Genomic DNA, 47,263 nt, shown 5'->3' with positions numbered 1-47,263 from the left:
GCCAAGCCACCGTCCCCGCCAACCCCGCTCCAGCCATTCCCCCGTACCGTCGACCTTCACATGGGCGCCATCCGCGCCTTCCTTCCCGTTGTGTCCTCTTGGAACACTCCTTGCGCGCGCAGTCCCTCAGCGGACGACTGGCCGTCGAACACGCCCCGCACGAGAGGTCCTTCACCCATGTCCGAAGTCAACCGGCGCAGATTCCTCCAGATCGCGGGTGCCACCACGGCGTTCAGCGCGCTGTCGAGCAGCATCGAGCGTGCCGCGGCCCTCCCCGCCAACCACCGCACCGGGACGATCGAGGATGTCGAGCACATCGTCGTCCTCATGCAGGAGAACCGGTCCTTCGACCACTACTTCGGCAAGCTGAGGGGTGTGCGCGGCTTCGGCGACCCGCATCCGGTGACGCTGCCGAACGGCAAGTCGGTGTGGCACCAGTCGGACGGCACCAAGGACCTGCTGCCCTTCCACCCCACCGCCGACGACCTCGGCATGCAGTTCCTCGAAGGCCTCCCGCACAGCTGGCCCGACGGCCAGGCGGCCTACAACGGCGGCAGGTACGACCGGTGGGTGCCCGCGAAGGGCACGACGACGATGGCGTACCTCACCCGCGAGGACATCCCCTTCCACTACGCGCTCGCCGACAAGTTCACCGTCTGCGACGCCTACCACTGCTCGTTCATCGGCTCCACCGACCCGAACCGCTACTACATGTGGACGGGGCACACGGGCAACGACGGCCGGGGCGGCGGCCCCGTCATGGGCAACGACGAGCTGGGCTACGACTGGACGACGTACCCCGAGCGGCTGGAGAAGGCCGGCGTCTCCTGGAAGATCTACCAGGACATCGGCGACGGCCTCGACGCGCAAGGCTCCTGGGGCTGGATCCAGGACGCCTACCGCGGCAACTACGGCGACAACTCGCTGCTCTACTTCAACAAGTACCGCAACGCCACCCCCGGCGACCCGCTGTACGACAAGGCCCGCACCGGCACCGACGTCAAGAACGGCGACGGCTACTTTGACCGGCTCCGGGCCGACGTCAAGGCCGGCACGCTGCCGAAGATCTCCTGGATCGCCGCCCCCGAGGCCTTCTCCGAGCACTCCAACTGGCCCTCGAACTACGGTGCCTGGTACATCGCCCAGGTCCTGGACGCGCTCACCTCCAACCCGGCGGTGTGGGCGAAGACGGCCCTCTTCGTCACCTACGACGAGAACGACGGCTTCTTCGACCACCTGGTGCCGCCGCTGCCGCCGACGTCCGACGCGCAGGGCAGGTCGACCGTCGACGTCTCCCTGGACCTGTACCCGGGCGCCGGCAACCGCGTCGCCGGTCCGTACGGTCTCGGCCCGCGTGTGCCGATGCTCGTCGTCTCGCCCTGGAGCAAGGGCGGTTACGTCTGCTCCGAGACCCTCGACCACACCTCGGTCATCCGTTTCATGGAGCGCCGCTTCGGGGTGCGCGAGCCGAACATCTCCCCGTGGCGTCGGGCCGTCTGCGGTGACCTGACCGCGGCCTTCGACTTCTCCCGCAGGGACACCGGGCCGGTCACGCTGCCCGACACCGACGGGTACGAGCCGCAGGACCGCGAGCGGCACCCCGACTACCGGCCCACCCCGCCCGCCGAGGGCGTCCTGCCCAAGCAGGAGCGTGGTCTGCGGCCCGCCCGCCCCCTCAAGTACGCCCCCACCGTGGACGGTTCGGCCGATCCGGCGGCCGGGAAGTTCACGCTCACCTTCGCCTCCGGTGCCAAGGCGGGCGCCGCCTTCCTGGTCACCTCCGGCAACCGCGCCGACGGGCCGTGGACCTACACCACCGAGGCCGGCAAGAAGATGTCCGACACCTGGAACTCGGCGTACTCGGGCGGCTCCCACGACCTCACCGTGCACGGGCCGAACGGCTTCCTGCGCGTCTTCAAGGGGCCGGGGAGGACCGCGGGACCGGAGGTCGTGGCGCGGCACGTGGGTGACGACGTGGAGCTGACCTTCACCAACCGGGGCCCCGTCACCGTGGAGTTGAAGGTGGCCGACGGCTACCGCGGCCGTACCACGACCGTACGGGTCAAGGTGGGCGCCGTCCTCAAGCGCACCGTCGACCTGAGCGCCAGCCGGCGCTGGTACGACCTCACCGTCACCTCGGTCGCCGACCCGTCGTTCCAGCGGAGGTTCGCCGGGCACGTCGAGAACGGGCGCCCCGGTGTGAGCGACCCGGCCATCGTCACGGAATGAGTGTGCCGCGCGGGTAAAGCACGGTGAACACCGCATCGTGGGGGCTGGTCAGGTCCGGGTGGGCTCGGGGTACTGTGCCCCGGTGACCACGCATTCGAACACACCTGCAGGTTGGTACCCCGACCCGCACGGGGCCGACCGGACCCTGCGCTACTGGGACGGATCCCAGTGGACCGAGCACACCCACGCCGAGCAGCAGCAGGCGCAGCAGCAGGCGCAGGGGCAGGTTCCGGGCCGGCCGCAGGCACAGGGCCAGCAGCCCGCGCAGCAGGTACCGGCTCAGCAGTCGGCACCGGCGCAGCCCTTCCAGCCGCAGGTGCCGGCGCAGCCGGCCGCCGGGCCCGATCCCCGTGTGCAGCAGCAGGTGCGGCAGCAGGCGGGCGTCGCGGCGGGCGGCCCCGGCGGCGGCACGCTGTTCAGCGAGCCGGTGCTGGTGGTGAACCAGAAGGCCAAGCTGATCGAGCTGACCAACGAGTACAAGGTCATGGACCAGCAGGGCAACCAGCTCGGCTCGGTCGTGCAGGTCGGGCAGAGCGCGCTGAAGAAGGTCCTGCGCTTCGTCGCCAGCATCGACCAGTTCATGACGCACAAGCTGGAGATCCGCGACGCCTACGGTCAGCCGGTGCTGCTGCTGACCCGCCCGCGCAAGTTCATGAAGTCCCGGGTGATCGTGACGCGTCCCGACGGTCAGCCGGTCGGCGAGATCGCCCAGCAGAACGTCTTCGGGAAGATCAACTTCGCCATCAACGCGGACGGCCGGCAGGTCGGCGCGATCAGGGCGGAGAACTGGCGGGCCTGGAACTTCGCGATCGTCGACCACGCCGACAACGAGGTCGCCCGGATCACCAAGACCTGGGAAGGTCTCGCCAAGACCCTGTTCACCACCGCGGACAACTACGTCCTGCAGATCCACTACCAGCTGCCCGAACCCCTGCTGAGCCTGGTCGTCGCCACCGCGCTCACGGTGGACACGGCCCTCAAGCAGGACTCCCGCGGCCTCGGCTGACGCCGGTCACAGCGACGTGAGGTGCCCCGGTCCCGTGGCCGGCCGGGGCAGCGGCGCGGGCTCGGCGGAGGCCGTCCGCGCCTTCAGCGCCGGCCTCGCGGCCACCGGGTGTCCGCCGTGCCCGCCGTCATGGCGCGCGGCGCGCCTGTCGTCGTAGTGCACGACGTAACGCGGGGTGTGTCCCGAGGCGTACAGCGCGGCGAGTTCCGCGGTGGGTCCCACCGCCGGAGCCGTCGGGTCCGTGGCGGAGGCCGCGCCGGCGGATCCCGGGAGGGCCGCCGCGGCGGATTCCGGTGCCGCGCGGGACAGCAGCACCACGCCCCATGCGGAGAGCCCTGCCCCGCCGGCGGCGAGGAGTACGCCCGCCGCCCCGCCCTGGAGCCGTTCGCCGAGCAGCGTGAGCCCGATCACCGCGGCGGCCAGCGGGTTCGCCAGCGTCACCACCGCCAGCGGGGCGCCCAGTCCGCCCCGGTAGGCGGTCTGCGACAGCAGCAGCCCACCCGTGGCGAAGGCGGCCACCAGCAGCGCCACCGCGATCACCTGCACGCTGAGCGCCGGACCGGACCGGTCCGTCGCGGCGACCGTCACGGTCTGGGTGAGCGCGGAGGCCACCCCGGAGGCGAAGCCGGACGCGCCCGCGTGCCGCAGGCCGGGCCGGGTGCCGGGCCGCGCCAGCAGCCCGATCAGTGCCGCCGTCACCCCCGCCACCGCGACCGCCTCGGACCCGCTCAGTACGTCGTCGGGGGCCGGACCGGACGCCGTGACCAGGATCGCTGCCAGTCCGAGCAGAGTGAGGGCGGTGCCCCCGCCACTCGGCCGCGCCCCACCCCGCCGCCCCCGCGAGGCGCGCGCCCCAACGGCACCGCCGCGACCAGGGTGAGCGCGCCGAGCGGCTGCACCACGGTCAGCGGCCCGTACTTGAGGGCCACGACGTGCAGAACGGCGGCCCCGCCGTTGAGTCCCACCGAGGCCCACCAGGCGCCGCTGCCCAGCATGCGCACGAGACCGGTGCCGGGGGAGCGGGAGGCCAGCCGCTCCTGGGCGACGGCCGCGGTGGCGTAGGCGACCGCGGAGACCAGCGACAGGACGACGGCGACCACGGTGGCGTTCACCGGACCGCCCCCACGAGGACCTTCCGCTCGGCCGGTACGAGCGTCGGCGCACCGCGTCCGGCCGTCGTCGGCGGGCGCCGCGGCGCGTGGATCACCGCGAGGGCGACGCCGAGGAGCGCGGAGGCCATGAGCGCGTCCAGCCAGTAGTGGTTCGCGGTGCCCACGATCACCAGCAGGGTGAGCAGCGGGTGCAGCAGCCACAGCCACCGCAGGCGCGACCGGGTGGCGACGATCAGCCCGACGGCGACCATCACGGCCCAGCCGAAGTGCAGCGAGGGCATCGCCGCGAACTGGTTGGACAGGGTGTCGGTCTGCGGCGGCCCGTACACCGAAGGCCCGTAGACGCGCGCGGTGTCGATCAGTCCCGTCGACGCGAGCATCCGGGGCGGCGCGAGCGGGAACGCGAGATGGCCCACCAGGGCGGCGGCCGTGACGGCGGCCAGCACGCGGCGGGCCCAGACGTAGTGCGCGGGGCGCCGCAGATAGAGCCAGACGAGGAAGGCCGCGGTGGCGGGGAAGTGCACGGTCGCGTAGTAGGTGTTCGCGACGTGGGCCAGGCCGTCGCCGTGCAGCAGCAGGGACTGCACCGTGTCCTCGTCCGGCAGTCGCAGCCACCGTTCTGCGTCCCACACGCGGTGGGCGTTGCGGAAGGCCTCGGCGGTGTGCCCCGTGGCCAGCTGCCGGCCGAACTTGTAGACGAGGAAGAGCCCTGCGACGAGCAGGAGCTCCCGGACTATCGGCGGCCGTACCGGTGTGACTGGTTCCGCTTCTTCAGGCTCGGTGCGGGCATTCATCCCCCGGCCCCTTCGCTGACGTGATGCGTGTGGATGGTGCGTCTGGGTGGCGCGCGTGCTGGTGGTGCACGCGGGCGGTGCTGCCGGTACCGCCCGGTCCGCGGGCTGGTGGCCCATGACTCATGCAGCACCATCGATACGGGATCGTACCGATACGCCAGTGTACCGATACGGACGGGTACCGGTACACTGGCGTATCGATTGACATACGACACACTGGGGAGCGGGCCCTTCGAAGGCCCGCCGGACAGCAGTGAGGAGAAGGGCCGATGACGTCGCAGGCCGCGGACGGACCGGAGTCGGTCGCCGCCTCGCGCCGCTCCAAGCTCACGCCCGAGCGCGAGCAGGAGTTCTTCGACGCCGTCCTGGAACAGATCCGCGAGTGCGGGTACGAGGCCGTCACCATGGAGGGCGTCGCCACCAGCACCCGGTGCAGCAAGTCCACGCTGTACCGGCAGTGGAAGACCAAACCGCAGTTCGTGGTCGCCGCCCTGCGCTCCCGCCGCCAGTCGCGGCTCGCCGGGATCGACACCGGATCACTCGCCGAGGACCTGCGCGAGGCCGCGCGGGGAGCGGCCCGCTGGTCCATGACCGACACCAAGCTGCTCCAGGCGCTGGGGCACGCCGTCACCCAGGACGCGGACCTCGCGGGCGCGCTGCGCGAGGCGATCGTCGAACCGGAGATCACCGCCCTGCGGGAGATCCTGCGCCGGGGTGTCGAGCGCGGCGAGGTCCCGGCCGGTCATCCGGCACTGGAGTACGTCCCCGCGCAGATGTTCGGCATGGTCCGCGCCCGTCCCGTGGTGGACGGGGAGTACGCCGACGAGGCGTACCTGCTGCGCTTCGTGGAGGCAGCCGTACTGCCGGCACTGGGCCTCGGCCCGGAGAGACCCAGGCCACCGTCCGCGGGATGACCGGACGGTGACCTGCTCGCGCCGCACCGTGGGGACGGGGGCGGCGCGCAACCCCCGGCCGGGTGGGGCGCCCCTTGAGCGGAGGGGCACCCCACCCGGCCGCCGGTGTGCCGGGGCGGTGCTGGTCAGGCGACGGGGCGGAGGGCTCGGACGTCCCGGCCGGAATGGGTGAGTCGGGTGGACGTGGGCCTGCGCGGAGTCGATGGATCGGCCGGTCGTCGCCCACTCCGGTCGGCCCACGTCGGCCGGAGTGGGCGACGGCCCCGCTCACACCCCCTGACCGCTGCCGCTCCCCGTCGACACCTCGATGCCCTTGGTGATCTCGTCGATCACGGACACCTTCTGGTCGGCGTCGACGCCGAAGCGCAGGACCACCATCCGCTTGGGGTCCGAGGGGGCCGGGAAGGCCAGGGACTCGACATAGCCGTCGGCGCCCTTGCTCGTGACCGCCTTCCAGCGCACCAGATAGCCCTTCTGCCCGGCCACGGTCACCGCCTTCGAGGCGAGCACCTGGTGCGAGGTGATCTCGCCGTACGTGGTGCCGCCGTAGGACTCCTCGGCGTTGGCCTCGATGTCCGCCTTGGCGACTGCCTCCGCGGTGGAGCCGGCCACCTGGGCCGGCGCCGAGTACACGCCGCCCTTGGTGCAGGTCTTCGACGTGTCGCCGGGGCACTTGTAGGAGGAGTCGGAGGTGATCTGGGCGCCGACGCTCAGTTCCTGCCCGCTCCAGCCGTCCGGGATGGGGATGCTGATGCCGTTGAGCGCGTCGGTCACCGCACCGCTCTCGATCTTCGGCGGCTCCGACCCCTCGGGGGACGGCGAGGCACCCCCCGAGCCGCCGGAGCCGCCCGGGTCACCGAAGGGGTCCTGCCCGCCGGAGCCGCCCGGACCGTCCTGGCCGCCCGGCCCCTGCGCCGTACCGGGCCCGTCGGAGCCGCCGTCGTTCTTGGTCAGCGCGTACACGCCGACCCCGATGCTGGCCAGCACCGCCACGGCCGCCACGACGGCCACCCCGGTGCGCAGCCCGCGCCGCGAACCGCCGGGCGGGGCCGCTGGATAGGTCGGATACGCGGGGAAGGCGCCGACCGTCGGGGCCTGGGCCGGCGCACCCCACGCGGCGGCCGAGCCCGCCGGACGGGTCTGGTCCGTCCATGCCTTGCCGTCCCACCAGCGCTCGGTGGGCGGGGCGTCACTTGTCTGCCCGGGATCGGGATACCACCCGGGGGGAGTCACCTGCGTCATGCCCCCACCGTATGAGGCGTCGGTGAAAGTCGTATGAGAGGGATGGCCTCTTCTTCGGGGAGTCGTCGTGGCACCCCGTGCCCCCTCGGCCTGAATTCGACGCCGGACAGACGTCGGACAGACGACGTCGCACGGACGTCGCACGGACGTCGGACGGACGCCGAACAGACGTCGGTCGACGTCAATGCGGCGTGCTTCCTCCCTCGTTGACGTTCCGGGGCTCCCGGCGCAGGCCCGCGGGGCCCCGGCGGGGGGCCGCCCGTCACCCGCCGGAGCAACAGCTGGCCGGACCACCCTCCGCGCGGACCGCCGGACGGCTACGCTCGAGGTCGTACGTCGTTCGGGCGACTTGGGGAGGTAGCGGGATGACGAAGGTACGGCCGGCGGCGGCCGCCTCCGCTTCCCTGTGGGAGCGAGCCGAGGAAGTGGCCGCCATCGAGCGGGTGGTGGACACGCTCTGCGCCGACCGTTCCTCGTCGGGCCGGGTGCATCTGCTGCGCGGCGACGCGGGGCTCGGCAAGACGGCCCTGCTGGCCGAGACCCGGCGCATCGCCGAGGCCCGCGGCTGCACGGTGTGGTCGGCCCGCGGCGGCGAGACCCTCAGGTCGGTCCCCTTCAACGTGGTACGGCAGCTGCTCCAGCCCGCGCTGCTGTCCCTGCACCCGGAGGAGGCCCGCGAATACCTCGGCGACTGGTACGACATCGCGGGCCCCGCCCTCGGCATCGCGGACCCCGGTGAGGCCCCCGCCGACCCGCAGGGCGTGTGCGACGGCCTCGTCGCCGCCGTGACCCGGCTGGCCCGGCGTGACTGGCCCCTCGTACTGCTGGTCGACGACGCCCACTGGGCCGACCAGGAGACCCTGCGCTGGCTCGCGGCCTTCGTGGAGCGCCTCGACGAGCTGTCCGTGCTGGTCGTCGTGGCCCGCAGGCCCACCGAGGTCAAGGGCGACAGCGCCCGGCACCTCGACACGGTCGCCGCGGCGGCCGGACAGTCCGTCACCAGCCTCAGCCTCCTGACCCCGGAGGCGGTCGCCGGACTCACCCGCGCCACCCTCGGCGAGCACGCCGACGACCCGTTCTGCCGCGAGGTGTGGGCCGTCACCGGCGGCAACCCCTACGACACCGTCGAACTCCTCGCCAAGGTCCAGGACCGGGCGCTGACACCCGGCGAGCCCTCCGCCACCGAACTGCGCCCGCTGAACCGCTCCGCGCGCGGCGGCGGCCTCGTCACCCGCCTGGAACAACTGGGCGTCGACGCCACCCGGTTCGCCATGGCGGCCGCCATCCTCGGCGCCGAGATCACCGTCGACCAGGCCGCCCGGCTCGCCGGCATGCGCCAGGAGGTCGCGGTGCGCTGCGCCGAACTGCTGTGCAGTGCCCGCATCCTGACCGCACCCGACGCGGTGGCCGTTCCCGCCGACGACGGCGACCTGGAGTTCGTCCACCCGCTGATCGCCACCGCCGTCTACGACTCCATCCCCGACGGCCTGCGCAGGGCGATGCACGGCATCGCCGCCCAGGTCGTCATCGACGCGGGCAAGGGCCTCGCGGCGGCCTCCCGGCATCTGCTCCAGGTCCACGCGGACGACGACGAGGAACTCGTCGAGCAGCTGCGCGAGGCCGCCCGCGAACACCTCGCCGTCGGCGCCCCGGACGCGGCCCGCCGCTGTCTGGAACGCGCTCTGCGGGAGCCGCCCGCGCCCGACGCGCACCCGCACGTGCTCTACGAACTCGGCTGCGCCACCCTCCTCACCTCACCCGCCCGGACCATCGAGCACCTGCGGACCGCGCTCTCCATGCCCGGCCTCGACAACGCCAAGCGGGTCGACGCCGTCTACCGCCTCTCCCAGGCCCTCACGCACAACGACCAGCTGGAGGAGGCCGTCCGCACCGTCGAGGCGGAGGCCGCCCGGCAGACCACCGGACCGGCCCGGATGCGGCTCCAGGCCGTGCAGTTCATGTGGGAGGGCATCTACGCGGGCGAGACCACCTCGCCCGGTCGCTCCGAGAAGCTCACCGCGCTCGCCGCCACCTGCACCGGCCGGGACAACGCCGAGCGGGCCCTGCTCATCCTGCGCGGCTTCGACGCCATGACCCACGGGGAGAACGCGGAAGTCGTCGTGGAAGTGTGCGACCGCGCCCTGGTCAACGGCCGCCTCGCACCCGGCCTCGGCTGGACCGACCCCGAGTGGGGCCTGGAACTGCTGATGATGCTGGCCAGTTCGTACGCCTACACCGACCGCCTCGACCGCGCCGAAGCCCTGTTCAACGAGGCCCTGCGCGCCTACACCACCGCCGGCTGGAGCGGCGGCCACCTCGCCGTGGCCCACGCCTACCTCGGACTCGGCCTGCGCCGCCGGGGCCGGCTGAGGAGACCCTGCGGGAGTCACTGCGCATCGCCGAACGCGTCGGCCGCGGCCTGCCCCTGTACTGGTCGGCCATCTGCAACCTCGTCGACACGCTGCTCGCCCGCGGCCACACCCAGGAGGCCTGGGACATCGCCGAGCAGTACGGCTTCGCCCCGCCCTACCCGTCCACGATCGTGCTGCCCGACCCGCGTTCGGTGCGCGGCCGGCTGCTGCTGGCCGTCGGCCGCACCCAGGACGGCATCAACGAGCTGGAGGAGGCCGAGAAGGCGGCGGCCGTCCGAGGCCACCTCAACCCGGTGATGGTGCCCTGGGCCGCCGACCTGGCCAGGGCCCTCGCCACCGAGGACCCGGCGCGCGCCGCCCGGCTGGCCTCCGACGCCCGCCGCCAGGCCGAACGCTTCGGCACGGACACCGCCATCGGCGAGGCCCTGCGCTGTGCCGCCGCCCTGGAGACCGGCCAGCGCGCGGTGCGCCTCGCCGCCCAGGCGGTCGCCTACCTGGAAGCCTCCCCCTGCCAGTACGAACACGCCGCCGCCCGCGTCGAGTACGGCATCCTCTCCCGCTCGGCCTCCGAACTCCACCGAGGTCTCACCCTGGCCCGCTCCTGCGACGCGGACGGCCTGGCCGACCAGGCCCAGACAGCCCTCGACGCCCTGGGCGCCCCGGCGGTAGGCCTGGTACCGGGCCAGAAGCGCAGGTAGGGGCCCGGCGGGCCCGGGTGCGGCAGGGGCGGGCGACAGGGTGGGCGGTCCCGATGGCCCGACCCTGGCCGCGACCGAGAGACGGCCGCCGGTCGGGCCTGTCTGGCGGCGGTGGAGGCGGTGGCGGCGGTGGAGGCAGCTCCGGCCGCAGCCGAGGACCGCGCCCCTGGCGGTGGTGGCCGCGCCGGACCCCCGGCGAGGTCGGCCCCGGTGGGCGTACCGGCGCCGGAGACCCGCGAGGTCAGCCGCCGCTCGCCGCCGCCTCCTCATCCTCCTCGGCCAGTACCCGCTGGGCCGTCGCGAAGGCCGAGTTCGCCGCCGGGACGCCGCAGTAGACGGCCGTCTGGAGGAGGACCGCGCCGATCTCCTCCGGGGTGAGCCCGTTGCGCCGGGCCGCCCGGACGTGCATGGCCAGTTCGTCGTAGTGGCCGTGGGCGACCAGCGCGGTCAGGGTGATCATGCTGCGCTCGCGGCGGCTGAGCGTCGGGTCGGTCCAGATCTCGCCCCAGGCGTACCGGGAGATGAAGTCCTGGAAGCGGGCGGTGAACGGCGTCTGGCGGGCCTGCGCCCGGTCCACGTGCGTGTCGCCGAGGACCTCCCGCCGTACCCGCATGCCCTGCCCGGTGCCGGTGCCGAAGTGGGCGCGCAACGCGGTCAGTACGGCCCGCGGACACTGCGCCGGGGCCAGGTGCGAGGCGCCCGGGATCTCCACGAGCGTGGCGTCCGGCACCGCGTCCGCGATCTCCCGCAGATGCGCCGGCGGCGTCGCCGGGTCGTCCCGCCCGGCGACCAGCAGCGTGGGTACGGCGATCTGCGCGAGCCGCTCCCGCAGGTCGAACGCGGCCAGCGCGTCGCAGCAGGCCGCGTAGGCACCGGGATCGGCCCGGCGGTGGTCGGCGACCAGCGCCGGCACGGTGAACCCACCGCTGAACCAGCGGGAGTCCGCGCTGTCCGCGAGCGAGTCCAGCCCCTCGCGCCGCACCAGCGCGGCCCGTTCCCGCCACGGCCGCGACCCGTTGAAGTGGGCCGAGGAACAGATCACCGCGAGTGAGGACACCCGCTCGGGGTGGTGCAGCGCCAGATGCAGTCCGACGGCCCCGCCCAGCGACACGCCCGCGTAGGCGAACCGTTCGAGCCCCAGGGAGTCGGCGAGCGCCAGCACCAGCCCGGCCAGGTCGCCGACGGTGGCACCCGCACCGACCAGGCCGGCGGCCGAGCCGCCGTGTCCCGGCAGGTCCCAGCGGATCACCCGGTGCGTGCTGGAGAGTTCGGGCGCGACCCCGTCCCACAGCGCGGACGAGGTGCCGAGGGAGGGCCCGAGGAGCAGCGGGGGAGCCGAAGTCGGGCCTTCGGCACGGTGGTTGAGCAGCTTCTCGGTCAACGTCGCTCCAGCGCACGGTCGGTGAAGGCTCCGGCGGAGCCGGTGTAGCGGGAGGGGTCGGTGAGGTCGTCCAGGTCGACGCCCGTCAACGCCGGTTCCTCGGCGAGGAGTTCGCCCAGGGAGCGGCCTTCGGTGAAGGTGCGGGGCGCGAGCCGGGTCAGCAGCTCCTTGGCGCGGGCCCGGCCGAGCACCGCCGACAGCTCGGCGGAGAGCCGCTCGGAGACGAGCAGCCCGTGGGTGAGCCCGAGGTGCCCGCGCATGACGTCCGCGCGCACCTGCAGGCCCTCGGTCAGTTCCGCCGCGTCCCGGGCGGCCCCGCCGACCAGCCGCAGCAGATCCCGCAGCGGCTCCCACTCGGCGTGCCAGGCCCCGGCCGGCCGCTCGTCCGGCGCGACCAGCGAGCCGTACAGCGTCGCCGCGAGCTGCGGGGCCCGCTGGGCGGCGGCCGCGATCAGCGTGGACCGCACCGGGTTCGCCTTGTGCGGCATGGCCGAGGAACCGCCGCCGCTGCCCTCCGCGACCTCCCCGACCTCGGTGCGGGAGAGGGTGAGCACATCGGCCGCCGTCCTTCCCAGCGCGCCCGCCGTGAACGCCAAACATCCGGCCAGGTCGGCGACCGGTGTGCGCAGCGTGTGCCACGGCAACAGCGGTGCGCGCAGGCCCAGTTCACGCGCGTACGCGGCGGGCAGCACGGTCGCGTCCTCGGCGCCGTACGCCGTGAAGGCGGCCAGCGTCCCGGCCGCGCCGCCGAGTTGGGCGGGCAGGGAGTCCCGTACGGCCGACACCCGGTCCCGCGCGTCCAGCACCAGCGATCGCCAGCCGGCCGCCTTCAGCCCGAACGTCGTCGGTACGGCGTGCTGGGTGAGCGTCCGGCCCGGCATGGGCGTGTCCCGGTGGCCGGCGGCCAGCCGGGCCAGCGCCCGCTGCGTACGGTCGAGGTCGGCCAGGACCGGCTCCAGCGCCCGCACCGCGACCAGCATGGTGGCCGTGTCCATGATGTCCTGGCTGGTCGCGCCCCGGTGGACGTACGGCCCGTACTCCGTGCCGACGGCCCTGGTGAGGTCCGAGACCAGCGGGATCACCGGGTTCCCGCCGCCCCTCGCCCGCTCGGCGAGGGACCTGACGTCGAAGGCGCCTGCGGCGGCCCGGGTCACGGCCGCCGCGGCGGCGGCCGGGGCCAGGCCCAGCGCGGCCTGCGCACGGGTCAGCGCGGCCTCCGCGTCGAGCAGCGCCCGAAGGTAGGAGGCGTCGCTCGTCGCGGAGGCCGCGCGGGAGCCGGTCCACCCGGGGGCGAGCAGACCGGCGTCCGACTGATCAGCTGTCACTGGAACTCCAGGAAGACCGTCTCGCCCTCGCCCTGAAGGCGGATGTCGAAACGGTAGGTGCCCGTTCCGTCGTCCGTGGCGATCAGCGTGTCGCGGCGCGCCGGATCGAGCCCGGCCAGCAGCGGGTCCGTGGCGTGCGCGGCCGTGTCCTCCGGCAGGTAGATCCGGGTGAAGAGATGGACGAGCAGACCACGGGCGAACACGCACGCACTCAGGTAGGGAGCGCTGCGGCCACGCGCGCCGGGCCGCAGGGTGCGCGCGTACCAGTGGCCGTTGGCGTCCGTCTGGATGCGGCCCCAGCCGGTGAACTCCACGCCGTTGCGCCCCAGATAGCCGCCGGTCGACGGGTCGCGCCGGATCGAGCCGTCGACGTCCGGCACCCGGCCGTCCGGGCCGGGCCCCCACAGCTCGACGAAGGCGTCCGGCAGCGGCCGGCCCTCGCCGTCGTACACGTACCCCTGGACGGTGATCGTGTGCGGGTGGCCGAGGGGCGCGATGTCACCGCCGCCCGGGAAGGGCAGCGCGTACCCGTAGAAGGGGCCGACCGTGTGCGACGGGGTGGGCAGCACGCTCTCCGGGCTGCTGGTGTCGATCTTCGTCATGGGAGGTCAGCGTCCTTCTTCGATCCAGGTGGCGCTCGGGCCGTCCAGCACGATGTCCCAGTGGTAGCCGAGCGAGAACTCGGGCACGGACAGGCTGTGGTCGTAGGTGGCGACCAGCCGCCGGCGCGCCGCGTCGTCCGTCACCGACTGGAGGATCGGGTCGTAGGCGAACAGCGGGTCGTTCGGGAAGTACATCTGCGTCACCAGCCGCTGGGTGAACGCCGAACCGAACAGCGAGAAGTGGATGTGCGCGGGCCGCCAGGCGTTGACGTGGTTGCGCCACGGATACGGTCCCGGCTGGACCGTGGTGAAACGGTAGAAGCCGTTGTCGTCGGTGAGCGTGCGGCCCACACCGGTGAAGTTCGGGTCCAGTGGCGCGTCGTGCTGCTCGCGCTGATGGGCGTACCGCCCCGCCGAGTTGGCCTGCCAGATCTCCACCAGCTGGCCGCGGACCGGACGGCCGGAGCGGTCGAGGAGCCGGCCGGAGACGGTGATGCGCTCGCCGATCGGCTCGGCGCGGTGATGCCGGGTCAGGTCGTTGTCGATCTCGGTGATGTCCCGCTCGCCGAAGGCCGGCGAGGCCAGCTCCACCATCTCCGGGTCCTTGGCGACGTCGATCGCGACCGGCGGCTGTTGCGGGTGGCGCAGGGTGGAGGAGCGGTAGGGCGCGTAGTCGCGGCGCGGGTGGTGCTCGACGGGGGCACCGTCGGCGAGCCGCTTCTCGTACGCGGCGTGCTCGGCCGCGATCTCCTGGTCGATGTCGGCTTGCGTGAGAGTCATGAGGAGTCCCGGGGTCACTGACGTTCGAGGACGAGGGCGAGGCCTTGGCCCACGCCGATGCAGAGGGTGGCGACACCGACGCCCGAGCCGCGGCGGGCGAGCTGGTGGGCGACGGTGCCGGCGAGGCGGGCACCCGAGGCGCCCAAAGGATGGCCGAGGGCGATGGCGCCGCCCTGCGGGTTGAGGATCGCCGGGTCGAACTCGGGCCACTCGGCCACACAGCCCAGCACCTGGGCGGCGAACGCCTCGTTGAGTTCGAGCACGGACAGGTCGTCGAAGCCCCTGCCCGCCTTGGCGAGGGCCCGGTTGACCGCCTCGACGGGCGCGAGCCCGAAGTACTGCGGATCGAGGGCCGACACCCCGGTGGCACTCACCCGGGCCAGGGGTTCACGGCCGACGGCCGCGAGGCCTGCCTCGTCGACGAGGAGCAGGGCCGCCGCGCCGTCGTTGAGCGGCGACGCGTTCCCGGCGGTGACCGTGCCTCCCTCCGTACGGAAGGAAGGCCTGAGCTTCGCCATCGCCTCCAGGGAGGCGTCCGGCCGTACCGACTCGTCCGCCGTGACGACCAGCGGGTCGCCCTTGCGCCGGGGGATCGTGACGGGGGCCGACTCGGCGTCGAAGAGACCCTCCTTCTGGGCCCGCGCCGCCTTGCGGTGGCTGTTCAGTGCGAACTCGTCCTGCTGCGCACGGCTGATCCCGTGCTTGTCGGCGATCAGCTCCGCGCTCTCGCCGAGCGGGATCGTCCACTGCGGCTCCATCCGCGGGTTGACCATCCGCCAGCCCAGCGTGGTCGAGTACAGCTCCGTGTGGCCCGCCGGGAACGGCCGTTCGCTCTTGGGCAGCACATAGGGCGCGCGGGTCATCGACTCGACCCCTCCGGCCACGGCGATCGAGGCGTCCCCGACGGCGATCGCGCGGGCCGCCTGGATCACCGCCTCCAGCCCGGAGGCGCACAGCCGGTTGACGGTCACGCCCGGCACCGAGGTGGGCAGGCCCGCCAGCAGCGCGGCCATCCGGCCCACGTTGCGGTTCTCCTCGCCGGCGCCGTTGGCGTTGCCGAAGTAGACGTCCTCGATCCGGGACGGGTCCAGGGCGGGCGTACGGGCGAGGAGTTCACGGATCGCGTGGGCGCCGAGGTCGTCGGGGCGCACCGAGGCCAGGCCGCCGTTGTAGCGGCCGACCGGGGTGCGGACGGCGTCGACGATGTAGACGCTCTTCACGGCTGGGTCTCCTCCGGGACGTGGACCTTGGCGTCGGTCTTGGCGATGATCTCGTCCACGCCGACGCCGGGCGCGGTCTCCACGAGCACCAGTCCGTCCCCGGTGACGTCGAGGACGCCGAGGTCGGTGATGATCCGGTTCACGCAGCCCTTGCCGGTCAGGGGCAGCGCGCACTCGGCGAGGATCTTCGGGCTGCCGTCCTTCGCGGTGTGCGACATGACGACGACGACCGTACGGGCGCCGTGGACGAGGTCCATCGCCCCGCCGATGCCGGTGATCAGTTTGCCGGGGATCGCCCAGTTGGCGAGGTCGCCCTTCTCGGACACCTGCATCGCGCCGAGTACGGCGACGTCGATGTGGCCGCCGCGGATCATGCCGAAGGAGAGCGCCGAGTCGAAGAAGGAGGCGCCCGGCAGGACCGTGACGGTCTCCTTGCCGGCGTTGATCAGATCCGGGTCGACCTGGTCCTCGGTCGGGTAGGGGCCGGTGCCCAGGATGCCGTTCTCGCTCTCCAGGACCACCTCGACGTCCGTCGGGAGGTGGTTGGGGATGAGGGTCGGCAGGCCGATGCCGAGATTGACGTACTGACCGTCCTTCAGCTCCCGCGCGGCGCGGGCCGCCATCTCCTCGCGTGTCCAGGCCATCAGCCGTTCACCCGTTCCTTCGTCGCGGGCGCCGAGACGGTCCGCTGCTCGATCTTCTTGTCGGCGGCCTGCTCGGGCGTCAGGGCCACCACCCGCTGCACGAAGATGCCCGGCAGGTGCACGGCGTCCGGGTCGATCTCGCCGGGCTCGACCAGCTCCTCGACCTCGGCGATCGTGATGCGCCCCGCCATCGCGGCGAGGGGGTTGAAGTTGCGGCTCGACCTGTTGAAGACCAGGTTGCCGTGCCGGTCCCCCTTCGCCGCCCTGACCAGCGCGTAGTCGGTACGGATCGCGTGCTCCAGCACGTATTCGGTGCCGTCGAACTCCCGCACCTCCTTCGGCGGCGAGGCGAGCGCGACCCCGCCCTCACCGTCGTAGCGCCACGGCAGTCCGCCCTCGGCGACCTGGGTGCCCACCCCGGCCGGGGTGTAGAAGGCGGGGATGCCGGCGCCGCCGGCCCGCAGCCGTTCGGCGAGCGTGCCCTGCGGGATCAGCTCGACCTCCAGCTCCCCGGACAGGTACTGGCGCGCGAACTCCTTGTTGCCCCCGATGTAGGAGCCGGTCACCCGGGCGATCCGCCCCGCGGCGAGCAGCACGGCGAGGCCCGACTCCATCGCCCCGCAGTTGTTGGAGACGACCGACACCGCGGTGACGCCCCGCTCGTACAGGGCGTGGATGAGGACGCCCGGCACGCCGCTCAGTCCGAAACCGCCCACTGCCAGCGACGCGCCGTCCGGCACGTCGGCCACCGCCTCCAGGGCCGTGGCGACCACCTTGTCCATGCGTGCAGCCCCATCTCTCTCCATGCGCCCCAGCCCTCAATTAATCAGGGCACTGACTATTTCGGCGAGGTGCCCTTCACGCTGCCACCGGCGGGCCGAGGCGTCAAGAGCCCGGAGAAGAGTGAGGTCGGTCGGCGGGGGAGCGGGCAGACAGCCACACTCTCTGCGGGTATCGTTCAGTGCACGTACGATTCGACCTCGGGAGCGCGCATGGCTGCGGTGGACCTCAACACCCATCCCGGACACCTGGCCCGGCGGCTCCAGCAGGCGCACTACCTGTTGTGGAACGCGATGGTCTCCGAGGAGATCACCTCCCCGCAGTTCGCCGTCCTCAACGCGCTCGTCGCCGAGCCGGGCCTCGACCAGCGCACGGTGGGGGAGCGGGTGGGACTGGACCGCTCCACCGTCGCCGAGGTGATCAGCCGGCTGATCCGCCGCGAACTCCTCGACAAGGTCCGTGACCCGCAGGACGGCCGCCGCTTCCTGCTGCGCCTGACCGACGACGGCGTCCGCACCCAGCGCAGGCTCGCCGTGCGCGCGGCCCGGATGAGCCAGGTCTTCCTCGCCCCGCTCTCCGGTGAGGAGCAGACGGCCTTCTTCGACCTGATCCGCCGGGTGGCGGACGCGGCGGAAGGACTGCGCAACCCGGCGGAGCCGCCGGCCGGCCGGGGCGCGAGCACGTAGGGCTCCCGGGAAAGCGGTCGAACGCCGTTTCCGGGCGTTACGACCTCTGTGCGAACACCACCCACACCTGGCCCTCGGCGAAGGCGACCGGCTCGCCGTCCCGCGTCGTGAACCGGGTTCCGTCCGCCGCCGTCGGACGCTGCCACCGCACGTCGTGGGAGCGCCCGTCGCGCAGCACCTCGGCCCTCCCCGAGCCGACCGTCTCCGTGTACGGCGTGTGGTTGCCGAGCGCGTCGTGGTAGTCGGACCTGCGGACGTTCACGTACTGCACGACCACCGTGGCCGGTGCGAGCCGCCGTCCGTCGGCGGTCACCGTCGGCGCGCCGTCCGTGGTGACCTCCCACCCCCGCCGCTCCTGTGACCACGTGAACCGGAAGCGGGCCGAGGGGTAGCGCACGGTGTACGAGGCCGCCGGTGCGCCCCCGTCGGGCCCGGGGCCGTAGCGGAAGCCGGTGGTCAGCGCGGCCTCGCCCGGGGCGGACGGCAGCAAGCGGCCGGGGCGCAGGTAGAGGTTGTGCGGGGAGGGCCTGTCCCTGTCCCGGTGGTAGGCGTTCTCCGCGTCCTTGGGAGTGACGGCCTCCAGCGGCTCCTTGTCGATCAGCGGCAGGAGTCTGCCCTGCGCGCCGGAGAACGCGAGCACCGGCCGGTCGAACTGGCGCAGCAGTTCCAGGTCGGACTCGCGGGCGCTGCGCACCGGCCCGACGGTCTTCGGCAGCCGCGTCGCGTACACCGCCATCAGCCGGCTCAGACCGCCCTCGACCTGTTCGACGTAGACGACGTCCGCGGCGTCCAGGCCGGTCTGCGGGCGCGCCGCGCGGACGTTGTCGATCTTCACGGCGAGGACCCGTCCGGCGGCGGCGCCCGTGCCCGTGTCGGCGCGGCTCGGCGGCCGGTCGGTGCCGCGGCCGTCGTCGCGGCCGTCGTCGGCCGGGCCGGGGCCGCTCGTGCAGCCCGCCGCCAGCGACAGGGCGAGCGCGGCGGCGAGCGCGGCGGCCGTCACCGCCCCGCGGCCAAAACGTCTCCCTCGCCGGGCCGGCCCCCGTCCCGGGAAGGGCCGCAACCGCCTGCCGGGTCTACGGCCCGTCGCGCCGTCCTCCGTCGCCAGGTTCACCATCGCCACCCCGTTCCATGCCCCGATTGTGCGCTTATCGGTTCGTTGGTGGCCATACCCGATCGATCCTGATTGTTCCCGTCCACTGGGCTGATCGGGCCACGCGGCACGGGGGTGTCTGCGGGGGTGTGCGGTTCGAAGCCGGGGCCTCGGGTACCCGGGGGCCGCACCCCGGGACCCGGCCCCGGTACGGCGGGCCCCCGAACTCGGTGGAGGGAGCGCGGCACGATGAAGGCAGTGACCTGGCAGGGGAAGCGGGACGTACGGGTGGAGACCGTGCCCGACCCGACGATCCAAGAGCCGACGGACGCCGTCATCCGCGTCACGTCCACCGGACTGTGCGGCTCCGACCTGCACCTCTACGAGGTGCTCACCCCGTTCATGACCCCGGGCGACATCCTCGGCCACGAACCCATGGGCATCGTCGAGTCGGTCGGCGCCGGCGTCCCCGACCTCAGCGTCGGCGACCGGGTCGTCGTGCCCTTCCAGATCGCCTGCGGCAACTGCTGGATGTGCCTCAACTCCCTGCCGACCCAGTGCGAGACCACCCAGGTCACCGCGGAGGGCATGGGCGCCGCCCTGTTCGGCTACACCCGCCTGTACGGCGCGGTGCCCGGCGGCCAGGCCGAGTACCTGCGCGTCCCGCAGGCCCAGTACGGCCCCATCAAGGTGCCCGAGGGCCCGCCCGACGACCGCTTCGTCTACCTCTCCGACGTCCTGCCCACCGCATGGCAGGCCGTCGCCTACGCCGGCATCCCCGAGGGAGGCAGCGTCGCCGTGCTCGGCCTCGGCCCCATCGGTGACATGGCCTGCCGCGTCGCCCAGGTACGCGGCGCCGGACGGGTGTTCGGCGTGGACCTGGTCGGCGACCGGCTGCGCCGCGCACACGCGCGGGGCGTCGAGACGTACGACCTGCGGAACTTCGACAGCGAGAAGGAACTGGTCGACGCGATCCGCGACGAGACCGACGGGCGGGGCCCGGACGCCGTGATCGACGCCGTCGGCACCGAGGCGCACGGCAGCGCCGCCGCCCGCATGATCCAGAACGCGGCCGCCCTGCTGCCGCGCAAGGTCAGCGGTCCCCTCGCCGAGCGCTTCAGCGTCGACCGGCTCGCCGCCCTGCACACCGCCATCGAACTGGTGCGCCGCGGCGGCACGCTCTCCCTCGTCGGCGTCTACGGCGGCACGGCCGACCCGCTGCCCATGCTCACCATGTTCGACAAGCAGCTCCAGATCCGGATGGGCCAGGCCAACGTGCGCCGCTGGGTCGACGACATCCTTCCCTACCTCACCGACGAGGACCCGCTCGGCGTCGACGACTTCGCCACCCACCGCATACCGCTGACCGATGCCCCGAAGGCGTACGAGATGTTCCAGCACAAGCGGGACGGGGCGGTGAAGATCCTCATGACGCCGTGAGGCGGACGCACCCGGCCCCGGCCTGACGCACCCGGCCCCGGCCTCGGCCAGGGGCCCCGGTGTCAGTCGGGCGCCGTCCGCGGCGGTGCCCCCAGGATCTCCGCCAGGTCGTAGCGCACCGGCTCCTCCAACTGCGCGTAGGTGCAGCTCTCCGGGGTCCGGTCCGGGCGCCAGCGGCGGAAACGGGCCGTGTGCCGGAAGCGCGCCCCGTTCTCCATGTGGTCGTACGCCACCTCGGCCACCCGCTCCGGCCTGAGCGGCACCCAGGACAGGTCCTTCTTGCCCGACCAGCGGCTCGGCGCACCGGGCAGCCGGGCACTCTCGTGAGCGGCCTCCTGCGCCCAGGCGGCCCAGGGATGCCCCGCCACGTCGTCCATGCGCAGCGGCTCCAGCTCCTCGACCAGTTCGGCCCGGCGCTTCATCGCGAACGCGGCCGACACGCCGACGTGCTGGAGGGCACCCCGGTCGTCGTACAGACCCAGCAGCAGCGAACCGACCACCGGCCCGCTCTTGTGCAACCGGTACCCGGCCACCACCACGTCCGCGGTCCGCTCATGCTTGATCTTGAACATGGCCCGCTCGTCCGGTCGGTACGCCAGCGTCAGCGGCTTGGCGATCACCCCGTCCAGGCCCGCGCCCTCGAAATCCTCGAACCAACGCCGCGCCACCTCGATGTCCGTGGTCGCCGGCGCCAGATGCACGGGCGGCGTCACCCCGTCCAGCGCCCGCTCCAGCAGCGCCCGGCGGTCGCTCTGGGGGACGTCCAGCACCGACTCGTCGCCCAGCGCCAGCAGGTCGAAGGCCACGAAGGAGGACGGCGTCCGCTCGGCGAGTGTCCGCACCCGCGAGACCGCCGGGTGGATCCGCTCGGTCAGCGCGTCGAAGTCCAGCCGCCCCTCGCGCGCGATCACGATCTCCCCGTCCAGCACGCACCGTTCGGGCACCCGCTCCCGCAGCGCCGCCACCAGCTCGGGAAAGTACCTGGTCAGCGGCTTGCCGGTACGGCTGCCCAGCTCCACCTCGGTGCCGTCGCGGAACACGATCGCCCGGAAGCCGTCCCACTTCGCCTCGTACTGCATCCCCGGGGGGATCGCCACCACCGACTTGGCGAGCATGGGCTTCACGGGCGGCATGACGGGCAGATCCATGGTCCGATTCTGCTCGGAAACCACCGAAGCCGCCCGGTATGCGAGCTGTGCGAGGTACGCCTACCGTGGCTCGCATGGGCGATGCGGTGGAACTCGAGGTGGCCGGCCGGACCGTACGGCTGTCCAGCCCCGACAAGATCTTCTTCCCGGAGCGCGGCTTCACCAAGCTGGACGTCGCCCGCTACTACCAGGCCGTCGCCCCCGGCATCCTGCGCGCCCTGCGCGACCGCCCCACCACCCTGGAGCGCTACCCGGACGGCGTGAGCGGCGAGTCCTTCTTCCAGAAACGCCCCGAAGAACATGCCCGACTGGATCCCGCGCGCCCACATCACCTTCCCCAGCGGCCGCAGCGCCGACGAGATGTGCCCCACCGAACAGGCCGCCGTGCTGTGGGCCGCCCAGTACGGCACGCTCACCTTCCACCCCTGGCCCGTGCGCCGCGACGACGTCGACCGCCCCGACGAACTCCGCATCGACCTCGACCCGCAGCCCGGCACCGACTACGACGACGCCGTCCACGCCGCCCACGAACTGCGCGCCGTGCTCGACGAGTTCGGCGGTCTGCGCGGCTGGCCCAAGACCTCCGGCGGACGCGGCCTGCACGTGTTCGTGCCGATCGAGCCGCGCTGGACCTTCACCCAGGTACGCCGCGCCGCCATCGCCGCCGGCCGCGAGCTGGAACGCCGGATGCCGGACCGGGTCACCACCAGGTGGTGGAAGGAGGAGCGGGGCGAACGCATCTTCGTCGACTACAACCAGACCGCCCGCGACCGCACCATCGCCTCCGCCTACTCCGTACGGCCCCGCCCGCACGCCCCCGTGTCGGCTCCCCTGCGCTGGGAGGAGGTCGGCGTGGCGCACCCCGGCGACTTCGACATCGCGACCATGCCGGCCCGCTACGCCGAACTCGGGGACGTCCACGCCGACATGGACGAGCACGCCTTCTCCCTCGACGCGCTCCTGGAGCTGGCCCGCCGTGACGAACACGACCACGGGCTCGGTGATCTGCCGTACCCGCCCGAGTATCCGAAGATGCCGGGTGAACCCAGGCGGGTACAGCCGAGCCGGGCCCGCAAGGACGGGCCGGCCTCCACAACCCCATGACCGCGGCGCTGGTCGCGCCTACAACTCCATGATCCGGATGTCCCGGTACGAGACCACGTCGGTCGTGCCGTGCACCTGGAGGCCCAGATAGCCGGAGGCGAACCGCCGCCCGTCCGTGCCCGGATCGTCCGCGCGCGGCGGGGAGAACTCCTGGCCGCCGGTGTTGTCGAACTCGTTGATCAGCACGCCGTTGCGGAACACCGAGTAGTGCTGGCCGACCACCCGGATCTCGTAGTCGTTCCAGGTGCCCTTCTGCGTCACACCGGCCCCGGCCAGGCCCACCCGGTCGAAGCCGTAGACCGAGCCGGTCTTGTACATGTCGCCGTCGGGCCGGTCCAGCACCTGCACCTCGTGCCCGTACTTGATGGCAGCCCACTCCGGACGCGGTTCCTCGGCATGGCCGTGGACCCACGGGAAGCGCACGAACAGACCGGAGTTGGCGTTGCCGGTGCCCGGCGCGTCGTCCCGCCACTGCAGGCGCAGGGAGAAGTCGGCGTACTTGCGCTGCGGGAACCACAGCATGCCGAGACCGGCCTTCGTCGTGCCCGAGGTGATCGAGCCGTCGCCGTTCGGGGCGAACGAGCCGCCGCCCACGTGCTCCCACCGGGCGAAGGACTCCGGGCTGCCGTCCATGATCGTGCGGTAGCCCTCGGTCTGCCCGGGCTTGCCGATCCCGGACGCGGCGGCCGCCTCCAGGACGGTGTCGTACTCGCGCTCGTCGACGGCCCCGTTCCGGAACAACCCGTCCAGGACGGTCCTCACGTGCTTGAGGAACAGGGCGTGGGAGGTCCACTCCCGCTCGTCCTCGATCAACTCGTTGATCCGGCACCGGTTGCCGGTCACCCGGTTGGGCACCCCGGTGTCGACCGTGCCGACGATCACCGTCAACCGCTCGTCCCACTCCGGGCAGTTGGGCGCGGGCACGCCGCCGCCGGCCGCCACCGTGAAACTCACGTCGCGCGCCGCCGAGGTGTTGCCCGCCTTGTCGGTCGCCCGGTACGCCACCGTGTGGGTGCCGGCCCGGTCGACGACCACGGGAGCGGTGTACGTCAGATAGGGCCCGCCGTCCAGCGAGTACTCGACGACCGCGACCCCCGACCCGCCCGCGTCGCTCGCGCCGACCGTCACGCGGGCGTTGCCGACGTAGGCCCCCGCCGCGTTGCGCGTGCCCTCGACGGTCACGCCGGTCACGGGGGGAGTGGTGTCCCGCGGGGGTGCGGCGACCACCGTGAAGGTGACGCTCTTCTCGGCCGACGCGTTGCCCGCCTTGTCGACGGCCCGGTAGCGCAGGGTGTGGGTGCCGACCTGGTGGAGCATGACGGGGCCGGTGTACGGGATCCAGTCGGCCGCCGCGCCGACGCATACTGTATGCGGTCCACGCCCGATCCCGTATCGGATGCCGTGACGGTGACCGTCGCCATGTCGACGTACGTCCCGTCGGCGTTCCGCTCACCGCTCACCGTCGCCGATGTCTCCGGCGCGGTGGTGTCGTCGGAGGCCGGTGGGACCACGGTGAAGTTCACGCTCTTCTCGGCGGAGACGTTGCCGGCCTTGTCGAAGGCGCGGTAGCGGATCGTATGGCCGCCGACCCGGTCCACGACCACGGGCGCCGTGTACGGCAGCCAGTCGCCCGCGGCGTCGACGGCGTACTGGATCCTGTCGACCCCCGACCCGCCGGTCTCGTCGGTCGCCGCGACCGTCACACTCGCCGACCCGACGTACTCGCCCTGCGCGTTCTGCACCCCGCCGACCCGCGCCGACGTATTTGGCGCGGTGGTGTCCTCCCCGCCGCCCTCGGTCACCACGAGGATGCCCTGCATCTGCCCGTGACCGGGGATCGTGCAGTGGTAGAAGTAGCGGCCCGGGGAGAGCGTGACCTCGGCGGTGTGACGGCCGCCCATGTCGTCGTTCGGGTTGGCGAGGATGTTCAGTTCGACATCGCCGTTGAACTCGGGGTCGCTCGTCACGAACGTCAACGTGTGCGGCATCCCCGTGGTGTTGCCGGTCGCCGTGCTGTTCTCGAAGACGATCGTCGCCGGGCCCGCCACCGCGGTCGTCGGCATCGTCGTGTACCTGGTGATGTCGTCACCGGCCGTCCAGGTCAGCACCTGCGCGGCTGCGGTGGGAGCAGCGGGAACCGTCTGCTGCTCGGGACCCGCCGTGCTGGGCGTGGCCTGCAGCCCGAGCACCATCAGTACGGCGGCCAGCAGGGCCGTCCAGACTCTTCGCCGACGTGTCACCGCGTCCCCCTCGCCAGTTGCCCGGCGGCCGGGGTCGGCCCGCCGCCGGTGTACGTGACCCGCCACAGCGCCGACCTGGCGTCGGAGGTGAAGAAGCCGCGCCCGTAGTCGAGGACGTAGAGGGCGCCGTCCGGGCCGAACCTCCAGTCCATGAGGTTCCTGATGCCGTCGTTGCCGACCGGCACGATCTTCTTCAGCGACTCGGAGTGCACCGGCAGGCCCCCGTCGCCTTGCGTCGCCGGGTTCATCAGGACGGCGTTGCGCGGCTGGTCGGCGTCGTAGAAGTCGCCGACGAACCACTTGCCGTCCCAGTAGGCGGGCCACTTGGCCGTGCTCGCGCTCGCCGCGTCGTAGCGGTACACCGGGCCGTTCATCGCGGCCTGGCCGCCGCCCTTCAGCCACGGCAGCAGATAGCGGGCCTCCTCCTGCTTGTAGGACGGGACACCGCTCGCGTCCCGCGGGTAGTCCGGGGCGCCGCCCTGCGGCGAGTACCAGATGTTGTTGCCGGTGACCGGCGGCAGGTTCACCAGGCCGTCGTTGTTCGGCGACTCGTTCCTCGGGTGGTCGCAGTCGTACCAGCCGAGCGGTTTCGTCGGGTCCGGCAGATTGCGGTCGCGGTAGGGCTGCTTGTTGCCCATGCAGTACGGCCAGCCCCGGTTGGACGCCTCGGTGATGACGGCGAACGTGTCGTACTTGGCCGGACCCCAGGTCGTCGACGGGACGCTCGCGTCCGGACCGACCCAGCCCGCGTACAGGATGTCGGTCCGCTGGTCGACGGAGATGCGGGCCGGGTTCCTGACCCCCATCACGTAGATCTCGCCGCGCGTCTTGCCGCCGCCCTCGTCGCTCTCCCGGCCGGTGAAGAGATTCCCCTCGGGAAGCGTGTACGTCCCGTCGGGCTCCGGGTGGATGCGAAGGATCTTGCCGTTGAGGTTGTTGGTGTTGCCGGCGGTGCGGCGCGCGTCGGCGAAGGAGACGCCCTTGTAGTTCGGTTGCGGGTTGTTTCCGGAGTAACCGTCGCTGAAACCGCTCGAGTTGTTGTCGCCGGTCGCGATGTACAGGTTCCCCCGGGAGTCCCAGGCCATCCCGCCGCCCGCGTGGCAGCAACTGTGCACCTGCACCGGCCACTTCAGCAGCACCTTCTCGCTGCCGAGGTCCAGCTTGTTCGTGGCGAGGTCGAGCGTGAACCGGGAGACGCGCCGCTCGGCCAGCCGCCTCTCGCGGTCGACCCCCGAGTGGGGCGTGTAGTGCAGGTACACCCAGCCGTTCTGCGCGAAGCGCGGGTCCAGCTCGATGCCGAGCAGGCCCTCCTCGACCTTGACCAGCTCGTCACCGCCGCCCTTGTTCCCGAAGACGGTCAACGCGCCCGCCAGGGTGACCTTCTTGGCCGCCGGGTCGTAGACGTGGATCTCGCCCTTGCCCTTGCCGATGTCCGGGTTGTTCCAGTCGGTGATCACCGGCTGCGAGGAGTCGGCACCGCCGCGGCCGATGTAGAGCACCCGGCCGTCGGGCGCCGTGACCAGCCCGTGCGGCTCGCCGATCTGGTCGTTCAGACCGGGGCGGTTGGGCTGCGTCAGCCGTTCGGCCTTGTAGTTGGCCGCGATGGTCGCCTTGCAGTCGGCCTGCGTCAGCCGGGCCGTCCACAGCAGCGCGCCCCGCAGATGCGCGCGGAAGTCCGTCTCGTCGTACGAGGACACCGTGCCGCCCATACCCGTGTAGAAGGACCGGCCACCGTCATAGTCCCGGCACCAACTGATGGGGTGGTCGGGGCCGTTGGCGCTCGACCCCGGCTGGTACGTGGACTCGCGCACCCGGGCGACGGTGTGCACCGTGCCGGAGGGGTTGCGCGTCCAGTTCGGCCACCGGTCGAGCCGCTTCCACTCGACGGGGAGGTCCTTTCCGGCCGGATGCCGGCGGTCGCCCACCTCGACGGTGGCCCGCTGGACGGTCGTGGGGCCGTTCGCCGCCGGACGGGCGCCGATCAGGCCGGTGAACCAGTCGGAGTACGGCTCCGCGCGCGCCGCGTCATGGAGGCCGACGAAACCACCGCCGGCCTCCATGTAGGCCTCCAGGCCCGCCTCCTGCTCGGGGTCGAGGACGTCTCCGCCCCCGGTCAGGAACACGATCGCGTGGTAGCGGCTCAGGCGCGGCCCGTCGGTGAAGACCGAGGCGTCGCCGGTGGCCTCGACCTCGAAGCGCTGGCCCGCCGCGCCGGTGAGGCCGATGTCCTCGATCGCCTCGATCCCGGCGTCGACGACCGGCGACTCGTCCCCGGCGGCGGCGGAGCCGTGGAAGACGAGGACGTTCACGCCCGGACCGCCCGGCGGCGAGGTCACGGACATCGTTGTCAGGGGTGGCTCGGGCGCCGGGCGCGCCTGCACGGCGGGCCCCGACAGCAGTCCGGCGGTGACGACCCCTGCGGCCACGGCGGCCACTCTGGCCCGTCTCCTGCGGCGTACGCCGCCTCTCGTGCTTCTCGCGCTCATCGCGGTCCTCGCGCTTCTCGTGCTCCACCCTCGTAAGTGCATGGGCACCTCCTTGGTCACAGCGGCAGCGCCATGGAAGCTAGACCCCTTTGCCCGGCTCGCCAAGACCAATCACCGCAATGGCACTAACTTTGTCCTGGGTGTGGAAGAACGGCGGAATGCCCGGTACCGTCACACCGGCTCATCACAGGTTCGCGCGGGCAAGGCCCGTATCACGGTGGGGAGTTCCGTATGGACAGACGTGGGTTCAACCGGCGGTTGCTGCTCGGCGGCGCCGCCGCGACATCGTTATCACTGGTGGCTTCCGAAGCCGTCGGCGCCGGCCCCACGGCCTCGGCGGCACCCGTCGGCGGCCAGGTGAGACACCTGAAGCTGTACGCCGAGAAGCTCCCCGGCGGGCAGTTCGGCTACGGCTTCGAGAAGGGCAGGGCGACGTCCCGGGACCGCTGATCGAGGTGAACGAGGGCGACACCGTCCACATCGAGTTCGAGAACACCCTGGACGTGGCGGCGAGCCTGCACGTGCACGGCCTCGACTACGAGATCACCAGCGACGGCACGGCGCTGAACCACAGCGACGTGGAACCGGGCGGCACCCGCACCTACACCTGGCGCACCCACGCCCCCGGCCGCCGCGCGGACGGCACCTGGCGTGCGGGCAGCGCGGGCTACTGGCACTACCACGACCACGTCGTCGGCACGGAACACGGCACGGGCGGCATCCGCAAGGGCCTCTACGGCCCGGTGATCGTCCGACGCAAGGGCGACGTCCTGCCGGACGCGACCCACACGATCGTCTTCAACGACATGACGATCAACAACCGGCCCGCCCACAGCGGCCCCGACTTCGAGGCCACGGTGGGCGATCGCGTCGAGTTCGTGATGATCACGCACGGCGAGTACTACCACACCTTCCACCTGCACGGACATCGCTGGGCGGACAACCGCACCGGCACGCTCACCGGTCCCGACGACCCCAGCCAGGTCATCGACAACAAGATCGTCGGCCCGGCCGACTCCTTCGGCTTCCAGGTGATCGCGGGGGAGGGCGTGGGCGCGGGCGCGTGGATGTACCACTGCCATGTGCAGAGCCACTCCGACATGGGAATGGTGGGCCTGTTCCTGGTGAAGAAGCCGGACGGCACGATCCCGGGGTACGAGCCCCACGAACCCCACGAACCCCACGAACCGCACGAACCCCACGAGCACTGAGCGGTCATGGGCGTCTCGACCTGCCCGGACGCCCCGCGCCAGCCGAAGCGGCACGCGCACCCCCTCCCCGTCACCGAGAGCGCTCTCACCTCCCCCCTCGCGCGCGGTTATCCTGAGCCGCACCGCACCGAGGAGGAGCCCCGAAGTGAGCGACACAGTGCCGCGTCCCACGCTGGAGGCAGTGGCCGCACGGGCCGGGGTGTCGCGGGCGACCGTCTCACGGGTCGTCAACGGCGGGGACGGGGTCCGTGAGCCCCTCGTCGAGCGGGTCCGGCGGGCCGTGGAGGAACTCGGGTACGTCCCCAACCAGGCCGCGCGCAGCCTGGTCACGAAGCGGCACGACGCCGTCGCCGTCGTCATCGCCGAACCGGAGACCCGGGTCTTCGCCGATCCCTTCTTCGCCCTCCAACTGCGTGGCATCAGCAAGGAGCTGACCGCCCACGACAACCAGCTGGTGCTGCTCCTCACCGAGGGCCGCGACGATCACGCCCGGGTCGCCCGGTACCTGGCGGGCGGGCATGTCGACGGCGCCCTCGTCTTCTCCCTCCATGTCGACGACCCGTTGCCCGGACTGATCCAGGGCGCCGGGGTGCCCACGGTGTTCGGCGGCCGCCCCGGCTGGGGTGACGGCACCCGCGACGTCGTGTACGTGGACAGCGACAACCGCGGCGGTGCCCGTGCGGCCGTACGCCATCTCGTCGGTCTCGGCCGTACCCGTGTCGCGCACATCACCGGGCCTCTCGACCAGACCTCCGCGGCGGACCGCCTCCAGGGCTACCGGGACGTGATGGGGGACGCCGGCCCGCGGCTGGTCGTGGAGAGCGACTTCACCCCCGGCGGCGGCGAACGGGCCATGCGGGACCTCCTCGACCGCTGCCCGGACGTCGACGCCGTGTTCGCCGCCAACGACCTGACCGCCTCGGGTGTCCTGCGCGTCCTGCGGGAACGCGGGCGGCGGGTGCCCGAGGACGTCGCCGTGGTCGGCTTCGACGACATGGTGCCGGTCGCGGAACAGACCGACCCGCCCCTCACCACGGTCCGTCAGGACATCGAGGAGATGGGCCGCATCATGACCCGCCTCCTGCTGCGCGGCCTCGACCGCCGCAACACCGGCGAGGCCGCCCCGGACGGTGTGGGGACCACCGCGCCGGGCGGTCCGGTCCTGCCGACCGTCCTGCCGACCACGCTGGTGCGCCGGGCCTCCGCATAGCGGGGGTCCGCGCTCACGCCTCCCGCGGCTCGGGCCTGATCACCGCGAAGCGGGCACCGTCCGGGTCGGCCAGCCGGGCGATCCGGCCGACGCCCTCGATGTCCGTCGCGGCCATCCGGACGGCGCCGCCCAGCTCCTCCGCCCGCGCCACGACCGCGTCCACGTCCGCCACCTCGACGTACGGCAGCCAGTACGCCGGGTACGGCGCCTCCGTGGGGTCCTCGGCCAGCGGGACGACCCCGCCGAACACGGACTCCTCGCCGCCTCCGGCGGGGTTCACACAGGTGTACGTACCGCCGGGGAAGGAGACGCCCGAGGTCTCCAGGCCCAGCGCGGCGCGGTAGAAGGCGGCCGCGGCGGCGATGTCCGGGGTGTACAGCTCGACCCAGCACAGCGAACCCGGCTCGCCCGCCACGTCCAGACCCTCGAGCCGGCCCGGCTGCCAGACGCCGAAGGGGACCCCGGCCGGATCGGCGATGATCGCCATCGTGCCCTGACCCATGACGTCCATCGGCGGGAACAGCACCCTGCCGTGCGCCCGCTCGGCCGCCGTGCAGGTGGCGTCGGCGTCGGCCGTCCGGAAGTACACCGTCCACGACGGAGGGCCCTGCTCGGGCGCGGACCGCATACCGCCCGCCGCGGTCTTCCCGTCCAGCTGGAAGAAGCCGTAGCCGCCGGCGTCGGGGCCCGCGGACACGAACCGCCAGCCGAAGAGGGCACCGTAGAAGGCGGAGGCGCGGTCCATGCCGGACGTGCCGATGTCGAGCCAGTTCGGAGCGCCGTTGACGAAACGGGTGGTGAGCATCTTCACCCTCCTCCTCGGAAGTCCCGTTCTCTGCACTGCTTGCCGCACTGCCGAGTGTTGCACCGCCCACCGACGATCGCTGCCGGAGCGCGGACGGCGGCCCCGGCGCGCCGCCGTGCGCCATCGTCCGTTCCGGGGGCACCATCAGTGCGGCCGGGGCCCTGCCGAGCCGCGTATATCAGGCGTTGATGGAACGTTTTTCGCCGCGCGTCACGATTCTGGCCATGTACACCGACACGATTCCCACGCCCGACCTCGCCTGGCAGCGGGAGGCACTGTGCGCCCAGACCGGAGCGGACTTCTTCTTCCCGGAACCCGGCAGCTCGGTACGGGAGGCCAAGCGCATCTGCGGCATGTGCGAGATGCGGACCGCGTGCCTCGACTACGCCCTCGCCCACGACGAACGCTTCGGCGTCTGGGGCGGCCTGTCCGAGAAGGAACGCCTCCACCTGCGCCGTACGAACTGACCCCGCGGACCGCCCGGGACCCGCAAATCTGTACGACCGCATCGCGGGGGTGCGGTTAAGATCCGGGAGTGCTTCCGGACGTAGCGCAGAGGCAGTCGCGGTGCCCTGCACAGGCACGTCACGCCGGTTCGAATCCGGCCGTCCGGAGCGTTGCGCGGTCCCGTGGAGCAGAGGCAGACTCACCGCCTTCTCAGGGCGGACACGCCGGTTCGAATCCGGTCGGGACCACGGCACGGCGAGCGCGGGTGCGGGGCGGGCGGGGAAACATGGGTCAGGCGAACGAGGCCGTCTCCGAGGCGGAGATGGCCGTCTTCCACGAGGTCGTGGGCAAACTGCGGGCCCTGCCCGTCGACGACCCGGTACGGCTGAGGGCCGAGCAGGTCGCCGCCTCCTTCGCCCGCGACGGGCGGCTGCGGCGGCGCAAGGCGCGCGACGCCGAGGTGTCGGCCGCCGACGCCGCAGCGATGGCCGCCACCGCGACCGGCGCCCTGGACCGGCGCGAGGACGCGCCGCTGGACGGGACCGGCCGCGCCGGCGTCTTCCACCGCCCGCGCACCTGCTACGTCTGCAAGTCGCCCTACCGGCACGTCGACGCCTTCTACCACCGCCTCTGCCCCGCCTGCGCCGCCGACAACACCGCCCGCCGCGCCCTGAGCACCGACCTGAGCGGACGGCGCGTCCTGCTCACCGGCGGCCGCGTGAAGATCGGCTTCCAGCTGGCGCTGATGATGCTGCGCGACGGCGCGCAGCTCCTGGTCACCTCCCGCTTCCCGCACGACACCGTGCGGCGTTTCCACGCCGAACCGGGCAGCGCGAAGTGGCGCGACCGGCTCACCGTCCTCGCCGTGGACCTGCGCGACCCGCGCCAGGTGCTGGGCCTGTGCGAGGAGCTGCGCGCGGAGGGACAGCCGCTCGACATCCTCGTCAACAACGCCGCCCAGACCGTACGCCGCCCGCCCGAGTCGTACGCCCTGCTGGCCGCCGGCGAGCACGACGAGCTGCCGGAAGGGGTGCGCCGGGCCCCGGGCTTCACGCCGATGCGGATGCTGGAGGGGCTCGGGGGATCCGTCTCCGCGCTGCCCGCGTCCCTGCGCGAGGCCGACGAGGCCGGGCTGCTGCCCGACCCCTCCCCGGAGAACTCCTGGTCGGCCCGGCTCGGCGCGCTGGACCCGGCGGAGGTGCTGGAGACGCAGCTCGTCAACGCCCTGGCCCCCGCCCTGCTGTGCGACCGGCTGCTGCCCCTGCTGCTGGCGTCGCCGCGTCCGTGCCGGTACGTCGTCAACGTCACCGCGGTGGAGGGCCGGTTCGCGGTGCGCAACAAGCAGCCCGGCCATCCGCACACCAACATGGCCAAGGCCGCCCTCAACATGCTCACCCGCACCAGCGCGGCCGAACTCGCCGAGCGGGGCGTCCACATGTGCGCCGTCGACACCGGCTGGATCACCGACGAGAACCCGGCACCCAAGAAGGCCCGCATGGCGGGCGCGGGCTTCCGCACACCGCTCGACATCGTGGACGGCGCGGCGCGCGTCTACGACCCGATCGTGCGCGGCGAGGCCGGCGACCCGGTGTCGGGCGTGTTCCTCAAGGACTACCGGGAGGCCCAGTGGTGAGCGAGGACCCCGGTCCCTCGCCCGCGCTCCGCGACACGACGACGGGAGCGTCCCGCCTCACCGCCGCATCCCGGTGAACACCCCCGTCCAGAACTGCTGGTGCTGCTGCGAAGCCCCCACCAGATACGTCGCCCGCAGTTTCGCCGGCAGCCGGGCGACCAGCCGGGACACCACCGCGCGGTGCTTCTTCAGCTGCGACAGCTCCGCGTTGGCGAGGATCTGGTGGACCACGTCGCTGTCGTCGCCGCCCTCGCCGGAGTGCTCGGCGGCGCGCCGCAGCCGGGCCTCCCACATGTCCGCGTCCCGGGCCAGCTCGCGCAGGCCCGTCACCGGGCGGCCCCGGAACCGGTCGACGAGGGCGGAGAGCGGCACGGGCGCGTACTCGCCGTCCCCGAGGTAGACGGTCGCCATCTCCAGCGGCAGGCCGCGCCGGTGCAGCTTGATCAGCCGCTCCAGGGTCCGCTTGGTGATCCAGGCGCGGCCCTCCTCGTCGATGTCGTGCTTCCACCACTCCAGCACCGTCTCGGCGTCCGAGCCGTACCGCGCGAGCAGCCACTCGTTGGCCGGGATGTCCTGCGGCGCCACTTCCAGCGAGGCCGTGAACCGGGTCGCCTGCGCGATGTTGTTCCGCGACACCAGCAGCTTGCGGCCCAGGTGGTACGGCGGGTTCTGCACGGCGATCTGGGCGCGCAGGTTCTCGATGCGCCGCCCGGCCAGCGACCACTCCTGGGTGATCTCCATCAGTTTGGCGAAGGCGGCCTTGTCCTTGGGCCGGTTGTACTCGTCCCACACGATCACCTTGGCCTCGGGACCCGTGAAGTTCGCGGCGAGCAGGTTGTCCAGGGTGCCGTCCGGCGACGGCACCGGCGCGCACAGGTCCTCGACGTTCGTCACGGGCAGCGAGAAGTACAGGGCCTCGCGGCCCAGCCCCTCCCGGACCGTCTCGCGCACCAGCTCCGTCTTGCCGCACCCCGGAGGGCCCTGGAGCAGCACCGTCCAGCGGTTGCGCAGCGCCGCCCGCACCACCTGCCGTACCGGGTCGGGGACGGTGGCCGGGTTGGGCGCGCCGAGGGCCTCCGCGATGCGGTCGAGGATCTCGGCCGTGCGGTTCTGGCCGGGCCTGCCGTCCGGGCCGGGCTCGGCCAGCCGCAGCCGTTCGCCGTCGAGCAGCGGCAGCCCCCAGCGCAGGGGGAACCCCTCGCGGGCGTTGGCCAGTACATGGTCCAGGGTGCGCGGGGACAGCAGCTCGCGCAGTGCCGGGGAGAGCGAGGCCCACAGGGAGAACACCGGACGCAGGTCCCACGGGCGGTACTTGGCGGCGAGGTGCCGGCGCCACGAGGTGTCGTTGGCGGTGATCCGCATCGTGACCATGCGGTCGAGCAGCGCGAGGTCGCCGCGCCGGGCCGAGGTCTCGGTCAGCGACTCGTTGTCGGTGAGGAACACCCCGACGCAGCCCAGGGCACGCAGATCGTGTTCGCCGAGCGTCCAGTTGCAGGCGACCTGCATGAGCTGCGACTGGACGGTGTCGCCGGCCTGCAGCGAGTCGTCGATGAGCAGAACGAACGGCCGCCCCGGTCTGAGTCCGCTCATCACCAGTTGGCGCAGCACCGGTTCACCCGAGTGCGGGTCCCGCACCGGCGCGTTGACCAGCAGGTCGTCCGGCGTCAGATTCGCCGCCGGCACGTACACGAGGGCGGTGTCCGGGCGGGTGCGCGCGAGGTACGAGAAGAAGGTCGCCGTCTTGCCGATGCCGTGCTCGCCGAAGATCTGTCCGGTCTGCCGGAGGTCGATCATCGCGTCGATGAAGTCTTCCAGCCGCGAGACCTCGGTGCGCCTGTGAGGGGTGGTCGGGATGTTCATCCGCCCTGTCTCCGGTGTCATCTACCACGAACCTGTCGTGACGCGATGGCAGGCCATCGCCGGGGTGTGCGTCTCGGGCCACTCCCTGCCCCCGTCGGTGATCAGCCAGATCCACTTGTCCGGCTCGGCGGGCGTGACCGGCGGTGCGTACCCGTCGGTGACGACGACCACCGCGTCCGGACTCACGTCCAGCACCTTGCCGCCGACCTCGGTACGCCCCTCCACGTAGTCGGCGACGGCCCGGAAGCTGGTGCCCCCGCCGCCGTACACCCGCTCGCCGGGCACGAAGGGCATCACCACTGCGTCGAAGGAGAGCCAGTGCGCCTCCACGCCGTCGATGCGGCCGACCAGTTCGGTGAGCCGGCGGACGACGTCGTCGGGCATCGATCCCGAGGTGTCGTAGGCGATCACCAGGACCTTGTCGCGGACCGGGCCGCGGCGCGCGAGCATCGGCTCCTGGCCCAGGGCCGCCAGCAGCGCGCCGCGCTTCTTCGGATACACCAGCCGCTCGCCGTCGCGCAGTTTCGAGGCGAGCACGTCGACCAGCCAACGCTGCCACCAGTGGACCGTCCGCGTGCGCGTGGTCTCGCCGCGCAGCACCCCGGCGCCCAGGGTGCCCCACAGCCGGGCCGCCCGCGCCGAGCCCTCCTCGGTACGGCCCATCAGCTCCAGCAGCTCCCGCTCCGCGCCCGATTGCCGCGCCGGGCCGCCAGCAGGGAGTTGAGCAGCGCGGAGGACGTCACCGCGTCGATCGTCTCCTGGTCGGCGGGGACCGCTCCCGCCACCATGTGCACGCACAGCCGCTCGTCGGGGACCGGCGGGTGACGCATCCGCTTCAGCTCGGCGTACACCCCCATGTCCGTCGCGATGAACGTCTCGTACGTCACCGGCTCCAGTCCGTGCGCCGTCAGGTCCTCGGTGTAGGCGTCGTACACCTTCCGGGGGTCGACTCCCGTCGGGCGGCCGTCCAGCAGGGGTAGTTCCTCGCGGCCGAGGCGGATCAGGGCCACATGGTTGACGGCGACCTCGGCGGCCAGCGTGAACACCGGGTCGTCGCGCAGTTCCGGGTCGGCCAGCAGGTGCCGGTGCACGAGATGGCGGGCCTCGTGGAACAGGACGAACTTCACGCCGGCCAGGCCCAGTCCCACGAAGAAGTCGGGGTTGTACAGCAGCAGGCAGGTGCCGTCGCCGGAGGCCACCACGGCCGCCGTGTCCACCGCCGTCGTCGGGATCTGGTGGTGGCATTTCGCGTACAGCCAGGACGCCACCGCCGACTCGGTCAGGCCGAAGTCCAGCAGTGCGGCCTCCTTCAACCTCCGGGCCTCCTCCACGACCGCGGGATCCGCCGGGCGGTACGCCTCCAGCGCCCTGCGGTCGGCGAGGTCCACGACGGGCGCACGCCGCCCCCGCTCCCCGTACCCCATGTCGAGCCCCCGCCCTCCCCGTGCCTGCCCCGGCGCCTCATTGGTACCAGTCCGGACCGACAACGGGCCAAGGCATTACGATCTGCGGCAAGGGCGGGGCCGTAGCGCAGAGGCAGGCGCATGGTCTCCAAAACCAGAACACGCTGGTTCGAATCCAGCCGCCCCGCCCCCCTGCCGCCCGGCTCAGGCGATCGCGCCCGCCGTCGCGACCAGTTCCGGGACCGTTCCGTGGAACGTGGCGACCAGTTGCGCCAGCACCGCCCAGGCCTCCTCGCGGTCGCCCAGGTGTTCCTGTACCAGCGGGCGCAGGGCGTCCTCGGCGGCGCCGATCCGGGCCGGGAACATCAGGTGACCCATGGCCAGGACCTCCAGCACGCCGACCGCGGGGCCGTGCGTGGTGGCGTAGCCGGCGGGGCCGTCGAGCACGCCCGCCGTGCGCACCCGGTGGGTGAACTTGGGGTGCGAGCCGAACTGGGCACGCAGTGCCGCCGGGCAGTCGGGGCGTACGGACAGCGCCCAGCGCGCGTAGCCGGGCAGTGCACGCTCGGCGTCCGCCTCGGTGACCGTGCGCCAGTCGTCCCGGCTCAGGACCATGGACGCGGCGGCCCGTGCGGCGGACATGGTGGCTGCCTCGCGCAGGGCACCGACGAGGCCGTGGCGGACGTAGCTCTCGGGGATCTCGGGCTCCTCGCCCGGCACCCTGTGCACCCGGACCGGCCGCGTGCGGTCGGGGCCGAAGGGGACGCCGCGGGCGATGGCCCGGCGCAGACCCGCGTCGGTGGCGAGGTGGCGCCACACCACGGCGTTCAGCTCGGGATCGTCCTGCTCCAGGATCCACAGCACCACGGAGGACGGCACCTTCTGCCAGCTCCACACCCGGTTGAGCCTGCGCCGGACCGCCTCGGGACCGTCGGGTTCGGGGGAGGGGAGCGCGATCCGCTCCCGGATCCGGAGGGCGGCGTCCGCGTCGGTCAGGCCGAGGAGGAAGCCGAGCGCCTGCTGGACCGTGTGGCTGTAGTGCATGGCGGCATGATGCCGCAGGCCGCGAACGGCCCGCACCGGGAATTCGCTTCCCTGTGCGGGCCGTTCGCGTACGGCGTGGTGGCGGGCGGTGGCGTCAGCCCGCGGCGCGGGCCGCCATGCGGGCCTTGCGGGCCGCCAGCTTCTCGTCGAACTTCGACGCCTCCGAGTCCAGGCCGCTCATGTACAGGCCGAGTTCCTCCTGCGCCTTGAGGCCCTCCGGGCCGAGACCGTCGATGTCCAGGACTTTCAGGTAGCGCAGGACGGGCTGGATGACGTCGTCGTGGTGGATGCGCATGTTGTAGATCTCGCCGATCGCCATCTGCGCGGCGGCCCGCTCGAAGCCGGGCATGCCGTGGCCGGGCATCCGGAAGTTCACGATCACGTCGCGTACCGCCTGCATCGTCAGGTCGGGCGCGAGCTCGAACGCCGCCTTGAGCAGGTTCCGGTAGAAGACCATGTGCAGGTTCTCGTCGGTCGCGATGCGGGCCAGCATGCGGTCGCAGACCGGGTCGCCCGACTGGTGGCCGGTGTTGCGGTGCGAGACGCGGGTCGCCAGCTCCTGGAAGGCGACGTAGGCCACCGAGTGCAGCATCGAGTGGCGGTTGTCCGACTCGAAGCCCTCGCTCATGTGGACCATCCGGAACTGCTCCAGCTGGTCCGGGTCCACCGCGCGCGAGGCGAGCAGGTAGTCGCGCATCACGATGCCGTGCCGGCCCTCCTCCGCCGTCCAGCGGTGCACCCAGGTTCCCCAGGCGCCGTCCCGGCCGAACAGCGAGGCGATCTCGTGGTGGTAGCTGGGGAGGTTGTCCTCGGTGAGCAGGTTCACCACGAGGGCGATCCGGCCGATCTCGGTGACCTTGGACTGCCCCTTCTCCCAGGCCTCGCCGTCCTCGAAGAAACCGGGGAAGTTGCGGGCGTCGCTCCACGGCACGTACTCGTGGGGCATCCAGTCCTTGGTGACCTTCAGATGCCGGTTGAGTTCGGTCTCGACCACTTCCTCCAAGGCGTACAGCAGCCGTGCGTCGGTCCAGACGGCGGAGGGACTGCCGAGGTGCGGGGAGGTGGTCGTCACGGGTACTCCAGGGGGACGTGATCAAATGCGGACTGCGTCCGGCGGGCGGCGCCGGAACTTACGGGATCGTAGGCTACGAACCCGTAGGTTACGTAGCCGTAGGTTAAGTTCGCTGTAAAGACTGCTGATCAGCGCCTGTCCTGTCAGGCGTCCGGGGGACTTTCCGGGTACCCCGAAGGGCCCCGGGACATGCAGGTCGCGGGGCCGAACCGGGGACAGGATCACCCGATCAGGCGTACAGACCCCGCAGGCGCACCGAGAGGCATGTCACACATCCCTCCAGCTTCTCGAACTCGCTGATGTCGACCACGACGGGCTCGTACCCCAGGTCGGCGAGCAGGGCCGCGGTCCTGGGCGCGCTCGCCGAGATCAGCAGCCTGGGGCCGCCGAGCAGCACCACATGGCCGCCGGCCTCCTCGGGAACCGACAGGAACCGCGGGAACAGCGCCGGCCGGTCCACCTTCGGGATGTGGCCGATCACGGTGCCGTCGGGCAGTGCGGTGACCGCCGACTTCAGATGCAGCACCTTGCTCACGGGGACGGCCACGACCCGCGCCCCGAGCGGCTCGAAGGCCTCCCGGACCTGCTGGACCCCGGCCGCGTTGGTACGGCCGCCCCGGCCGACGTAGACCGTGTCGCCGGCCTTGAGGACGTCGCCGCCGTCCAGCGTGCCCGGCTCCCAGATCCAGTTGACCGAGCAGCCCAGCCGGGCGACGGCCTCCTCGACCCCGGCGGTCTCCGCGCGCCGGGACTCGGCGCCGGACCGCGCGATCAGGGCGACGTTGCGGTACATCACCACCGTGTCCTCGACGAACACGGAGTCCGGGCAGTCGTCGGCGGGCTCGACCTCGACGGTCTCCCAGCCGTTGGCCCGCAGGGCCTCGGCGTAGGCCTCCCACTGCTCCAGGGCGAGGCCCACGTCGACCGTCCCGCGTTCGACATGCGTCACCAGGCCTTCGGCGAGGCGCGGGCTGGGGCGGCGGATGAGGGCCTTCTTACTGGGCACGTCCAGGTCTTTCGCATCGGCGGTGGCTGACCGGCGCCGCGTGAGGGGCGCCGGTCAGCCATCATGCAGGGCGGGTCCACGACGGCAAAACCCTCTCAGCCGGGCCGTAGCCCTCCCGAGACCCGCCGCGCTACGCCGGATCCGCCAGTTCCCGCGCCGACGTCGGGCGCAACTCCCCGTCCAGCAGCAGCCAGCGGGTGATCCCGATCGACTCCAGGAACGGCAGATCGTGGCCGGCCACGATCAGGGCGCCCTCGTAGGACTCCAGGGCGGACGTGAGCTGCCGGACGCTCGCCATGTCGAGGTTGTTCGTCGGCTCGTCCAGCATCAGCAACTGCGGCGCGGGCTCGGCCAGCATCAGCGCGGCGAGCGTCGCCCGGAACCGTTCGCCGCCGGACAGCGTCGCCGCCTTCTGGTCGGCCCGCTCGCCCCGGAACAGGAAGCGGGCCAGCCGGGCCCTGATCCGGTTGTTGGTGGCGTCCGGCGCGAAGCGGGCCACGTTCTCGGCGACCGTCAGCTCGTCGTCGAGCACGTCCAGCCGCTGCGGCAGGAAGCGGAACGGCACGTGCGCGCGTACCTCGCCCGCGACCGGGGCCAGCTCCCCGGCGATCGTGCGCAGCAGCGTCGTCTTGCCCGCACCGTTACGCCCCACCAGCGCCACCCGCTCGGGCCCCCGCAGATCGAGACCGCCCTCCACGCGCGCGCCGTACGCGAGCCGCAGATCCAGCAGGGTGAGGACGTCACGGCCCGGCGGTACGGCCGTGTACGGCAGGTCGACGCGGATCTCGTCGTCGTCCCGGACGGCCTCGACCGCCTCGTCGAGCCGCTCCCTGGCCTCGGCGAGCTTCTCCTCGTGCAGGATGCGGTGCTTGCCGGCGGACTCCTGCGCCGCCCGCTTGCGCGCCCCCATGACGATCTTCGGTTCGCGTTTCTGGTCCCACATCTTCTGGCCGTACCGCTTGCGCCGGGCCAGCTTGACCTGGGCGTCGACCAGTTCGCGTTTCTGTTTGCGCAGGTCGGACTCCGCGACGCGCACCATGCGCTCGGCGGCCTCCTGCTCGGTGGCGAGCGCCTCCTCGTAGGCGGAGAAGTTGCCGCCGTACCAGGCGACCTCCCCGGCGCGCAGGTCGGCGATCTGGTCGACGAGTTCGAGCAGCTCCCGGTCGTGACTGACGACGACCATCACGCCCGGCCAGGTCGCGACGGCCGCGTACAGCCGCCGCCGGGCGTACAGGTCGAGGTTGTTGGTGGGTTCGTCGAGCAGCAGGATGTCCGGCCTGCGCAGCAGCAGTGCGGCCAGCCGCAGCAGGACGGACTCGCCGCCCGACACCTCGCCGATGGTGCGGTCCAGGTCGATGTGGGCGAGACCGAGTTCGCCGAGGGTCGCCAGGGCGCGCTCCTCCACGTCCCAGTCGTCGCCGACGGTCTCGAAGTGCTCCTCGGACACGTCCCCGGCCTCGATGGCGTGCAGCGCGGCCCGGCGGGCGGCGATCCCGAGGGCCTCGTCGACGCGGAGGGAGGTGTCGAGCGTGACGTTCTGCGGGAGGTGTCCGACCTCGCCCGCCGGGCGGACGGTGCCGTCGGAGGGGGTCAGTTCACCGGAGATCAGCTTCAGCAGGGTCGACTTGCCGGAGCCGTTGACGCCGACGAGGCCGGTCCGGCCGGGGCCGAAGGCGACGTCCAGGCCGTCGAAGACGGGGGTGCCGTCGGGCCAGGCGAAGGAGAGGGACGTACAGGTGATCGAAGATGACAAGGGGGCCTCGCGTTCGCGTGTGCGGTCAGGGCAACGCGTATCGAGACACCAGAAGGCGGCGACCACCGCGGGAGCGGGGGAGCGCGGGGCCACGGGAAACCCGTGGGAGAGCCCTGCTCCGCAAGGACGGCTCGAACGCCGAGGTCGCACGCGACGCCGTCACCCTGACGGGTGTGGCGCGGTGTCTCAGGACCTCAGACGAGCAACGTCCTTCTCCTATCGGCGGCAACAGATGCGTCGTCCACGGTAGGAGCGGCCAGGAAGGGCTGTCAACGGATTAACAGGCGTCCCGCATCAGTTCCGCGAGGTCGTGGTCCAGGTCGAGCTGGAGGTGCTCCAGACCGGCCGGCACCAGCTCGCTGGTGGCCCGGAGGAAGCGCCGGATCTCCGCCGAGTGCACGTGCACGACGGCGGTGCCCTCGGGCGCGTGGAACTCCAGCACCGTGCGGTCGTATCCGTACGGCCGTACCCGGACGTCCCCGTCGCCCTCGTCCTCCCGCAGACCCGCCGTGAGCAGGTCGCGGGCGAAGGTCCAGCAGACGTCCACACCCTCCAGGGTGGCCGGGGCCGGGAAGGTCATGCGGACGGCGAAGGGATCACGCCGGTCGTAGTGCAGTGTGGCGGGGATGCTCTGCATCCGAGGCGCGGCGGCGACCAGGCGCGCCTCGACGGGCTGCTCGATGACGATGGACAACGCCTTGCTCCCTAGTGACGGCGGGGCGAACTTCCGGATGGGTGGGGCCGGACACTGGAAGAGACGCCGGAACCGGCCGATCCGTGCACACGAGGACCGAGTGACCTCGGTCACCGCCTTTCATGCACAGGAGTGACTCACCTCTCCTGCCGTGCCGCGTAGGGCCCTTGAGGTGATCGCGGGCATCTGGACGCGACCGAGGAGGTGGACTAGCTTCGCCCGCCATGAGGCCCTTGGGGAAGACGTGGCGCAGGACAGGCGGGGTACGGACGGCACGGGCGAGGCGTGCCGGGCGGACGGCCGCGGCGGGAGCGGCCTGCGCGGCGGCGCTGGCCGTGCTGACGGCCGTACCCGCGCAGGCCGGTGACGCCGGGCCCGGCGGCCGGGCGCCCGCCTGGGCGCTCAAGGACACCGGCGCCTCCACCGTCCGCTTCCGCGGGCTGGCCGCGGTCGACCGGGACACCGCCTGGGTGGCCGGCACGCGGGGCACCGTCCTGCGCACCACCGACGGCGGCGCGAGCTGGCGCAACGTCTCCCCGCCCGGTGCCGCCGAACTCCAGTTCCGGGACGTCGAGGCGTTCGACGCGCGGCACGCCGTGGTGCTCGCCATCGGCGAGGGCGAGGCCTCCCGCGTCTACCGCACCGACGACGGCGGGGCGACCTGGACGGAGTCCTTCCGCAACACCGACGCACGGGCCTTCTACGACTGCCTGACCTTCTTCGACCGCCGCCACGGCCTGGCGATGAGCGACCCCGTGGACGGCCGGTTCCGCATCCTGTCGACCAGCGACGGCGGCCGCTCCTGGACGGTGCTGCCGGACGCGGGCATGCCGTCGGCCCTGCCCGGCGAGGCGGGCTTCGCGGCGAGCGGCCAGTGCCTGGTGTCGGCCGGTCCACGGGACGTGTGGCTGGCCACCGGCGGCGCCGCACGCGCGCGTGTGCTGCACTCCGCCGACCGGGGAGCGACCTGGACGGTCACCGACGCGCCGATCCCGGCGGGCGACCCCGCGCGCGGGGTGTTCGCGCTCGCCTTCCGCGACCGCGGCCACGGCCTGGCGGTCGGCGGCGACTACCGCGCCGACCAGCCCTCCCCGTCGGCCGCCGCCACGACCGGCGACGCGGGCCGGACCTGGCGGCCCGCCGGCACGCCTCCGCCCGCCTATCGCTCCGGCGTCGCCTGGCTGCCGCACAGCCGTACCGCCGCCCTCGCGGTCGGCCCGACCGGCACCGACCTGACCACGGACGCCGGCCGCACCTGGCGCACGGTCGACACCGGCTCGTACGACACCGTCGACTGCACCCGCGACCACGGCTGCTGGGCCGCCGGTGAACAGGGACGGGTGGCACGGCTGGAGAGATAGCCGTTTCGGGGTACCCGGCGGTGCGGACACGAAAGGAGTGAGCGCACATGCCACGCGGTTCCAGTCCCAAGCGGGAGCGCCAGTACGAGCACATCAAGGAGAGCGCGCAGGAGCGGGGGGAGAGCGCCGGCCGGGCGAAGGAGATCGCCTCCCGCACGGTGAACAAGGAGCGCGCCCGGTCCGGCGAGTCGAAGACCGCGAGCCGCACCTCCACGCAGGACATGTCGTCCGGCAAGCGGGGCGGACAGCGGTCCGGAAAGGGTTCCGGGGGACCCACGTACGACCAGCTGTACGAGGAGGCCAGGCGCCGCGGCGTCCACGGCCGTTCGGACATGAACAAGAGCCAGTTGCAACGCGCCCTCGGCAAGGACTGACGGCGCGGCCCGCTCAGCCGGGCGTGACCCGGTACCGCTCCAGCTCGGGCGCCGTCTTCGTGGCCTCGAACTCCGTGATCCGGTACGCGCACACGCCGGCCAGGACGAAGGGGTCGCCCGCCGTGAGTTCCTCGATGCGGGCGCGGTCCTCGGCCACGGCGACGATCACTCCGCCGTCGCGGGGGTTCTTGCGGCCGGACGCCAGGAACGCCCCGCGCGCGTACTGCTCCTCGAGCCAGGCGACATGGTCCGGGAGGACGGCGTCCACCGCGTCGAGCGGTGCGGTGTAGGTCAGTTCCAGTACGAACATGACCGCGAGCCTACGCCTCCGGGTGGCCCCGTAGGCTCGTCCCCACCATGACGACCGTACGCGTTCCGGCGGGCTGGCCCGCCACCGAGGAAGAGGCCCGCGCCGTCCAGGACGAGCTGCGGGCCGAGGTGGTGCGGGACGAACCCGGGCCGCCGCCCGGCACCGGGCGGGTGACCGGGGTCGACGTCGCCTACGACGACGAGCGGGACGTCGTCGTGGCGGCGGCCGTCGTGCTGGACGCGGCGAGCCTCGACGTGGTCGCCGAGGCCACCGCCGTCGGGCGGATCTCCTTCCCGTACGTGCCCGGCCTGCTGGCCTTCCGGGAGATCCCGACGGTGCTCGCCGCCCTGGACGCCCTGCCCGGCGAACCCGGCCTGGTCGTCTGCGACGGCTACGGCCTCGCCCACCCCCGCCGCTTCGGCCTCGCCAGCCATCTGGGGGTCCTCACCGGCCTCCCGACGATCGGCGTCGCGAAGAACCCGTTCACCTTCACGTACGCGACCCGGCCGACGAGCGCGGGTCCGCCGCACCGCTGCTCGCCGGCGACGAGGAGGTCGGCCGCGCCCTGCGCACCCGCGCGGGCGTCAAACCGGTCTTCGTGTCCGTCGGACACCGGGTGAGCCTGGACAACGCCTGCGCCCACACCCTGGCCCTCGCCCCGGAGTTCCGCCTGCCGGAGTCGACCCGGCGGGCGGACGCGCTGTGCCGCAGGGCGCTGCGGGAAGCCCTTCAGGAGGCGCCGCGGGGGCTGTCTCAGGAGTCGGCCACCCGCCACTGACCTATCTCGCGGTACTCCGAGTCGTACACCGGCGACCCGTCACCGGGCTCCAGGGCGTAGTGGCCGAGGTTCCCGCCCCAGTACCGCAGGACACGCCCCAGCTCACGGGCCCGGTCCTGGGCCGACGCCCCTTCGTCCAGGGCGACTTCGAGAACGAACTTCACGCAGCTCACCTCCCTCCGCTCGCGCCCTTCCATCGTTTCATTGAAGTGCTTGTTGGCACTTCGCGTCCCAACAGCCCGGTGAGCGCCGGGGGAAGGAGGCCAGAAGTCTCAAATGGGGGGCAGGCCCGGGTTGCCCAGGGCCCCTGGGGCCCGAGTGCGCGGAACTGAGTACCTGTACGGATGTGGCGCCCGGTGCGCGCCGACAGACTGGTCGCATGACGACGCACCGAGCCCCGAAGCCCCTCGCCGACCCCGACCGGCCCGTCGAACGCGCCGTGAACGCGGCGCTGGTCCTCGCCGTCCTGGCCGGACTCGGCTGGATCGCCGGGATGATCTACACCCTGGTGGAGTGGCCGGTCTAGGGCCTGTCGTTCGGATCACGCCGCAGACGCGGGGCCCGGCACGCGCATCTGCCGCGTTGTCGTCACTCGCCGACGCTCCGCGTCGCAGCTCCGCGTCGACGCCCTCCTCCGCCTCGCAGTTGCACGCACCAGACCCCGCTCACCGGCACCGAACCGCACCGTTGAATTCCTGCGGCCTGATCCAAACGGCAGCCCCGGGCGACCGGACCCGGACCGGCCGCCGGTCAGCGGCTCGCCGCCACCCGGAAGCGGATGCCGGCCGCGCGCAGCCGTTCGGTCAGCGCGTCGCCCATCGCCACCGCCGTCGTCACCTGCCCGGCCGTCTCCGGCAGGTCGTCCAAGGCCAGGGACAGCGCCGCCTCGGCGAACATCTTCGCCGTCTCGTCGTAGCCGGGGTCCCCGCCGGAGACCTCCGTGCACACCCGTCGGCCGCCGCCCTCGCCCACGAACCGGACGGAGAACCAGCTGCGCGCCCGCTTGGCGGCGCTCGGCCCCTCACCGGGCTTCAGCCGGTCCGACAGCCACCGCCGGGCGGGCGGCACCTGGGCCGCGGCGAACAGGGCGCCGACGGCCGCCGTCCCGCCCACCGCGACCGGCAGCCGTCGTACGGCCGCGTAGTGGCGGTAGCGGAAGTCGGGGCCGTAGCGCTCCAGGGCCTTCGCCGACCGGCGCACGATCTGCGGGTCGATCGTCGGCAGGGGCAGCGCCCAGGCGCCGACCTCCGGGGCGAACCGGGGCGTACCCAGCGGCGCCGTGGCCCGGCGGCCCACCAGCCGGGGCTCGTGCCGGTGCCGTTCGCGGGCCGCGGTGACCATCTGCCGGCCGCGGGCGAACTGCCCCAGCGCGGAGGCGAACGTGCCGCCCGAGAAGGTCGCGTCGGCGCTCACGAAGCCGTCCACGGTCAGCGGCACGCCCTCCGGAAGCTGCCGGACCGTGAAGTACGCGCCCAGGTCGTGCGGGACGGAGTCGAACCCGCACGCGTGCACCAGCCGGGCGCCCGTCTCCCGCGCGCGCGTGTCGTGCCGGACGTACATCAGGTCCACGAACTCCGGCTCGCCGGTGAGGTCGAGATAGTCGCTGCCGGCGTCCGCGCAGGCGGCCACCAACTCCTCGCCGTACGCCACATAGGGGCCGACGGTCGTCGCGACCACGCGCGCGTGCTCGGCGAGGGCGCGCAGCGACGCCGGGTCGGACACGTCCGCCCGCAGCACACCGGGCTCCGCGCCGCCCGGCAGCCCGTCCCGCAGCCGCCGCAGCCTCTCCTCGTCGCGGCCGGCGATCGCCCAGCGCAGCTCCGCGGGCGCGTGGGTCGCGAGGTACTCGGCGGTGAGCGTCCCGACGAAGCCGGTGGCCCCGAAGAGCACGAGGTCGTACGGACGGTCCGTCCTTTTCATCCTGCTCATGACACCCCTTGGTCTCGCAGCCCGCGCCACTGTCGGTGGCTGAGGCTAGCGTGAGGAGTGCGGAGCCCGACGACGAGCCCGGAGGCAGCAGGTGGCCGTGGACAGGAACGCCCTGAGGAAATGGGCGAAAGTACGCCGCTTCGCGCTCGGCCTGCCGGGTGCGATCGAGGACTTCCCCTGGGGTGACACCGTCGCCAAGGTGGACAAGAAGGTGTTCGTCTTCCTCGGCGTCACCGACGGCAGTTACCCCCTCGGACTCACGGTCAAGCTGAAGGACGAGACGGCCCACGCCCACGCGCTGGCCTCCCCGGGCGCCGCGCCCGCCGGGTACGGCCTCGGCAGAGCGGGCTGGGTGAGCGTCCCGCTGGCGGGGGAGGGCGCCCCCGCGGCCGGGCTGCTGTGCGAATGGGTCGAGGAGAGCTACCGCACGATCGCCCCGAAGCGGCGCATAGCGGAACTCGACGCTCCCTGAGGCGGGTCGGGCGGGGCTCCCGGACCGGCCCCGTTCGGCGGCACACTGGCCAAGCGCTTGCTCGCCCAGTCTTGTGCCCACCGGTACACGTTCCTAGCATCACTGGTGTTACATCGGTTGTGTCACAGCAAGGGGGCTGGATGACGACGACGGCAGACACGGCGGGGCACGGCCCGCTCGCCGGGGTCCGCGTGGTCGAACTGGCCGGCATCGGGCCCGGCCCCTTCGCGGCCATGCTCCTGGCCGACCTCGGCGCCGACGTCGTCCGGGTGGACCGCCCCGGCGGCCCCTCCCTCGGCATCGACCCCGCCCACGACGTCACCAACCGCAACAAGCGCTCGGTGCTCGTCGACCTCAAGACACCGGACGGCCCCGCGCGCGTGCTCGACCTCGCCGCCCGCGCCGACGTGCTCATCGAGGGCAACCGCCCCGGCGTCGCCGAACGCCTCGGCGTCGGCCCCGAGGCCTGCCACGCCCGCAACCCCCGACTCGTCTACGGCCGCATGACCGGCTGGGGCCAGGACGGCCCCCTCGCCCAGCGCGCCGGACACGACATCGCCTACATCGCCCTCACCGGCACCCTCGGCATGATCGGCGCCCCCCGGCAC

Annotated in this window: 35 protein-coding genes, 3 tRNA genes and 7 pseudogenes; 20 read left to right on the top strand and 25 right to left on the bottom strand. The window is 72.6% G+C overall.

Annotation, left to right across the window (positions count from 1 at the left end):
* The first annotated feature begins 177 nt into the window (after window positions 1-177).
* Entirely contained in the window at window positions 178-2,229 is a 2,052-nt protein-coding gene (locus BM536_RS04710) for a phosphocholine-specific phospholipase C (protein ID WP_094102560.1), read from the top strand.
* Window positions 2,230-2,311: 82 nt separating this feature from the next.
* Window positions 2,312-3,235: an LURP-one-related family protein gene (locus tag BM536_RS04705; RefSeq protein ID WP_073499658.1), complete on the top strand. Its 924-nt coding sequence runs from the start codon at window positions 2,312-2,314 to the stop codon at window positions 3,233-3,235.
* A gap of 6 nt (window positions 3,236-3,241) precedes the next feature.
* On the opposite strand, the pseudogene BM536_RS04700 reads toward BM536_RS04705, so the two are convergent.
* Together BM536_RS04700 and BM536_RS04695 are read right to left on the bottom strand one after the other, a co-directional pair.
* Window positions 3,242-4,347, bottom strand: a pseudogene (locus BM536_RS04700) (hypothetical protein).
* A complete protein-coding gene (locus BM536_RS04695; protein WP_073499659.1) occupies window positions 4,344-5,141 on the bottom strand; it encodes a phosphatase PAP2 family protein in 798 nt (265 codons plus the stop codon). The pseudogene BM536_RS04700 and the gene BM536_RS04695 overlap by 4 nt, the downstream one beginning before the upstream one ends.
* Before the next feature lie 269 nt (window positions 5,142-5,410).
* Here BM536_RS04695 and BM536_RS04690 point away from each other — a divergent pair, with 269 nt between their 5' ends.
* A complete protein-coding gene (locus BM536_RS04690) occupies window positions 5,411-6,055 on the top strand; it encodes a TetR/AcrR family transcriptional regulator (protein ID WP_073499660.1) in 645 nt (214 codons plus the stop codon).
* Between the two features lie 267 nt (window positions 6,056-6,322).
* Here the strand turns inward: BM536_RS04690 and BM536_RS04685 are convergent, their stop codons facing one another.
* Window positions 6,323-7,297 carry a DUF2510 domain-containing protein gene (locus tag BM536_RS04685; RefSeq protein WP_094102559.1) on the bottom strand — a complete coding sequence of 325 codons (975 nt, stop codon included), beginning with the start codon at window positions 7,295-7,297 and terminating at the stop codon, window positions 6,323-6,325.
* Between the two features lie 365 nt (window positions 7,298-7,662).
* Between BM536_RS04685 and BM536_RS04680 the strand changes: the two are divergent.
* Window positions 7,663-10,367 (top strand): annotated as a pseudogene (locus BM536_RS04680) (ATP-binding protein).
* A gap of 241 nt (window positions 10,368-10,608) precedes the next feature.
* On the opposite strand, the gene pcaDC reads toward BM536_RS04680, so the two are convergent.
* The 7 genes from pcaDC to BM536_RS04645 are packed head-to-tail and all read right to left on the bottom strand — an operon-like array spanning window position 10,609 to window position 17,101.
* Entirely contained in the window at window positions 10,609-11,748 is a 1,140-nt protein-coding gene (gene pcaDC, locus BM536_RS04675; RefSeq protein WP_094102558.1) for a bifunctional 3-oxoadipate enol-lactonase/4-carboxymuconolactone decarboxylase PcaDC, read from the bottom strand.
* Window positions 11,745-13,073: a 3-carboxy-cis,cis-muconate cycloisomerase gene (gene pcaB, locus BM536_RS04670; RefSeq protein WP_094102557.1), complete on the bottom strand. Its 1,329-nt coding sequence runs from the start codon at window positions 13,071-13,073 to the stop codon at window positions 11,745-11,747. Before pcaB ends, pcaDC begins: the two co-directional genes overlap by 4 nt.
* Window positions 13,070-13,675, bottom strand: coding sequence for a protocatechuate 3,4-dioxygenase subunit alpha (pcaG, locus tag BM536_RS04665; RefSeq protein ID WP_073498358.1), 606 nt, complete (start codon window positions 13,673-13,675; stop codon window positions 13,070-13,072). The genes pcaB and pcaG overlap by 4 nt, the downstream gene beginning before the upstream one ends.
* A gap of 6 nt (window positions 13,676-13,681) precedes the next feature.
* Complete coding sequence (gene pcaH, locus BM536_RS04660) at window positions 13,682-14,455, bottom strand: protocatechuate 3,4-dioxygenase subunit beta (protein WP_073498366.1); 774 nt, start codon at window positions 14,453-14,455, stop codon at window positions 13,682-13,684.
* A 14-nt stretch (window positions 14,456-14,469) separates the two neighbouring features.
* Window positions 14,470-15,675, bottom strand: coding sequence for a thiolase family protein (locus BM536_RS04655; RefSeq protein WP_073498360.1), 1,206 nt, complete (start codon window positions 15,673-15,675; stop codon window positions 14,470-14,472).
* Window positions 15,672-16,319 carry a CoA transferase subunit B gene (locus tag BM536_RS04650; RefSeq protein WP_073498361.1) on the bottom strand — a complete coding sequence of 216 codons (648 nt, stop codon included), beginning with the start codon at window positions 16,317-16,319 and terminating at the stop codon, window positions 15,672-15,674. Before BM536_RS04650 ends, BM536_RS04655 begins: the two co-directional genes overlap by 4 nt.
* The gene (locus tag BM536_RS04645) at window positions 16,319-17,101 is read right to left on the bottom strand and encodes a CoA transferase subunit A (RefSeq protein ID WP_073498363.1); all 783 of its coding nucleotides are present in this window, start codon (window positions 17,099-17,101) and stop codon (window positions 16,319-16,321) included. The genes BM536_RS04650 and BM536_RS04645 overlap by 1 nt, the downstream gene beginning before the upstream one ends.
* Before the next feature lie 210 nt (window positions 17,102-17,311).
* Here BM536_RS04645 and BM536_RS04640 point away from each other — a divergent pair, with 210 nt between their 5' ends.
* A complete protein-coding gene (locus tag BM536_RS04640; protein ID WP_073498365.1) occupies window positions 17,312-17,785 on the top strand; it encodes a MarR family winged helix-turn-helix transcriptional regulator in 474 nt (157 codons plus the stop codon).
* Between the two features lie 37 nt (window positions 17,786-17,822).
* On the opposite strand, the gene BM536_RS04635 is transcribed toward BM536_RS04640, so the two are convergent.
* A complete protein-coding gene (locus BM536_RS04635; RefSeq protein WP_245873260.1) occupies window positions 17,823-18,785 on the bottom strand; it encodes a DUF3048 domain-containing protein in 963 nt (320 codons plus the stop codon).
* 339 nt (window positions 18,786-19,124) lie between these two features.
* Between BM536_RS04635 and BM536_RS04630 the strand changes: the two genes are divergently transcribed.
* Complete coding sequence (locus BM536_RS04630; protein WP_094102555.1) at window positions 19,125-20,315, top strand: zinc-dependent alcohol dehydrogenase; 1,191 nt, start codon at window positions 19,125-19,127, stop codon at window positions 20,313-20,315.
* Window positions 20,316-20,377: 62 nt separating this feature from the next.
* On the opposite strand, the gene BM536_RS04625 is transcribed toward BM536_RS04630, so the two are convergent.
* The gene (locus tag BM536_RS04625; RefSeq protein WP_073497672.1) at window positions 20,378-21,463 is read right to left on the bottom strand and encodes an ATP-dependent DNA ligase; all 1,086 of its coding nucleotides are present in this window, start codon (window positions 21,461-21,463) and stop codon (window positions 20,378-20,380) included.
* Window positions 21,464-21,501: 38 nt separating this feature from the next.
* Between BM536_RS04625 and ligD the strand changes: the two are divergent.
* A pseudogene (gene ligD / locus BM536_RS04620) lies at window positions 21,502-22,567 on the top strand (non-homologous end-joining DNA ligase).
* A gap of 18 nt (window positions 22,568-22,585) precedes the next feature.
* Here the strand turns inward: ligD and BM536_RS04615 are convergent.
* A pseudogene (locus BM536_RS04615) lies at window positions 22,586-24,759 on the bottom strand (OmpL47-type beta-barrel domain-containing protein).
* 44 nt (window positions 24,760-24,803) lie between these two features.
* Complete coding sequence (locus BM536_RS04610) at window positions 24,804-27,293, bottom strand: ThuA domain-containing protein (RefSeq protein WP_245873259.1); 2,490 nt, start codon at window positions 27,291-27,293, stop codon at window positions 24,804-24,806.
* Window positions 27,294-27,524: 231 nt separating this feature from the next.
* On the opposite strand from BM536_RS04610, the pseudogene BM536_RS04605 reads away from it, so the two are divergent.
* Together BM536_RS04605 and BM536_RS04600 are read left to right on the top strand one after the other, a co-directional pair.
* Window positions 27,525-28,504 (top strand): annotated as a pseudogene (locus BM536_RS04605) (multicopper oxidase domain-containing protein).
* A gap of 145 nt (window positions 28,505-28,649) precedes the next feature.
* Entirely contained in the window at window positions 28,650-29,714 is a 1,065-nt protein-coding gene (locus BM536_RS04600) for a LacI family DNA-binding transcriptional regulator (protein ID WP_073497675.1), read from the top strand.
* A 13-nt stretch (window positions 29,715-29,727) separates the two neighbouring features.
* On the opposite strand, the gene BM536_RS04595 is transcribed toward BM536_RS04600, so the two are convergent.
* Window positions 29,728-30,519: a VOC family protein gene (locus tag BM536_RS04595; RefSeq protein WP_073497682.1), complete on the bottom strand. Its 792-nt coding sequence runs from the start codon at window positions 30,517-30,519 to the stop codon at window positions 29,728-29,730.
* Between the two features lie 224 nt (window positions 30,520-30,743).
* Between BM536_RS04595 and BM536_RS04590 the strand changes: the two genes are divergently transcribed.
* The 4 genes from BM536_RS04590 (at window position 30,744) to BM536_RS04575 (ending at window position 32,599) form a co-directional block, all read left to right on the top strand.
* Entirely contained in the window at window positions 30,744-30,986 is a 243-nt protein-coding gene (locus tag BM536_RS04590; RefSeq protein ID WP_211362819.1) for a WhiB family transcriptional regulator, read from the top strand.
* 74 nt (window positions 30,987-31,060) lie between these two features.
* Window positions 31,061-31,133, top strand: a tRNA-Cys gene (locus BM536_RS04585).
* A 9-nt stretch (window positions 31,134-31,142) separates the two neighbouring features.
* Window positions 31,143-31,214 (top strand) — tRNA-Glu (locus tag BM536_RS04580).
* A gap of 38 nt (window positions 31,215-31,252) precedes the next feature.
* Complete coding sequence (locus BM536_RS04575) at window positions 31,253-32,599, top strand: SDR family NAD(P)-dependent oxidoreductase (RefSeq protein WP_094102554.1); 1,347 nt, start codon at window positions 31,253-31,255, stop codon at window positions 32,597-32,599.
* Between the two features lie 57 nt (window positions 32,600-32,656).
* Here BM536_RS04575 and BM536_RS04570 read toward each other — a convergent pair whose 3' ends face one another.
* A complete protein-coding gene (locus BM536_RS04570; protein ID WP_094102553.1) occupies window positions 32,657-34,480 on the bottom strand; it encodes an AAA family ATPase in 1,824 nt (607 codons plus the stop codon).
* Window positions 34,481-35,883: pseudogene (locus BM536_RS04565) on the bottom strand (vWA domain-containing protein).
* 93 nt (window positions 35,884-35,976) lie between these two features.
* Here BM536_RS04565 and BM536_RS04560 point away from each other — a divergent pair.
* Window positions 35,977-36,051, top strand: a tRNA-Trp gene (locus BM536_RS04560).
* A gap of 15 nt (window positions 36,052-36,066) precedes the next feature.
* On the opposite strand, the gene BM536_RS04555 is transcribed toward BM536_RS04560, so the two are convergent.
* The 5 genes from BM536_RS04555 to ssgD all read right to left on the bottom strand — a co-directional run bounded on the left by BM536_RS04555 (window position 36,067) and on the right by ssgD (window position 41,431).
* Window positions 36,067-36,906, bottom strand: a complete 840-nt coding sequence (locus tag BM536_RS04555) for a hypothetical protein (protein ID WP_073492258.1) — start codon at window positions 36,904-36,906, stop codon at window positions 36,067-36,069.
* 94 nt (window positions 36,907-37,000) lie between these two features.
* Window positions 37,001-37,978, bottom strand: a complete 978-nt coding sequence (locus BM536_RS04550) for an acyl-ACP desaturase (RefSeq protein WP_073492256.1) — start codon at window positions 37,976-37,978, stop codon at window positions 37,001-37,003.
* Between the two features lie 229 nt (window positions 37,979-38,207).
* A complete protein-coding gene (ddaH, locus tag BM536_RS04545) occupies window positions 38,208-38,984 on the bottom strand; it encodes a dimethylargininase (protein ID WP_073492254.1) in 777 nt (258 codons plus the stop codon).
* A 130-nt stretch (window positions 38,985-39,114) separates the two neighbouring features.
* A complete protein-coding gene (locus BM536_RS04540) occupies window positions 39,115-40,737 on the bottom strand; it encodes an ABC-F family ATP-binding cassette domain-containing protein (protein WP_094102552.1) in 1,623 nt (540 codons plus the stop codon).
* Between the two features lie 277 nt (window positions 40,738-41,014).
* Complete coding sequence (ssgD, locus tag BM536_RS04535; protein ID WP_073492252.1) at window positions 41,015-41,431, bottom strand: spore wall synthesis regulator SsgD; 417 nt, start codon at window positions 41,429-41,431, stop codon at window positions 41,015-41,017.
* A 224-nt stretch (window positions 41,432-41,655) separates the two neighbouring features.
* Between ssgD and BM536_RS04530 the strand changes: the two genes are divergently transcribed.
* Window positions 41,656-42,792, top strand: a complete 1,137-nt coding sequence (locus BM536_RS04530) for a WD40/YVTN/BNR-like repeat-containing protein (RefSeq protein ID WP_425444602.1) — start codon at window positions 41,656-41,658, stop codon at window positions 42,790-42,792.
* 47 nt (window positions 42,793-42,839) lie between these two features.
* The gene (locus BM536_RS04525) at window positions 42,840-43,166 is read left to right on the top strand and encodes a plasmid stabilization protein (protein WP_073492250.1); all 327 of its coding nucleotides are present in this window, start codon (window positions 42,840-42,842) and stop codon (window positions 43,164-43,166) included.
* A 13-nt stretch (window positions 43,167-43,179) separates the two neighbouring features.
* Here BM536_RS04525 and BM536_RS04520 read toward each other — a convergent pair whose 3' ends face one another.
* A complete protein-coding gene (locus BM536_RS04520; RefSeq protein ID WP_073492248.1) occupies window positions 43,180-43,476 on the bottom strand; it encodes a YciI family protein in 297 nt (98 codons plus the stop codon).
* Between the two features lie 47 nt (window positions 43,477-43,523).
* On the opposite strand from BM536_RS04520, the pseudogene BM536_RS04515 reads away from it, so the two are divergent.
* Window positions 43,524-44,254: pseudogene (locus BM536_RS04515) on the top strand (endonuclease V).
* Here BM536_RS04515 and BM536_RS04510 read toward each other — a convergent pair.
* Window positions 44,230-44,418, bottom strand: coding sequence for a hypothetical protein (locus BM536_RS04510; RefSeq protein ID WP_073492296.1), 189 nt, complete (start codon window positions 44,416-44,418; stop codon window positions 44,230-44,232). The pseudogene BM536_RS04515 and the gene BM536_RS04510 sit on opposite strands and share 25 nt — an antisense overlap.
* Before the next feature lie 215 nt (window positions 44,419-44,633).
* On the opposite strand from BM536_RS04510, the gene mmpA reads away from it, so the two are divergent.
* Complete coding sequence (mmpA, locus tag BM536_RS41100) at window positions 44,634-44,780, top strand: morphogenic membrane protein MmpA (RefSeq protein WP_094102551.1); 147 nt, start codon at window positions 44,634-44,636, stop codon at window positions 44,778-44,780.
* 224 nt (window positions 44,781-45,004) lie between these two features.
* Here mmpA and BM536_RS04500 read toward each other — a convergent pair whose 3' ends face one another.
* Complete coding sequence (locus BM536_RS04500; RefSeq protein ID WP_094102550.1) at window positions 45,005-46,183, bottom strand: saccharopine dehydrogenase family protein; 1,179 nt, start codon at window positions 46,181-46,183, stop codon at window positions 45,005-45,007.
* Window positions 46,184-46,274: 91 nt separating this feature from the next.
* Between BM536_RS04500 and BM536_RS04495 the strand changes: the two genes are divergently transcribed.
* On the top strand, window positions 46,275-46,655 hold the full coding sequence (locus tag BM536_RS04495) for an MmcQ/YjbR family DNA-binding protein (protein WP_073492244.1): 381 nt from the start codon (window positions 46,275-46,277) through the stop codon (window positions 46,653-46,655).
* A gap of 140 nt (window positions 46,656-46,795) precedes the next feature.
* On the top strand, window positions 46,796-47,263 hold a 468-nt coding region (locus BM536_RS04490), incomplete at its 3' end, for a CoA transferase (RefSeq protein WP_143650809.1).

This window comes from Streptomyces phaeoluteigriseus, from assembly GCF_001896135.2.
Taxonomy (GTDB): Bacteria; Actinomycetota; Actinomycetes; order Streptomycetales; family Streptomycetaceae; genus Streptomyces; species Streptomyces phaeoluteigriseus.
The sequence above is the reverse complement of the archived record's forward strand: the minus strand, read 5'-3'. Positions and strand labels throughout refer to the sequence as shown.

Bases quoted from the DNA above. Each gene is read 5' to 3' on its own strand.
- BM536_RS04630 (WP_094102555.1), top strand. From the start codon at position 19,125: ATGAAGGCAGTGACCTGGCAGGGGAAGCGGGACGTACGGGTGGAGACC.
- BM536_RS04555 (WP_073492258.1), bottom strand. From the start codon at position 36,906: ATGCACTACAGCCACACGGTCCAGCAGGCGCTCGGCTTCCTCCTCGGC.
- BM536_RS04500 (WP_094102550.1), bottom strand. From the start codon at position 46,183: ATGAGCAGGATGAAAAGGACGGACCGTCCGTACGACCTCGTGCTCTTC.
- BM536_RS04595 (WP_073497682.1), bottom strand. From the start codon at position 30,519: ATGCTCACCACCCGTTTCGTCAACGGCGCTCCGAACTGGCTCGACATC.
- BM536_RS04710 (WP_094102560.1), top strand. From the start codon at position 178: ATGTCCGAAGTCAACCGGCGCAGATTCCTCCAGATCGCGGGTGCCACC.
- mmpA (WP_094102551.1), top strand. From the start codon at position 44,634: ATGACGACGCACCGAGCCCCGAAGCCCCTCGCCGACCCCGACCGGCCC.
- pcaH (WP_073498366.1), bottom strand. From the start codon at position 14,455: ATGACTCTCACGCAAGCCGACATCGACCAGGAGATCGCGGCCGAGCAC.
- BM536_RS04625 (WP_073497672.1), bottom strand. From the start codon at position 21,463: ATGGATCTGCCCGTCATGCCGCCCGTGAAGCCCATGCTCGCCAAGTCG.
- BM536_RS04525 (WP_073492250.1), top strand. From the start codon at position 42,840: ATGCCACGCGGTTCCAGTCCCAAGCGGGAGCGCCAGTACGAGCACATC.
- BM536_RS04530 (WP_425444602.1), top strand. From the start codon at position 41,656: ATGAGGCCCTTGGGGAAGACGTGGCGCAGGACAGGCGGGGTACGGACG.
- BM536_RS04645 (WP_073498363.1), bottom strand. From the start codon at position 17,101: ATGGACAAGGTGGTCGCCACGGCCCTGGAGGCGGTGGCCGACGTGCCG.
- BM536_RS04575 (WP_094102554.1), top strand. From the start codon at position 31,253: ATGGGTCAGGCGAACGAGGCCGTCTCCGAGGCGGAGATGGCCGTCTTC.
- BM536_RS04590 (WP_211362819.1), top strand. From the start codon at position 30,744: ATGTACACCGACACGATTCCCACGCCCGACCTCGCCTGGCAGCGGGAG.
- pcaG (WP_073498358.1), bottom strand. From the start codon at position 13,675: ATGACGAAGATCGACACCAGCAGCCCGGAGAGCGTGCTGCCCACCCCG.
- BM536_RS04690 (WP_073499660.1), top strand. From the start codon at position 5,411: ATGACGTCGCAGGCCGCGGACGGACCGGAGTCGGTCGCCGCCTCGCGC.
- BM536_RS04570 (WP_094102553.1), bottom strand. From the start codon at position 34,480: ATGACACCGGAGACAGGGCGGATGAACATCCCGACCACCCCTCACAGG.
- BM536_RS04695 (WP_073499659.1), bottom strand. From the start codon at position 5,141: ATGAATGCCCGCACCGAGCCTGAAGAAGCGGAACCAGTCACACCGGTA.
- BM536_RS04685 (WP_094102559.1), bottom strand. From the start codon at position 7,297: ATGACGCAGGTGACTCCCCCCGGGTGGTATCCCGATCCCGGGCAGACA.
- BM536_RS04610 (WP_245873259.1), bottom strand. From the start codon at position 27,293: ATGAGCGCGAGAAGCACGAGAGGCGGCGTACGCCGCAGGAGACGGGCC.
- BM536_RS04640 (WP_073498365.1), top strand. From the start codon at position 17,312: ATGGCTGCGGTGGACCTCAACACCCATCCCGGACACCTGGCCCGGCGG.
- BM536_RS04520 (WP_073492248.1), bottom strand. From the start codon at position 43,476: ATGTTCGTACTGGAACTGACCTACACCGCACCGCTCGACGCGGTGGAC.
- BM536_RS04650 (WP_073498361.1), bottom strand. From the start codon at position 16,319: ATGGCCTGGACACGCGAGGAGATGGCGGCCCGCGCCGCGCGGGAGCTG.